Annotated in this window: 52 protein-coding genes, 2 tRNA genes and 2 rRNA genes (1 of these 56 only partly in view); 16 read left to right on the forward strand and 40 right to left on the reverse strand. The window is 61.3% G+C overall.

The window, feature by feature from the left end; translation table 11 throughout:
* Window positions 1-131: 131 nt before the first annotated feature.
* From WDJ60_RS14555 to WDJ60_RS14565, 3 genes are all read right to left on the reverse strand, one after another.
* Window positions 132-3,057, reverse strand: a 23S ribosomal RNA gene (locus WDJ60_RS14555).
* Between the two features lie 200 nt (window positions 3,058-3,257).
* Window positions 3,258-3,325 (reverse strand) — tRNA-OTHER (locus WDJ60_RS14560).
* Window positions 3,326-3,450: 125 nt separating this feature from the next.
* Window positions 3,451-4,923, reverse strand: a 16S ribosomal RNA gene (locus tag WDJ60_RS14565).
* The 16S and 23S rRNA genes sit together here with 1 tRNA gene alongside, the layout of an rRNA operon.
* Window positions 4,924-5,508: 585 nt before the next feature.
* Here WDJ60_RS14565 and WDJ60_RS14570 point away from each other — a divergent pair.
* Window positions 5,509-5,712 carry a DUF7501 family protein gene (locus WDJ60_RS14570; RefSeq protein WP_340101325.1) on the forward strand — a complete coding sequence of 68 codons (204 nt, stop codon included), beginning with the start codon at window positions 5,509-5,511 and terminating at the stop codon, window positions 5,710-5,712.
* 18 nt (window positions 5,713-5,730) lie between these two features.
* Here the strand turns inward: WDJ60_RS14570 and WDJ60_RS14575 are convergent, their stop codons facing one another.
* From WDJ60_RS14575 to WDJ60_RS14605, 7 genes are all read right to left on the reverse strand, one after another.
* The gene (locus tag WDJ60_RS14575; RefSeq protein WP_340101326.1) at window positions 5,731-6,102 is read right to left on the reverse strand and encodes a hypothetical protein; all 372 of its coding nucleotides are present in this window, start codon (window positions 6,100-6,102) and stop codon (window positions 5,731-5,733) included.
* A gap of 252 nt (window positions 6,103-6,354) precedes the next feature.
* A tRNA-Pro gene (locus tag WDJ60_RS14580) sits at window positions 6,355-6,425 on the reverse strand.
* 52 nt (window positions 6,426-6,477) lie between these two features.
* Window positions 6,478-7,401 carry an RNA-guided pseudouridylation complex pseudouridine synthase subunit Cbf5 gene (locus WDJ60_RS14585; protein ID WP_340101327.1) on the reverse strand — a complete coding sequence of 308 codons (924 nt, stop codon included), beginning with the start codon at window positions 7,399-7,401 and terminating at the stop codon, window positions 6,478-6,480.
* A gap of 2 nt (window positions 7,402-7,403) precedes the next feature.
* The gene (gene cmk / locus WDJ60_RS14590) at window positions 7,404-7,982 is read right to left on the reverse strand and encodes a (d)CMP kinase (RefSeq protein ID WP_340101328.1); all 579 of its coding nucleotides are present in this window, start codon (window positions 7,980-7,982) and stop codon (window positions 7,404-7,406) included.
* Between the two features lie 47 nt (window positions 7,983-8,029).
* On the reverse strand, window positions 8,030-8,914 hold the full coding sequence (locus tag WDJ60_RS14595; RefSeq protein WP_340101329.1) for a DUF106 domain-containing protein: 885 nt from the start codon (window positions 8,912-8,914) through the stop codon (window positions 8,030-8,032).
* A gap of 35 nt (window positions 8,915-8,949) precedes the next feature.
* Entirely contained in the window at window positions 8,950-9,600 is a 651-nt protein-coding gene (locus tag WDJ60_RS14600) for an adenylate kinase (RefSeq protein ID WP_340101330.1), read from the reverse strand.
* 85 nt (window positions 9,601-9,685) lie between these two features.
* Complete coding sequence (locus tag WDJ60_RS14605) at window positions 9,686-9,913, reverse strand: DUF7860 family protein (RefSeq protein ID WP_340101331.1); 228 nt, start codon at window positions 9,911-9,913, stop codon at window positions 9,686-9,688.
* Window positions 9,914-10,021: 108 nt separating this feature from the next.
* On the opposite strand from WDJ60_RS14605, the gene hemE reads away from it, so the two are divergent.
* Window positions 10,022-11,035, forward strand: coding sequence for a uroporphyrinogen decarboxylase (gene hemE, locus WDJ60_RS14610; protein WP_340101332.1), 1,014 nt, complete (start codon window positions 10,022-10,024; stop codon window positions 11,033-11,035).
* A gap of 17 nt (window positions 11,036-11,052) precedes the next feature.
* Here hemE and WDJ60_RS14615 read toward each other — a convergent pair whose 3' ends face one another.
* From WDJ60_RS14615 to WDJ60_RS14645, 7 genes are all read right to left on the reverse strand, one after another.
* On the reverse strand, window positions 11,053-12,123 hold the full coding sequence (locus WDJ60_RS14615) for a PP2C family protein-serine/threonine phosphatase (RefSeq protein ID WP_340101333.1): 1,071 nt from the start codon (window positions 12,121-12,123) through the stop codon (window positions 11,053-11,055).
* 2 nt (window positions 12,124-12,125) lie between these two features.
* The gene (locus tag WDJ60_RS14620; protein WP_340101334.1) at window positions 12,126-13,370 is read right to left on the reverse strand and encodes a serine/threonine protein kinase; all 1,245 of its coding nucleotides are present in this window, start codon (window positions 13,368-13,370) and stop codon (window positions 12,126-12,128) included.
* A gap of 25 nt (window positions 13,371-13,395) precedes the next feature.
* On the reverse strand, window positions 13,396-14,604 hold the full coding sequence (locus tag WDJ60_RS14625) for a vWA domain-containing protein (RefSeq protein WP_340101335.1): 1,209 nt from the start codon (window positions 14,602-14,604) through the stop codon (window positions 13,396-13,398).
* A gap of 237 nt (window positions 14,605-14,841) precedes the next feature.
* Window positions 14,842-17,247: a DUF2309 domain-containing protein gene (locus WDJ60_RS14630; RefSeq protein ID WP_340101336.1), complete on the reverse strand. Its 2,406-nt coding sequence runs from the start codon at window positions 17,245-17,247 to the stop codon at window positions 14,842-14,844.
* Window positions 17,237-18,724, reverse strand: coding sequence for a proton-conducting transporter transmembrane domain-containing protein (locus WDJ60_RS14635; protein ID WP_340101337.1), 1,488 nt, complete (start codon window positions 18,722-18,724; stop codon window positions 17,237-17,239). Before WDJ60_RS14635 ends, WDJ60_RS14630 begins: the two co-directional genes overlap by 11 nt.
* Before the next feature lie 381 nt (window positions 18,725-19,105).
* Window positions 19,106-19,591, reverse strand: a complete 486-nt coding sequence (locus WDJ60_RS14640; protein WP_340101338.1) for an Lrp/AsnC family transcriptional regulator — start codon at window positions 19,589-19,591, stop codon at window positions 19,106-19,108.
* A gap of 240 nt (window positions 19,592-19,831) precedes the next feature.
* Window positions 19,832-20,809 (reverse strand): phosphoadenosine phosphosulfate reductase family protein, encoded by a 978-nt coding sequence (locus WDJ60_RS14645; RefSeq protein WP_340101339.1) that lies wholly within the window; start codon window positions 20,807-20,809, stop codon window positions 19,832-19,834.
* Between the two features lie 119 nt (window positions 20,810-20,928).
* Between WDJ60_RS14645 and WDJ60_RS14650 the strand changes: the two genes are divergently transcribed.
* Together WDJ60_RS14650 and WDJ60_RS14655 are read left to right on the forward strand one after the other, a co-directional pair.
* Entirely contained in the window at window positions 20,929-21,177 is a 249-nt protein-coding gene (locus WDJ60_RS14650) for a hypothetical protein (protein WP_340101340.1), read from the forward strand.
* Window positions 21,178-21,183: 6 nt separating this feature from the next.
* Window positions 21,184-21,894, forward strand: coding sequence for an alpha/beta hydrolase family protein (locus tag WDJ60_RS14655; RefSeq protein ID WP_340101341.1), 711 nt, complete (start codon window positions 21,184-21,186; stop codon window positions 21,892-21,894).
* A 47-nt stretch (window positions 21,895-21,941) separates the two neighbouring features.
* Here the strand turns inward: WDJ60_RS14655 and WDJ60_RS14660 are convergent, their stop codons facing one another.
* Window positions 21,942-22,544, reverse strand: coding sequence for a DUF7110 family protein (locus WDJ60_RS14660; protein WP_340101342.1), 603 nt, complete (start codon window positions 22,542-22,544; stop codon window positions 21,942-21,944).
* Window positions 22,545-22,781: 237 nt separating this feature from the next.
* Here WDJ60_RS14660 and WDJ60_RS14665 point away from each other — a divergent pair, with 237 nt between their 5' ends.
* The gene (locus WDJ60_RS14665) at window positions 22,782-23,822 is read left to right on the forward strand and encodes an NAD(P)/FAD-dependent oxidoreductase (RefSeq protein WP_340101343.1); all 1,041 of its coding nucleotides are present in this window, start codon (window positions 22,782-22,784) and stop codon (window positions 23,820-23,822) included.
* Between the two features lie 84 nt (window positions 23,823-23,906).
* On the opposite strand, the gene WDJ60_RS14670 is transcribed toward WDJ60_RS14665, so the two are convergent.
* Window positions 23,907-24,239, reverse strand: coding sequence for a 2Fe-2S iron-sulfur cluster-binding protein (locus tag WDJ60_RS14670; RefSeq protein WP_340101344.1), 333 nt, complete (start codon window positions 24,237-24,239; stop codon window positions 23,907-23,909).
* 124 nt (window positions 24,240-24,363) lie between these two features.
* Between WDJ60_RS14670 and WDJ60_RS14675 the strand changes: the two genes are divergently transcribed.
* The 4 genes from WDJ60_RS14675 (at window position 24,364) to WDJ60_RS14690 (ending at window position 27,083) form a co-directional block, all read left to right on the forward strand.
* A complete protein-coding gene (locus tag WDJ60_RS14675) occupies window positions 24,364-25,728 on the forward strand; it encodes a geranylgeranyl reductase family protein (protein WP_340101345.1) in 1,365 nt (454 codons plus the stop codon).
* A 196-nt stretch (window positions 25,729-25,924) separates the two neighbouring features.
* On the forward strand, window positions 25,925-26,425 hold the full coding sequence (locus WDJ60_RS14680) for a type IV pilin N-terminal domain-containing protein (protein ID WP_340101346.1): 501 nt from the start codon (window positions 25,925-25,927) through the stop codon (window positions 26,423-26,425).
* 60 nt (window positions 26,426-26,485) lie between these two features.
* Window positions 26,486-26,725 carry an amphi-Trp domain-containing protein gene (locus WDJ60_RS14685; RefSeq protein ID WP_340101347.1) on the forward strand — a complete coding sequence of 80 codons (240 nt, stop codon included), beginning with the start codon at window positions 26,486-26,488 and terminating at the stop codon, window positions 26,723-26,725.
* Window positions 26,726-26,828: 103 nt separating this feature from the next.
* Complete coding sequence (locus tag WDJ60_RS14690; protein WP_340101348.1) at window positions 26,829-27,083, forward strand: hypothetical protein; 255 nt, start codon at window positions 26,829-26,831, stop codon at window positions 27,081-27,083.
* 15 nt (window positions 27,084-27,098) lie between these two features.
* Here the strand turns inward: WDJ60_RS14690 and WDJ60_RS14695 are convergent, their stop codons facing one another.
* Together WDJ60_RS14695 and WDJ60_RS14700 are read right to left on the reverse strand one after the other, a co-directional pair.
* Window positions 27,099-28,382 (reverse strand): amidohydrolase, encoded by a 1,284-nt coding sequence (locus WDJ60_RS14695; protein WP_340101349.1) that lies wholly within the window; start codon window positions 28,380-28,382, stop codon window positions 27,099-27,101.
* A gap of 92 nt (window positions 28,383-28,474) precedes the next feature.
* Window positions 28,475-28,801, reverse strand: coding sequence for an uS10/mL48 family ribosomal protein (locus WDJ60_RS14700; protein WP_340101350.1), 327 nt, complete (start codon window positions 28,799-28,801; stop codon window positions 28,475-28,477).
* Window positions 28,802-28,911: 110 nt separating this feature from the next.
* Here WDJ60_RS14700 and WDJ60_RS14705 point away from each other — a divergent pair, with 110 nt between their 5' ends.
* From WDJ60_RS14705 to WDJ60_RS14715, 3 genes are all read left to right on the forward strand, one after another.
* On the forward strand, window positions 28,912-29,346 hold the full coding sequence (locus tag WDJ60_RS14705) for a bis(5'-nucleosyl)-tetraphosphatase (protein ID WP_340101352.1): 435 nt from the start codon (window positions 28,912-28,914) through the stop codon (window positions 29,344-29,346).
* 64 nt (window positions 29,347-29,410) lie between these two features.
* Window positions 29,411-29,902 (forward strand): DUF7321 family protein, encoded by a 492-nt coding sequence (locus WDJ60_RS14710; protein WP_340101353.1) that lies wholly within the window; start codon window positions 29,411-29,413, stop codon window positions 29,900-29,902.
* Between the two features lie 69 nt (window positions 29,903-29,971).
* Window positions 29,972-31,090, forward strand: a complete 1,119-nt coding sequence (locus WDJ60_RS14715; RefSeq protein WP_340101354.1) for a transposase — start codon at window positions 29,972-29,974, stop codon at window positions 31,088-31,090.
* 270 nt (window positions 31,091-31,360) lie between these two features.
* On the opposite strand, the gene WDJ60_RS14720 is transcribed toward WDJ60_RS14715, so the two are convergent.
* The 9 genes from WDJ60_RS14720 to WDJ60_RS14760 all read right to left on the reverse strand — a co-directional run bounded on the left by WDJ60_RS14720 (window position 31,361) and on the right by WDJ60_RS14760 (window position 44,156).
* Window positions 31,361-31,555, reverse strand: coding sequence for a hypothetical protein (locus WDJ60_RS14720; RefSeq protein ID WP_340101356.1), 195 nt, complete (start codon window positions 31,553-31,555; stop codon window positions 31,361-31,363).
* 80 nt (window positions 31,556-31,635) lie between these two features.
* Entirely contained in the window at window positions 31,636-32,322 is a 687-nt protein-coding gene (gene nth / locus WDJ60_RS14725) for an endonuclease III (RefSeq protein ID WP_340101357.1), read from the reverse strand.
* 57 nt (window positions 32,323-32,379) lie between these two features.
* Complete coding sequence (locus WDJ60_RS14730) at window positions 32,380-33,633, reverse strand: Glu/Leu/Phe/Val family dehydrogenase (RefSeq protein ID WP_340101358.1); 1,254 nt, start codon at window positions 33,631-33,633, stop codon at window positions 32,380-32,382.
* A 434-nt stretch (window positions 33,634-34,067) separates the two neighbouring features.
* On the reverse strand, window positions 34,068-35,372 hold the full coding sequence (gene gdhB / locus WDJ60_RS14735) for a glutamate dehydrogenase GdhB (RefSeq protein WP_340101359.1): 1,305 nt from the start codon (window positions 35,370-35,372) through the stop codon (window positions 34,068-34,070).
* Between the two features lie 2 nt (window positions 35,373-35,374).
* Entirely contained in the window at window positions 35,375-35,518 is a 144-nt protein-coding gene (locus WDJ60_RS14740) for a rubrerythrin-like domain-containing protein (RefSeq protein WP_340101360.1), read from the reverse strand.
* A 122-nt stretch (window positions 35,519-35,640) separates the two neighbouring features.
* Window positions 35,641-38,508 carry a bacterio-opsin activator domain-containing protein gene (locus WDJ60_RS14745; RefSeq protein WP_340101361.1) on the reverse strand — a complete coding sequence of 956 codons (2,868 nt, stop codon included), beginning with the start codon at window positions 38,506-38,508 and terminating at the stop codon, window positions 35,641-35,643.
* Between the two features lie 185 nt (window positions 38,509-38,693).
* Complete coding sequence (locus WDJ60_RS14750; protein ID WP_340101362.1) at window positions 38,694-39,467, reverse strand: TrmB family transcriptional regulator; 774 nt, start codon at window positions 39,465-39,467, stop codon at window positions 38,694-38,696.
* Window positions 39,467-42,910: an MMPL family transporter gene (locus WDJ60_RS14755; RefSeq protein ID WP_340101363.1), complete on the reverse strand. Its 3,444-nt coding sequence runs from the start codon at window positions 42,908-42,910 to the stop codon at window positions 39,467-39,469. The genes WDJ60_RS14750 and WDJ60_RS14755 overlap by 1 nt, the downstream gene beginning before the upstream one ends.
* A gap of 106 nt (window positions 42,911-43,016) precedes the next feature.
* Window positions 43,017-44,156 (reverse strand): acyl-CoA dehydrogenase family protein, encoded by a 1,140-nt coding sequence (locus tag WDJ60_RS14760; protein WP_340101364.1) that lies wholly within the window; start codon window positions 44,154-44,156, stop codon window positions 43,017-43,019.
* A 106-nt stretch (window positions 44,157-44,262) separates the two neighbouring features.
* Between WDJ60_RS14760 and WDJ60_RS14765 the strand changes: the two genes are divergently transcribed.
* Complete coding sequence (locus WDJ60_RS14765) at window positions 44,263-45,060, forward strand: RIO1 family regulatory kinase/ATPase domain-containing protein (protein ID WP_340101366.1); 798 nt, start codon at window positions 44,263-44,265, stop codon at window positions 45,058-45,060.
* Between the two features lie 6 nt (window positions 45,061-45,066).
* Here WDJ60_RS14765 and WDJ60_RS14770 read toward each other — a convergent pair whose 3' ends face one another.
* The 4 genes from WDJ60_RS14770 to WDJ60_RS14785 form a co-directional block, all read right to left on the reverse strand.
* Entirely contained in the window at window positions 45,067-45,618 is a 552-nt protein-coding gene (locus WDJ60_RS14770; RefSeq protein WP_340101367.1) for an NAD(P)/FAD-dependent oxidoreductase, read from the reverse strand.
* 61 nt (window positions 45,619-45,679) lie between these two features.
* Window positions 45,680-46,159 carry an SRPBCC family protein gene (locus WDJ60_RS14775; protein ID WP_340101368.1) on the reverse strand — a complete coding sequence of 160 codons (480 nt, stop codon included), beginning with the start codon at window positions 46,157-46,159 and terminating at the stop codon, window positions 45,680-45,682.
* 64 nt (window positions 46,160-46,223) lie between these two features.
* Window positions 46,224-47,480, reverse strand: a complete 1,257-nt coding sequence (locus tag WDJ60_RS14780; RefSeq protein WP_340101369.1) for a Glu/Leu/Phe/Val family dehydrogenase — start codon at window positions 47,478-47,480, stop codon at window positions 46,224-46,226.
* A gap of 70 nt (window positions 47,481-47,550) precedes the next feature.
* Window positions 47,551-48,396: an HpcH/HpaI aldolase/citrate lyase family protein gene (locus tag WDJ60_RS14785; protein WP_340101370.1), complete on the reverse strand. Its 846-nt coding sequence runs from the start codon at window positions 48,394-48,396 to the stop codon at window positions 47,551-47,553.
* A 106-nt stretch (window positions 48,397-48,502) separates the two neighbouring features.
* Between WDJ60_RS14785 and WDJ60_RS14790 the strand changes: the two genes are divergently transcribed.
* Window positions 48,503-48,979 carry a MaoC family dehydratase gene (locus WDJ60_RS14790; RefSeq protein ID WP_340101371.1) on the forward strand — a complete coding sequence of 159 codons (477 nt, stop codon included), beginning with the start codon at window positions 48,503-48,505 and terminating at the stop codon, window positions 48,977-48,979.
* Window positions 48,980-48,989: 10 nt separating this feature from the next.
* Here WDJ60_RS14790 and WDJ60_RS14795 read toward each other — a convergent pair whose 3' ends face one another.
* Window positions 48,990-49,301, reverse strand: coding sequence for a DUF5658 family protein (locus tag WDJ60_RS14795; RefSeq protein WP_340101372.1), 312 nt, complete (start codon window positions 49,299-49,301; stop codon window positions 48,990-48,992).
* A 319-nt stretch (window positions 49,302-49,620) separates the two neighbouring features.
* Here WDJ60_RS14795 and WDJ60_RS14800 point away from each other — a divergent pair, with 319 nt between their 5' ends.
* Window positions 49,621-50,019, forward strand: a complete 399-nt coding sequence (locus WDJ60_RS14800) for a DoxX family membrane protein (protein ID WP_340101373.1) — start codon at window positions 49,621-49,623, stop codon at window positions 50,017-50,019.
* Between the two features lies 1 nt (window position 50,020).
* Here the strand turns inward: WDJ60_RS14800 and WDJ60_RS14805 are convergent, their stop codons facing one another.
* The 3 genes from WDJ60_RS14805 to WDJ60_RS14815 form a co-directional block, all read right to left on the reverse strand.
* A complete protein-coding gene (locus WDJ60_RS14805; RefSeq protein WP_340101375.1) occupies window positions 50,021-50,266 on the reverse strand; it encodes a ribbon-helix-helix domain-containing protein in 246 nt (81 codons plus the stop codon).
* 70 nt (window positions 50,267-50,336) lie between these two features.
* Window positions 50,337-50,555 carry a DUF8066 domain-containing protein gene (locus tag WDJ60_RS14810; protein ID WP_340101376.1) on the reverse strand — a complete coding sequence of 73 codons (219 nt, stop codon included), beginning with the start codon at window positions 50,553-50,555 and terminating at the stop codon, window positions 50,337-50,339.
* 110 nt (window positions 50,556-50,665) lie between these two features.
* Window positions 50,666-52,408 carry an acyl-CoA carboxylase subunit beta gene (locus tag WDJ60_RS14815; RefSeq protein WP_340101377.1) on the reverse strand — a complete coding sequence of 581 codons (1,743 nt, stop codon included), beginning with the start codon at window positions 52,406-52,408 and terminating at the stop codon, window positions 50,666-50,668.
* Between the two features lie 76 nt (window positions 52,409-52,484).
* Between WDJ60_RS14815 and WDJ60_RS14820 the strand changes: the two genes are divergently transcribed.
* Entirely contained in the window at window positions 52,485-54,854 is a 2,370-nt protein-coding gene (locus WDJ60_RS14820; protein ID WP_340101378.1) for a PGF-pre-PGF domain-containing protein, read from the forward strand.
* Window positions 54,855-54,867: 13 nt separating this feature from the next.
* Here the strand turns inward: WDJ60_RS14820 and WDJ60_RS14825 are convergent, their stop codons facing one another.
* Window positions 54,868-55,719, reverse strand: coding sequence for a class 1 fructose-bisphosphatase (locus tag WDJ60_RS14825; RefSeq protein WP_340101379.1), 852 nt, complete (start codon window positions 55,717-55,719; stop codon window positions 54,868-54,870).
* A 3-nt stretch (window positions 55,720-55,722) separates the two neighbouring features.
* Window positions 55,723-55,881: the 3' end of a class I fructose-bisphosphate aldolase gene (locus tag WDJ60_RS14830; protein WP_340101380.1), read on the reverse strand. The gene runs 642 nt beyond the window's last position; only the last 159 of its 801 coding nucleotides appear in the window; its start codon lies beyond the right edge, outside the window — the gene reads right to left on this strand; the stop codon is at window positions 55,723-55,725.

Raw genomic sequence — 55,881 nt, forward strand, 5'->3', positions numbered from 1 at the left:
GCTGCACCGGGAGAAGTTGTCTCCCGGGCTCCGGACGCTCGTCCGGAATACCATGTGTCGGTCAAACCAATATGTACGTGCAATCCAGTTTACGCCTGAACCCGAATCAACGGGTCAGTGCGTCCTATGCGTATGAATGGTGGCTTCGGTCAGTTAGTTCTCGCGGGCTAAACACCTCGTTACCTCGGTGCGTACACCCCGAGTCTATCGAACTCGTCTTCTACGAGAGACCTCGACGGTACCTCTTTTCCAGGTGGGTTTCGAGCTTAGATGCGTTCAGCTCTTACCCCGTGTCGCGTAGCTACCCGGCAGTGCCCTCTCGGACAACCGGTACACCAGTGGCGACCAACCGTAGTTCCTCTCGTACTATACGGTCGTTCCCGTCAGGTACCAAAACACCCCCAATAGATAGCAGCCGACCTGTCTCACGACGGTCTAAACCCAGCTCACGACCTCCTTTAATAGGCGAACAACCTCACCCTTGCCCGCTTCTGCACGGGCAGGATGGAGGGAACCGACATCGAGGTAGCAAGCCACTCGGTCGATATGTGCTCTTGCGAGTGACGACTCTGTTATCCCTAAGGTAGCTTTTCTGTCATTTTTGGCCCGCATCAAGCAGGCACAAAAGTTCGCTAGACCACGCTTTCGCGTCAGCGTTCCTCGTTGGGAAGAACACTGTCAAGCCATCTTTTGCTCTTGCGCTCTTCGCCGGGTCTCCGTCCCGGCTGAGATGGCCTTGGGGCGCGCTCGATATCTTTTCAAGCGCGTACCGCCCCAGTCAAACTGCCCGGCTATCGGTGTCCTCCTCCCGGAGTGAGGGTCGCAGTCACTAACGGGTAGTATTTCACTGATACCTCGGTGGCCCGCTAGCGCGGGTACCTGTGTAACGGCTCCTACCTATGCTGCACATTAGCGACCACGTCCCAGCGACAGCCTGCAGTAAAGCTCTATAGGGTCTTCGCTTCCCCTTGGGGGTCTCCAGACTCCGCACTGGAACGTACAGTTCACCGGGCTCGACGTTGGGACAGCGGGACTCTGGTTGATCCATTCATGCAAGCCGCTACTGAAGCGGCAAGGTACTACGCTACCTTAAGAGGGTCATAGTTACCCCCGCCGTTGACGGGTCCTTCGTCCTATTGTACTAGGTGTTCAGATACCCGCACTGGGCAGGATTCAGTGACCGTACGAGTCCTTGCGGATTTGCGGTCACCTATGTTGTTACTAGACAGTCCGAGTCCCCGAGTCACTGCGACCTGCTCGTTTCCCGAGCAGGCATCCCTTCTTCCGAAGGTACGGGACTAGATTGCCGAATTCCCTAACGTCGATTGTTCCCGACAGACCTTGGCTTTCGCTGCCTGAGCACCTGTGTCGGATCTCGGTACGGACATCATACTCGTCTTTTCACGGGCTCTAGGTACGGCCGGCTTGCGCTATCTCACCCTTCGTCCGCTTCGTGCCATTACGGCTTCCACGGAGTTCGGTGATTCGACCGGGCGAAAACCCGGTCCGGACTTCCCCAAAGCGTCGACTTTCACTGTATGATGGTACTGGAATATTAACCAGTTTCCCTTTTGTCACATTCGAATTGCGGTGTGACTTAGGACCGACTAACCCTCGGCTGACGAACAGTGCCGAGGAACCCTTGCTCGTAAGGTCGTCGGGATTCGCACCCGACTATCGCTGCTACTGTGACCAGGATTTTCGTATCCAATCGGTCCACGCGAGTTCTCACCCGTGCTTCCATCCAATCGGATCGCCGACCTACTCGGTCAGGAATGTCATTCCTGCGGCCAGGTCTTGGTGGTGGACTTGAGCCCTGATCATTTTGGGCGCCTCGAACCTCGGCCGGTAAGCTGTTACGCTTTTCTTAGAGGGTAGCTGCTTCTAAGCTCACCTCCCGGCTGTTTAGGGCTCGAGACTACCTTCAGAGGATTGCACTTAGTCCACACTTGAGGACCTTAACCTAGCACTGGGTTGTCTCCCTTACGGTACACAGGCTTACCCCGCGCACCGGACTCCCCGCGTCGACAGCGTCCGTGAGTTCGGAGTTTGACAGCCGCGCCGACCTCTCTCGAGGGCGGACACGGCAATCAGTCTCTCTACCTCACGAACTACCTCAACGGAGGTCATGCTTCGACATGTTTCGGTCGGAACCAGCTGTTGCCGGACTCGATGGGCCTTTCACCCCTACACGTAGGTCACGGGAGGGTATTGTAAGACACCAGCCCTAACAGGCTTCCACGTGCCTTTCGGCACGCTTCACCTTGCCCACGCGTAGATCGTCCGGTTTCGGGTCGTGTCAACGGGGCTCCCCGCGCTTGAACACGGTGGCCCTGGTGCAAAGCACTGCGGCCATATTGGTTTCCCTGCGCCTCCCCCGATACTCGGGTTAGACTCGCCTCGTAGACACACTCCCTGGTTCGTTTTTCAAAACGTACGACGGAACATCGGCTTCCTGTGAGTCCTACTGGAGAGTCACCTCTCGGTCGTTTATCACAGGACCTTGTATGCCCCGTCGCTCCATCGCCATTTGATTTCAGGCCCTATTTCACCTCCCTTCGGAGGGTACTTTTCAGCGTTCGCTCACGCTACTTGTTCGCTATCGGTCTCGAGTCGTATTTAGCCTTGGCAGTCGATGCCTGCCATATTCACGAGGGATTTCCAACCCCCGATACTCGGGTACTGACTCACGCCATAGTAGGCCTCAGTACGGGGCTTTCACCCTGTTTCGCGCTCCATTCCAGGAGACTTCTTGAGACGGTTCCGGCGATGAACATCAGCCCACACACCACATTGCCCGAAGGCTTCGGTTTGGGCTGTGTCGCGTTCACTCGCGGTTACTGACGACATCACATTGCGTTTTCTTTTCCTGCCGGTACTGAGATGTTTCAATTCCCGGCGTTCCCCATTGCGCAAAGCAATTGCGATGAGGATTCCTATTCGGAGATCCCAGGTTCTTCGCCTCCGTGCGGCTCCCCTGGGCTTATCGCAGCTTGGCACGTCCTTCATCGGCGCTCGAGCCGAGCCATCCACCAAATGGCATAGTAGCCATTCGATGCGGAACTGAGCAAAGCTCAGCTCCTAATAGTCGGACACACGTTCCACGATGAAACGGGTCCAGTTGACGTCTGGATTGCACGTACACACGGTCGTCATCGTTCACACGCAGGGGTAACTGCGGCGACTCGTACCCTTCCCAACCGCGCTTTCGCGGGATGGTGCATTGGTTAGTGCGGACGGACGTTCCGTCCGCGGGAGTGACCAGCTCGGAATCGAACCGAGGCCACTGTCTCGCGACAGCGCTCTACCACTGAGCTACCGGCCATCCCTCCGAAGAGGGAAATAAGCCTTGACAGTCCAGTATCCAGCCAGAACGGCTGGCTGTCACCGATGCCTACCACGGGAAGTGATAGGACTTGTGGGCTGGGGCGAACCCCAGTCCCGGTCGTTAGGAGGTGATCCAGGTCCAGATTCCTCTAGACCTACCTTGTTACGACTTAAGCCCCCTTGCGAAGCCCAGATTCAACCATCGCATGATGGCTTCATCCGGACCTCACTCGGGTGCTTTGACGGGCGGTGTGTGCAAGGAGCAGGGACGTATTCACCGCGCACTTATGATACGCGATTACTACCGAATCCAGCTTCATGAGGGCGGGTTTCAGCCCTCAATCCGAACTACGACCGAGTTTAGGGGATTAGCGCTCCCTCTCGAGATTGCAACCCTTTGTCTCGGCCATTGTAGCCCGCGTGTTGCCCAGCACATTCGGGGCATGCTGACCTACCGTTGCCCGCGCCTTCCTCCACTTTAGCAGCGGCAGTCCTCCTAGTGTACCCAACCACCACAAGGGTGTTGCTGGCAACTAGAAGTGCGGATCTCGCTCGTTGCCTGACTTAACAGGATGCCTCACGGTACGAGCTGACGGCGGCCATGCACCTCCTCTCAATGGCTCCAATAAGGTCATCAACCTGATATTCACTGCACATTGTCGGTGCTGGTGAGATTTCCGGCGTTGAGTCCAATTAAACCGCAGGCTCCTCCGGTTGTAGTGCTCCCCCGCCAATTCCTTTAAGTTTCATTCTTGCGAACGTACTTCCCAGGCGGCCCGCTTCCGTCTTCACTGCGGCACAGCGCAGGCTCGTAGCCTGCGCCATACCTGGCGGGCATCGTTTACGGCTGGGACTACCCGGGTATCTAATCCGGTTCGAGACCCCAGCTTTCGTTCCTCACTGTCGGATCCGTGCTCTCGAGGTGCTTTCGCCATCGGTGGTCCGTCCAGGATTACGGGATTTCACTCCTACCCCGGACGTACCCCTCGAGTCTTCCGGTCCCAAGCTGGTCAGTTTCTGCCGGACGCCGACGTGTTAGGCACGTCGATTTCCCGACAGACTTGACTAGCAAGCTACGAACGCTTTAGGCCCAATAAGATCGGCCATCACTCGAACTGCCGGTATTACCGCGGCGGCTGGCACCGGTCTTGCCCAGTTCTTATTCGTACACCACCTTACGGTGTACAAAAGCGAGGACTGTATGCCCTCGCACTCGGAGTCCCCCTATCGCACTGTCGTGCAGTGTAAAGGTTTCGCGCCTGCTGCGCCCCGTAGGGCCCGGTATCTTGTCTCAGATACCGTCTCCAGGCTCTCGCTCTCACGACCTGTATCGATTATGGGCACGGTGGGCCATTACCCCACCGTCTACCTAATCGACCGCAGCCACATCCTACAGCACAAACGCATTTCCCGCTCTCTGCTGTTCCAGCGTGAGAGCAGTATCCAGGATTGGCCTCAGTTTCCCGAGGTTATACTGGTCTGTAGGGTAGTTTGGCCACGTGTTACTGAGCTATATGCCACGAGTATGAACTCGTGCGACTAGCATGGCTAAATCGGACTCCGATAGCAATGGCCTCCGGCAGGATCAACCGGAATGTTCCCTGATAATCAGGGGGCTGGCGGAGACACGCTATGTCTCTGTCCGTCAGTTGGTGACAGTACATCGAACAAATCGATAATACATCACCGAACTGTCAAGGCTTACATCAGATACCATCTGTACGGGGTCACCGCAGGGGTGGAATCCTCATCTTTCGTCGAGCCCCACGATCGCTCGTGGGAGCCAGAGAGACTGCGGCTGCAATCTCTCTGTCACATCGCCATCATCGACGGAGAAATTCCGTCTAGAGCGTGATGGCGTAGCGGGCGACCCCGCCATGCGCCATCTTTCGTGTGCATTCCATTCGATGGGAGGTGTATATAAATATGCGTCGATAGAGCAGGCCGTATGAGAACTGAGACCACAATACGTAACGGCTCTTTACATATTCTAAATATATAATGGAAGTTGATACTATGTGGGTGACTATGCCTGGCGTACCATCGAGCGAAGCGGTCCGTTCGTAGCCACTGCTCCGGTACTCGTCGCTCACGAATTCGTTGCACGTTCCGACACACGGCGGAGACAGTGCTGGCCTGTTCCGGCTACCAGTTGATATCGTTGCATTGCCAGCCCCCAGTATGAGCGACCACGTTCACCCCCTATCGGATGCACCGAACTGGGATAATCCGGATTACTGTCCAGTTTGCGGGCAGCCACTCTCAGACGGAGGGGCTGGATTCGTCGACCACAGTCAGCAAGAAGCAACCGACACCTGCCAGGAGCGATTTGAGACGTGGCGCGAGAACATCGCAGGCGACGTAAACGGAGAGTGGGGCGGCTAATCTCGTCGACAGAGTCGCCTACGGGCTTGTCGACGATGAATAGCTGTATACCGAAGTTTTCCCGTCGGATACGTCGTTATCCAGTGCCTCATTTGGAATCGGTTTCCCGTAGATTTCACCAGTATAAACGAGAGCAGAGAGATGACTTTTCACAAACGCCTCGTACATCGATTTATTCGCTTGCTGTACTGTGACTTCTCCAAGGATTTCTCCGATTTCACCATCTACGTCGGGGACTTCGAAAACGTCGACACCGAGTATCTCTTGAGATATCTCGTTTACTGTATAGGCCTTGTCGGGATTGTCCTTGAAGAACTCCAGTATCTCAGTACGCGTGGATCCTGCACGGTCGGTTGATTGCCACACTTCAGAATTGGTATCAATTGGCATACCAATCATCAGGCAGCCTGTCAAATAAACCCTTGCCACCATGACCCGATTCAACTGCTTGGGTTGCAGAATTTTTGGGTCTGGTTTTTCATCCAGTACGAAACGGGGTGCGGCTGTCGGAAGACGAGCGAAATGAGCCTTCCGTAGCCCAACTCTTCACACGTCGTTCACGAATTCGTCCCGATGAAGAAGTGGAACCGTCGAGAACTCGCTATGCTCGTTCTTGTACTCTCATTTTTGCTCCGCAAAAAGTGGGACCGCCGAGATTCGAACTCAGGTCCGACGGACCCCATCCGCCGAGGATACCGCTACCCCACGGTCCCGCACTCGGGGAGAGTACTGTCCCGGGATTAAGCCCTTCGATTCGCCCGCCGTTCAGACCAGTACCCGTTCGAGTCTGACGACGAGTCCACTCGCTGCGTCGGGGTCGGCGACGAGCGTTCCGAGACAGACCGCTGCACCGTTTGGCGTCTCACAGACGACCGGTTCGTCCTCGGTCGGGACCGCACCGCCGGTTTCTGCTGGGGTAGCGTCGATAACTCCCGGTGCGTACACTTGCGCACCCTCTGCAACCTCGCGGGCGGCACTGGGCGCGATAGTCACGCGCGGGAGTTCGACAAGCGCACGCTCGGCGGGGTCGACCACCGATCGGAGCGAAGACGTATCGCCGTCCTCGGTCCAGAACGCGAGCGCGTCGGCGAGGTCCTCCATCGTCACGAGCGCGCTATCGTCGAACGTGCCGGTCGCCGTCCGGCGGAGCGCACCCATGTGCGCGCCCGTCCCGAGCGCGAGGCCGATGTCGTGACACAGTTTTCGAATGTACGTCCCCGATTCACAACGCACGCGCAAGAGGACCTGTCGGCTGTCCCGTTCGAGCACAGCGAGGTCGTGAATTTCCCGGACGCGCAGGTCGCGGCGGACGGCGCTCTTTCGCGGCGGTTTCTGATAGAGCGGTCCGACGAACTCCGAGAGGACGGCCTCGAAGTCGGCCGGTGGTTGGCCGTGGAGTTCCAGGACAGTCACGTACTCTTTGATGCTGTCGTCGAAGACCCGCGCACACCGGGCGGCGTCGCCGAGCAGGATCGGGAGACAACCGGTGACCTTGGGGTCGAGCGTCCCGCCGTGGGCGACCCGCCCGAGGCGCTCGTCGACACCGGCAGCGGCGAGACGGTCGTCGACCATGTCCCGGACCCAGCCCGCGACCTGGTGGGCCGACGGCCCCGGTGGTTTGTCGAGGTTGACGACGCCAAATGAGAGGAGGGCAGCCGGCGAACGCTCGGCGGGCGGGCCACGGAGCATGTTCAAAAGTCGTATGTGACGCCGCTAACTGGGTATTTACCCTCGTCAGCGTCCGCATCGTAGTTCTCAATGGCGTCGGCCACGAGCGTGAGGACGCCCTCGGGACCCCAGCGTGCGGTGTTGATGACGAGGTCGTAAATCGAGCGGTCGTGGATGTCGATGCCGTAGTACTCCTGGTAACGCAGCGCTTCGCTGTCGGCACGGGCCCGTGTCTCCTCGCGGGCCTGGTCGACTGGCTTCTCCTCGCGCTCGGCAATTCGGGTGGCACGCACGTCGATGGGTGCGTCGAGCCAGAGACGGAGGTCTGCGTAGTCGCCGGCCATCCAGCCCGCGAGTCTCGATTCGAGAACGAGGTCGTCGCTGTCGCGAGCGGTCGAGCGAAGACGGTGGTCCAGGTCGCGGTCGATCTGGTCGTCTTCCTCCGCGAGTTTGTTCAGTTCCAGTGGCGAGAGGTCGCGTTCGGCCGCAATCTCTCTGAAGATATCCCCACCAGAGAGATGGTCGTACCCCAGTCGGTCTGCCAGCGTCGCGGCGAGTGTGCTCTTGCCGCTGCCGCCCGGACCGGAGACGGTAATCAACATAACCCACCTCCGTCGGTGGGACTAAAAGAGGTTGCGAGTTGCCGCGATCAGGTCGGCGACGTCTGGACGTTCAGCGCTTTGCGGAGTATCTGGTTGAACCCCATCGAGCAGAGGAAATACCAGATGAGCCAGAGCTGAATCGGGCCGAGCACGCTAGTCCGCCAATTCGCTATCTCGCCGAAGATCGGCAGGACCATCGCCGGGCCGGTCACGCTCACGCCCACGTCCAGCACCATCCAGTACAGCCAGAGGAAGACGGGAATCGTCAGGAGCATAATCCAGACCATCGGGCGAAACTGCGCCTTGAACATTCCCATGTTCTCGGACATCAGTTCCATCTGCTCCTCGCGGACTTCCTCCATCAGTTCGTCGTCGTCCTGTTCTTTGGCCCGCTCGCGCTTCTCCTTGAGGCGCTTGTTCTGCTCCTGATAGTCGCCCATCACGTTGTCGTCCATCAGGTTGTCCTGCAGGATAGTCGTAAACAGGCCGGTCATGAGCGCCAGAATCAGCACGACGACGTAGAACGGAAGCGTCTCTGCCAGGGGACCCATAAACAGGTCGATGACACCGGCGATTTCCGACCGAACCGACTGGAGCGAGTAGCCAGCAAAGAGCGCGAGAACGCCCACAGCGGCCGCTTTATCGTATTTTGTCCAGCTCCCGTCACCATCATCATCAGCGGCTGGGTCTGCATCTCCCAGCGCCTCGTGAATCCCTTCCGGGTCGTCGATGACGAACCCGTCGCCACCGGCATCGACGAGCAACCCTTTCTCGATGAGACGCCCCCATTCGCCGCTCGTGATGTCGTCGCTGACATCACTCCAGGTGACGGTCCCTTGCTCCTCTGCGACAGCGAGGACTTCCTCCAGGGCGTCTATCATCGACTCCCCTTCGGCAGCGAGGTCGTCTACTTTCTGTGCGGTGCGTGGCATTAGTCTATAGCAAGTGGCGAGTGGTAATCAATTTTTTACTCCACGTGGGCGTCGATGGCATCCTGAATGTCCGCCCAGACGTCGTCGGGAGTCTGTTCGCCGTCGATGGCGACGAACGAATCGTCACCGTCGTAGTGGTCGATGACCGGCTTGGTGTTCTCCTCGAACACGTCCAGGCGGTTTTCGACTGACTCGCGGTTGTCGTCGTCGCGCTGGATGAGGTCGCCGCCACACTCGTCACAGACGCCTTCCTCCTCGGGCTGGTCGAACTCGACGTGGAAGTTTGTGCCACAGTCGTCACAGACCCGACGACCGGTCAGGCGGTCGATGAGTTCCTCGCGGGACACGTCGAGCGAGAGGATGACATCGAGGTCAGTCATCTCTTCGAGTTCCTTGGCCTGGTCGAGATTCCGGGGGTAGCCGTCGAGGACGAAGCCGTCGGCCTGCGAGAGCGCTTCGTCGACGATGGCGTTGACGACTTCGTCCGGGACGAGGTCGCCTGCCTCCATGTACTCGCGGGGGGTGTCGTACTCGGTGTCCATATCCGAGATGTCCATGTCCTTGTTCCCGCGGAGTGCGTCGCCGGTCGTGATGTGATCGACGCCGTACGCCTCTGCGATGTTCGCACTCTGCGTTCCTTTGCCAGCACCTGGTGGTCCGATAATCAAGATTCGCGGTGCACTCATAATCCAGGGTACCCCGGCAGGGGTTAAATGATTGTCCAAATGTGGGCGGGTCACGGGCTGGGAATCGACCACGCCGTGAAAGCAGCTACTCGATCAGCGGGAGGACGACGCCAAACACGAGCGGGGCAAACAGTGCGATCAATATGCCGGCGGCCTCAGCGTTGAACAGCAGCGCCTGCTCCCAGCCCGGCAGTTCGGCGAACAGTGCGTGCCCGACAAGTTCACCGAGTGCGCCCGCGGCGAAGAGTCCGGCACCGAGCAAAAATCCCTGTTTAGCGCGCTTTGCGTGGTCCATCGAACCAGTCTGACTCATACCCAGAGATACCACTCAGTCGACCCCTAAACGTTGCTATTCCACTGTGTCCTGCGCGGGAAGTACGTATCCGAAACCCTTAGCCCCCGACCCGCCAAGGTCGAGTCAATGGACCACCTGCTCGTGCGCGCCGCCCGTGGGGAACGCACGGAGCGCCCGCCGGTCTGGCTGATGCGCCAGGCCGGTCGGCACATCCCCGAGTACCGCGAGATTCGAGAGGACTACAGCTTTCTGGAGGCCATCAAGACGCCCGAAATCGCCGAGGAGATCACGCTCCTCCCCTGGGAGTACTACGAGCCCGACGGCCTCGTCATGTTCTCGGACATCCTCACCGTCCTCGAACCGCTCGGCTTCGACTACCACATCGAGAGCGGCGTCGGCCCCGTCGTCGACAACCCGGTCGCCGGCCCCGACGACGTGGACCGCTCGCACTCGGACGTGACTCGGGAACTCGACTACGTCGGCGAACTCCTCGTTCGTCTCAACAACCGCGTCGGTGACCAGACCGCTATTATCGGCTTCGCCGGCGGTCCCTTCACGCTGGCCTCCTACGCCGCCGCCGGCGGTCCGTCCCGGACCAACATGCCCCTCCGCCAACTCCGCGCACAGCACCCGGCGGCGTTTCGCACGCTCCTGTCCTCGTTCGCCGATGTGGTCAAGGACTATCTGGAATTCCAGATCGGCAACGGTGCGGACGTGGTGCAGTTGTTCGACACCTACGCCGGCGCGCTCACGCCCGAAGACTACCGGGAGTTCGTGTTGCCGCTTCACCGCGAAATTCTCTCGGATTTGGACGCCCCCACCATCGTCTTCGTCCGGCGGATGGGCGGCCGACTCGACCTGCTGGCCAACAGCGGGGCCGACGCTGTCGCGCTCGACTGGACCGTCGAGATGAGCGACGCCCGGGAACAACTCGACGGGATGCCCGTCCAGGGGAACCTCGACCCGTCGTATCTCTTCGGCGACCCCGAGTTCGTCCGCGAGAAGACCAGAGAAGTTATCGACGCCGCCGGGCCGGAGGGACACATTCTCAATCTCGGTCACGGCGTCAACAAAGACACGCCGGTGGAGTCGGTCCGTGCGTTCGTCGAGACGGCAAAGAGCATTGACCGCGAGGTCTGAAGCAAGATTGCGTCCACTCACTCCTCCGGAATAATCACTGTCTCGCGGTCCTCGACCGGTTTCTCGTCGATAGCTCGGACTGGTACGTCCTCTGGCGTCTCCGGTAGCATCTCGTCCGCCAGTAACAGTGCCGAAAAGTTGTCTTTCCCGCCCCGGTCGTTGGTCAGCTCGCCGAGCGCCGCCGCCGCGGTGTCGAGCGAATCGGCGCCGAGCACCACGTCCCGAATCTCGTCGTCGGTGACGACTTCCTCGCGTATCTCCGCGGCCACGTCGTCGGCGCGGTCGCTGTCGACGTACCGGTCGTACAGGTCTGGCGCGTCGGTCTGGGCGTCGATGAGTCCGTCGCTGGTCACCAGCAGTCGGTCCTCCGCGTACAGTGGCACCGACTCGGTCTCGACGCTGACTGCGGCCGTCTCGGGGTCCTCCGCGGGCGTGCCCCCGAGCGCGCGTGTAATCTCGTTGCCCCGAGGGTGAACGTGTGCCGCGACGGCGTCGACCGCTCCCCGGTCGTGCATCTCCTCGACAACGGCGTGGTCTTTCGTCAGGCGGTCGATCGTCTCGCGTTCACGACTGAGCACGTACGCGCGACTGTCCCCGACCCATCCGTAGTGGACCTGCCCGTCGGCGACGATACCAGCGACGACCGTCGTGTACGCGCCCGTCCCACTCTCGACGGCGTTGGCGATAATGGCGCGGTGAGCGGCGTTGATTGCGTCGTCGACTGCCTCGCGCAGGTCAGCAGCGTCGGGAACTGACGGTGTACGCTCGATGTCTACGTCGAAATCCGCCGGGTCCGCGCGAGCGGCCCGGACGGCCACCTGTGCGAGCTGTTCGCAGACTATTGTGGTGGCGATATACGACGCCACGTCGCCGGCGTCGTGGCCGCCAGCGCCGTCAGCGAGGACGAAGGCGGCGGCGCTGCGGTTGGCCGGCAGGTCCCGGTCGCCTGCGCTCGTCTGGACAGTTCTGGTCTGGCCGCGATATCCCTCGCGGTGCCCCTGTTCGAAGACCGAGAGGGCGACGCTGTCCTCGTTGATACCCGTCGGGCGTTTCCGGTCGCCGATGTCGTAGTTAGTTGCGTATCGCATCGTCATGCCTCGAACTGGAAGGTCACGCCATAGCTGGGGTGGACCAGTGCGACGAGGTCACCGTCCGACAGCGGATGGGTGGTCGGCGGCACGTTCCCGTGGCGGTCGGTCGGGTCCTCGCCTTTCTCTCGCAGTCGTTTGCGGCCAGTCTCGCCGAGGACCCGCTGCCACCCGTCGCCCGTCTGGACGTACGTCCCGTTGAGACTGCGGTCGCGCAGGAACCACTGATTTTGCCCCGTTCCAGCCTCGCTATCGATGTCGAACTGCACCTGCACCGTCGAGATGTACTCCTCGTCGTCCTCGATAGCGATGGAGGGCGTCGGTCCCTTCGCAAATCGGCGGCCGACCGTGTCGCCGGGGTAGACGGAGAACTGCTCGCCTTCCTGGAGATAGGTGATGGTCGCCTTCGGTGGTGGACTCGGGTCTTTGGCCGTCAGGACGTGTTTCATCGACGTAGCATTGGCGTAGCGGTCCTCGTAGTCCGCCTGCGTCGCCCGCTCGACGATGTCCGCCAGGTAGGGGTCACAGTCGACACCGAAATCTCGGGGGTTGATGCCGTCCATCTTCGGAACGGTTCCCTTCAACAGGAAGAGAACAATTTTGCCGATAGAGTACACGTCGGACCACGGTCCCTGCCGGGCGTCCGAGCGGCCGGCATCGGCGACTTCCCGTGGTTTGTACGGGCCGAGAATCGTCGTTCCCGAATCGGCTGCAGAGCCGGATGCGTCGAATCCGGTCGCGGTGTTGAAATCGATAAGCACCGGCGTCGGGCGGCCGTTCCGTTGGGAGATCATCACGTTGTCCGGTTTCAGGTCCCGGTAGACGATTTCGTTCTCGTGGAGGAAACTCATCGCGTCACAGAGGTCGATACCAGCCTGGCGGACTTCCTCGGTGTCGGTCAGCGGTCCGGTCCGCTCGATTGCCTCGTCGAGTTCGTAGCCGTCGATGAACTCCACGACGAGAAAGTCGAGGTCACCCTCCGTCCCCTGGTCGTAGAGCGTCATCACGTTCGGATGGCCGCCAGCGTCGCTAATCTGCTGGAGCGTCGTCGCCTCCTTCTGGAAGTACTCGTCGATGACTGCCGGGTCGTTGCTCGACCCCTCGTAGTTGGGAACCTTCACCGCGACCGGCTCGCCAGTCGTGGTGTCGACGGCCTCGTACGCCCTGGCGAAGCCACCTTCTCCGGCCTCGGCAGTGAGTTCGTAGCGGCCGCCAATACGGTGGCCGACATCCGGGAGTGCAGTCATCGTCGGTCAGTTGCGCTCACTGGGTTCACTTCTGAATCCCGTCCTCGTCGTCGCTGACAATCTTGGTCGCCCTGTTGCGCTCGGCACGCCCGCCCTCCTTGACGAGTTCCGTCTGGCGTTCGACTTCCTGGACGATTTCGGTCTCCTCGCCGTGAATCTTCGTCATCCGCTCGACCTGCGTCTCGGCCTGCTCGACGTTACCCTTCCCCAGTTCGGTCTGGATGACCGTCTGCTGGTGGTCAAGCTGGACCTCCTCGTTGTGCTCGGCCAGTTCCGTGTTGTCCTCGGTGTAGTCGACGGCGATGGTGTCGCGAGCCTCTCCGCCGCGGGCGGTGAGCGTCACGTCGACGAGGTCGACCGACCCCTCCTCGCCGCGCCGTTCGGGGACGTGAATCTTCATCACGACGCGCTGGTGTTCCCGCTCGGTGAGGTCTGGTAGTTTGACGACTGCCGTGTTGTCCGCCCAGTCAAGGCTCACATCTTGAGCTTGCGGGAGCGCACGATACACGTCGGTGACTTCGACGCCTGGTGCGACATCGAGTTCTAGCTGGGCGTCGGGCGCGACGACGTTTTTCGCCTGCTCGACGGCCTCGCCGAAGAACTCCTCGATGTCGCCAGCGGCTTCGAGGTGGGTCCACTCCCCGCGGGCGGTCGTGCCCAGCGTCCGAATCGTCTCCTCGTTGTAGTCCTCGCCGATGCCGGCCGACTCGACGCGGATACCCGACTCGTCGATGTCGCCGGCCAACCGCTCGAAATCCGGCGGGTCGTTCTGCTTGTCTTTGCCGTCCGAGAGCAGGAGGATGCGTCGGACGGCCGTGCCGTCGGTCACGTCGTCGCGCATCCCGAGCGCTTCGAGGGCGTTCTGGGCGGTTCGGAGTCCATCGAACATGTTGGTTCCACCGCCTGCCGAGAGTTCCTCGACGGCGGTCATCCCTTCGTCTCGGGAGATGTCACCCCAGCGCGTCGGCCGCATCACCAGGTCGGCCTCGCTGTCGAAGGCGACGATGCTGACGTAATCGTCGTCGTCGAGGAGACCGAACACCCACGACGCCCCGTCGCGTGCGCGGTCGATTTTGCGCCCACCCATGGAGCCGCTGGTGTCGATACACAACGCGATATGGCGCTGGACCGCCTCCTGCTTTTCTCCCGGTTCGACGTCGACCTCCGCCGTAATCGTCGTCCCGCTCGTCGGGACGTTCGGCCGGTTGACGTCGGTCCGTATCTCTGCTGTCATACCCGTCACCTGTTGCCCATCCCCCATGTATTTTTGCACCATATCAGTCGAAGTATCGGTTCGCGCTAGCCCACGAAACTGCGCGTTTCTGTGCGTCAAACGGGTTCACCCGACTTTCGTTCCGAATGGATTGTCAGTAGCCGACATGTATTGCATCGGATCACATCTGTTCGGGAGGCCCGTAGCTGTACCATCGGGACGATAAAACGGTGTTTGCCGGGCGATATCTGTCTCGTGTTAGTCGTCTGCGACTGCGGGCGCGGTCTGCTCTGGTGGGTTTGCCTCGGGCCGCACGGACATCGGGGTCCATTCCAAATCGCTCTCGTAACAAAACGCACGGTGGTCCTGAGTCGGGTCGACAACTGCAGCCGAGAGCCAGTTGTTGTCGAGTAGGTTCGCCAACTCCTCGTGGTCAGCAAGGATAGCGTTGACACGTTCGACCGGCGCGTGGATGACCGTCGAGAGGCGGAGCGGTTGATGGTACGGTTCGTCGTCAGCAACCATGAGAGACTGCAGCGGCAGGCCGGTCATCAAGTCACCGCCGTTCCCCTGGTAGACGCCGATATTGCCGACGGGGTTGTGAGTCACTTTCGACCCGCTCCCGTAGACGGCGTTGTCGACTGTCGAGAAGTAGTACTGGTTGTTGATCCACTGAGTGACGACCATCGGTCCGGTAAGTATCGCTTCCAGCGCGTCCCCGTCGGGGTCGGTCGACCAGTCATACGAATGGAGGAACGCGCGGCCGTCGAGATCGAGGTCGCTCGTCAGTTCGCGGGGACCAACGACGAACCCGGCGTTGCCGGCCAATCCCCATTCTGGACGGGTTTCTGCCCAGTCGGCAGCACGGCGTTCCGTCTCGCTGATGCCAGACGTCGCGTCGGCACCCATCGACTCGGCCCGCTCGGCGGTCGCGCGCTCGCGAGCAGCGGCGAGATCGGCCCGCAACTGCTCGAGGTCGTCGGCGTGACTCTCTGGTACGTCGGCGTCGTACAGTTCGATGTCGTCGGTCGTGGTGTTGTGCTCGCCAGCGAGGAACACGGTGTCGTCGGGAATATCGAAGCCGCGTTCACGGAGCGCCGTTTTGACGTCGGCGTCGTTGCAGATCGCTGCGAGCACGCGCGCATTTGGTCCACCGGGGTTGCCGGCGCAGGCCCCACAGTCCAGACTCGAATCGTAGGGATTGTTGGTCGTCTCACTGGCGTGACCAGTGAAGACGACGAGGCGGCTGAACTCCTCCCAGCCCATCAACTCGAACGCGGTAGCGGCGTACTCGATTTTCTCCTCGGTGGTCAGCCCGACCGGCAAGTCGCCAGCGTACGTGTGCTGGTGGTGGACGAGCGGGTCACAGAACTCGTGCTCGTCGGGCACCCGCTCGTCAGTGGCGTCGAACAGGTCGTACATCCGCCCGGGAAGGAGCGTGCGGGCGGCGAGTGCGAGACCGTAGCCGCTCCCCGTACTCTCGACGAAGCCGTAGGCCGTGGCGGCGTTGGCCGCTACCGTCTCGATGAGTTCGTCGGCAGCCTCGCGGATACCAGACCAGCGGTCGTGGCTTGCCTGCGTGTCGTCATCGGTCGGAATCTCGGTGATGCGGTGTTGCGGTTCCAGAATCGGTGGACAGGCATCGACCGACACATCGGCACTGTATCCCTGGTACTCGATCGGGATACCAAAGAAGCCGGCGTATCCGTGCGTCCCGTAGTCGTCCACTGCCTCGATATGCCTGCGGATGATTTCCGAGCGGGTGTCGATACAGAAGACCAGCTGTGCATCCGGACGACCCGACGTATCGCTGTCGGCCAGCGACTGGCTCTCTGCGGCGACGGTTTCGACGAGCTCACCGCGGTAGGTCGCCTCCCACGCGCGCAGGAACGCCCCCGCGAGTTCGTCGGCAGGATTGAGGTCGGCACCGTCGGCCGAGGGCTCGATATCGGCACCAACGGCATCCAGCAGTGCCAGACGTGCTGCGAGGTATCCCTCCAGCGAAATCGGGTATGCCGACTGCCACTCGCTCTCGGCATCGACGCGTTGCTTGATGAATCCCGTCCAGCCCGGGAGCGCGGCCAGTTGCTCCTCGAAGATGGGTTCCCACTGGTGGTCCGGATACGACTCCAGCACCATCTCGAGGGCCTCGGTCGGCGTCTCGGGAAGGTCAGCGACAATTCCCTCGGCGGGGATTTCGTTGTCGTACTCGGCCACCTCGCGGAAGGCGGCGTAGAATCCCGCGTCGCGGTTCGGCATCGGCCAGTACGCGCTTCCCTCATCGAGAAAGGCCGAGAGCCACTTCGTTACCACGTTGTCGACGTGGTCGACAGCGGCGTCGGCATCGCTCCCAGTGGCGTCGGTCGCGTCGGCCATGAGGTCGAGCAGCGTCTCGGGATCGTCGTCGTAGCCGGCCTCTGCGAGTTCCGCTTCGAGTAGCTCCGTGTCTATCCGACCGCGGTGCAGCGCCCTCCGGAACGTCTCGGCACTGGGGTAGCCGCGGCCGCCGAGCAGGTCAGACGCCTGCTCGACCGCGTCACCGAACGGCAGGTCCTCGAGTCCCGAGAGGGGGTTGGCCGTCACAAACGAGTGGATGGGCCAGAGGGAGCCGACGGTGGTCGCTGCGTTGTCGATACTGTCGTGGATGGTAGGTTCAGTACTCATTGTAGTCCTCCGTGGAAGTCAGGACAGTGTCCGAGGATGGTTGGCTGGCGTTCAACAGCGCCACGTAGAGACGCTGGCTGCGTTCGTGAATGCCAGTCTCGATGCTGACGTAGATGCCGACGAAGACGACGGCGATGAGACCGTGCAGAGACGTTAGTTCGGTCGCCGCCGTGCTACCCATCAGGAGCCCCGAAACCCCTGTATAGACCCCGGCGTAGATGAGAATAGCCGGGAAGAAGACCAGCGGGATGGCCCCGTAGCGGGCTATCGCCGGAAGCGAGGTGTGCTGGACCGCGTTGCGGGCTGCGTGGAGTGTCGCGAAAACCACGAAGAACGTCAACAGCAGACCGCTATCGACTGTCGTCCCTTTCCCCGTCAGCACCGCGAACAACACGCCGCCGGCGAGGCCGGTCAGCAGTGTCACAGCGAGCCCGGCGACGCTCGTCATCGGCCCTGTTCTGGGCGGAGTGGCCGCGCCTGGACTCGTGTGCTCGACATGGCCACCCGAGCTCAGGAACTGATAGGCCTTGTAGAATCCGTGCAGGATGAGATGCGTGATAGCGGCCCCGAAAAAGCCGAGACCGGCCTGCATAATCATGAACCCCATCTGGCCGACAGTCGAACAGCCGAGTTTGCTCTTGATATCCGTCCGGACTGATTTCAGGAGTTTCCCGCCGATGGCGCTGGCCCCTCCGACCGCGACCACCGCGAGCATGAGCGTCGAATCGACGGTGATGACCGGAGCAAACCGGGTCAGCAGGATACCGCCCGCGTTGACGAACCCGGCGTGCATCAGTGCCGATGCCGGGGTCGGGGCGGTCATCGAGGAGAGCAACCAGCTGTGGAACGGAATCAAGGCAGACTGGATCATCGCCGCGAGCACGAGCGCGCCGGCGGCGACCAGCCACACTGGGCCACCGAATGTATCAGTGGCAACGACGATACCGGAGACCGTCGTCGCGCCGGTCGTCCACCACAGTGCCGTTAGCGCGACACCGAGGAGTACACTGCTGGCGAGGAAGTACCTGCGGGCGACCGCCGCTGCTGCCTGTGCTTGCTTCCAGCCGCTACTGAGACCGATGAGTCTCGCCATCAGCAGACCCATCGCCAGCCACAAGAGGCCGAACAGGGCGATGTGGTCGGCCGCGACCAGCCCCATCACGGCGACCGTGAAACCGAACACGGTGACAAAAAACGCCGTTTTGTGGGTACTGCCCGCCATGTACCGGCGCGAGTAGCTGTGGACGATACCGCTGAAGAAGGCGACGACCACCCACATCAGAACAGTCAGTCCGTCGATTGCGACCAGTCCAGGTATCTCCCACGAGGCTCCGGTCTGGACTCGGATGACAAGTGTCGCGATACTTGCAACCAACATCGACCACATCAGCCACGTAAGTACCACGGGCACGACCGGCGACTCCGCCGATGTGTCCGAAATCGATCCAACCGTTGTCGACGAGTTGTGTCCCGACATCGTTCAGTCCATGTGTGACCTTTCACGGCGACCGAGAGATACTCGGCGAGCCGCTTCTGGTCGAACTTACCCACAACTACGAACAGAATAGGTATTAAAACCTTCTATATTACCAGATCGTTCTCAAAGTGGCGTATTATAGAACGTTATGTTTTTCAGTTCGGAAGAGTCTACTGACACGACAGTAAAATCAGCTCAGAAGACTCGCGACCAGAATCAAGGACTCCGCTGAGAGACGAATCCGAATCTCGGCCGGAGATGGGAAGTCGTCCAGTGCGCGACCGCACGGAATATCAAACGCGTCGGCTGCTCCATAGTAACAACTGAAACGATTTACACATCGACCGCACTGTACTCGTGCGGTCGTGTGTGCAATGGCTTTCAGTGGCTACTATAGCTATTGTTTCCGGACTCGAACTTGCCGAAGGGGGTCGTCTCGTGGCTCCGGACGAGTACTTCGTCCGCGACTGTCAACCCCATATCGAGAAGTTCCTGTGCAACGGGTGTGATGTCGCTATCCGACTCGCCGACAGCCGTCACCAGAAGATTCTGTTCACCGGTGACCAGTTCCTGAACGGATATCACACCGTCTATCTCTAAAATTTCGGTGGTAAGATCGCCCCGGTCTGCTATCGAAGCGGTACAGTAGAGCAGCATTCGGAGCGGGTACCCCGATTTCTGGTAATCGACGTCGGCGCTGTATCCTTTGATAATGCCGTCAGACTCGAGGCGCTGAATGCGCTTGCGGACGGTACTGTCGGACGTGTCGGTTCGTTCTGCGATGTCTCCAGACGACATGTTTCGAGCATCCTCTTGCAGTGCGTACAGGATTGCTCGGTCCACATCGTCGATCTCCTCGTCAGCCATGGTTGTGTGTCTGCGACATAGACACTTTACCTTTGCACGTTACTCAGAAATTCCCCCAGATGGAGATGGTCCGCGCGAGCCGGCAGGTCCGCGTCCGAGACCCGGTGTGGTTCGCAAAAGAACGGAGCGCCATGTCGTCAGTTCGAAACACCGGAGACGCGCCGACGAATCGGCAGAAACGCACAACGGTACCGAGATGCCGAGACAGCTTTACCGTCTCTAACAGCAAGAACGCCGGCCTTACATATAGCCGAGGTCGCGCAGGCGCTCCATCAGGTCTTCTTTGTCCTGGGCGCGGCCTGCGCGCTCGGTCGTGTTCGCCATGTCCTGCAGCCAGGCGGGCTGCTCGGCGGATTTGTCGGTCGAAATCTCACTGCCCAGCGAGCGGAAGCCGGCGAAGTACTTCGGACTCACGGGGATGTCGTCCTGCGTGAGGTCGTTCGGCAGGTCGTCGGCACCTTCGGGAATGTAGCCGTCGTCCGGATACTCGTCGACTGTCTCGGGGACGACAAAGCCCCAGAACGCCTCCCACACGTCGGGTTCGGCGAACTGGAGAATCGGCTGGATGCGGTCGTGGGGCGGGTAGATGTCCGGGTCGTGACGCGGCGAAAAGAACGTCTCGTCGGCACGAGCATCCTGCTCGTCCCAGCGAATCCCGGAGATGACGCCGTCGACGTCGTGCTCTTCGAGCGTGTCGTTCAGTGCGACGGTCTTCAGCAGATGATTACCTACGTAGGTATCGAGCAGGAACGGGAACGTGTCCTCCTCGTACTCCAGGATGTCCCGGATGTGGTGCTGGTTGTGCTCCGAAAGGTCCTCGACGGGGATGTCGTCGCCAGGTTCGAGGTCGTGTTCCTCGACGTAGTTGCCGATGTCGTCGTTTTTCGCGTAGATGACGTCGAGATCCCACTCTTCGGCCCACCGGTCGACGAAGTCGTGGATGTCGTCGAAGTGCTGGAAGTGGTCGATGAACACCGCCGAGGGGACCTCGAGGTCGAACCGCTCGGCGACTTCCTTGATGAAGTACAGCGTGAGCGTCGAGTCCTTGCCGCCGGTCCACATCACGACCGGATTCTCGTACTGTTCGAGTCCCTCGCGGGTGACCTCGATTGCCTTCTCCAGTTTGTCCTCGATGCCGGGGTAATCCGCTGGCTCTTCACCCTCGCCCGCAGTGTACTCTACGTCGAGGTAGTCCGGAAATGTCTCTGTCTCTGTCATCGTATAATGATATATAATTACCCGGCATAAAAGAATTTTCGGCATACGATGAGAGTAGCCAGTGCAATACGGGCCGCGGTAGCTGCGGGTTTTACGTCCCCAGAGATTCGAATGAGGGTATGAGCGACGTTACGGAGAAGCTTCGAGCGACATTCGAAGACAACGACTACGAAGTAGGCGAGGTTAGCACCAACCGTGACCGTGTTCGGGTTGCGCTGCTGGTCGAAGGCGCAGAAGCCGCCCAACTGCGAGAGATCGTCCACGAAACAGTTGGTGAAAGCAACGTACTCGGGCTGAACGTGACGACGGAGACGGTCGAAGGACAGGACGCCGTCCGGACGGTCGTCTCCTTCCGAAATCGGACCTGAAGTCGAATGCCAGACCGTTTCGAGGTCGAGGTCGATGGGCAGTCCGTCGTCGGCGTCACCCATCCTGCACCCGGCGACCGCTGGCTGGTCTTCTGTCACGGCTTTCTGAGCGACAAGTCCGGCAGCTACGAGGAACGGTGCCGACGTGCCGTCGACGCGGGATACAACGCCATCCGGTTCGATTTTCGCGGGTGCGGAGACTCGGACGGCGCGTTCGTCGACCAGACGCTCTCGGACAAACTCGCGGACCTCCAGGCAGTCCTCGACCACGTCGACCCCGTCCGGTACGCACTGTTTGGCTCCTCGTTTGGCGGGAAGGTTGCCTTCCACACCGCAGTCGCCGACGACCGTGTTACCGCTGTCGCGACGCGCGCACCAGTGACGTACAACCGTGCGTTCGACGAGTACCGTGACACCGTCGAAAATAAGGGCGTCGTCACGTTCGAAGACGGGCGAGCCGTCGATTCGACGTTCTTTGCGGACTTCGAGACGTACGACTTCACAGCGGTTACCGAGCGACTCGACGTGCCGGTCGCCATTTTCCACGGTCGCGACGACGATTCGGTCGATATCGAGGACAGCTTCGACGCTGCCAGCGCGCTCCCGGGAGACGTGTTGCTCGAAGCGTTCGCGGGCGAAGGACACCGTTTTACCGAGGAGGCAGAAGCACGACTCCGAGAGCGGCTGTTTGACTGGCTCGACGGAAGCTACGACTGAGCCACTCAGACACGCAGACGGATGTGAACGGCAGTCGACGACGGAGATTACGAGATGAACTTGTTGTCGCGCCAGTTGACGCTGTCTGCGCCGTCGTCCTCGTTGGGGTCTTCCGTGACCGTAATCGAGGCGGGCTTGGGTTCACCGTCGACGATACGGATCGCTTCGAGTTCCTCGTCGACGACCGCAATCGCGGTTAGCGTTCCTTTTTCGGCCTCTCCGGCGACCTTACAGAGTACTTCGAACATCGGGTACTGGAGCGCAGTGTTCTGCAGAACAGTTTCGCGGTCGCCTTTGAAACAGGCGTATTCGACGAGTTCCGATTCGATTTCTTCTTCTTCGTCTTCGAACGCTCCCCACTGGGGGGACCCGCCGCCGTTGGGACGACCCGAGGGCGGGCCGCCGGGTTCGGCGTCGGGGTCTTCCTCGTAGACCCGGTTTTCGGTGACGCTTGCTTTGAGTTGTGCCGTGGGTGTGTACTTGCTGATCGAGTCGTCGCCCGAAACAGCGCTGATAATCAGCGTGTTGTTTCGGCGCGTGATGTCGACGTCCTCGATCTCCGGCGGCAGCTCCGGGTCCTCAAAGTAGTCGTAAACGTCTTCGAGGGGCAGTTCCAGTGTCGAGTGGAGTCTGTATACGCGGCTGGTCATGTGTAATGGTGGTTGACGGCCGTCCGCTGACGCCAGTGTCAGGTGTAAGTAGGGGACCCACGCATATATGGGCTATCCTTCGCCGCCAGACCATCCTCTGAGCGTAAGATTGGCGCTACAGGCCGCTAGGCGGGTTCTCAAAGGTAATGGCGTCTTGGCGACAGAATGGATGCCAGTTCCAGTCACACGATCGTTACCCGGCATTGAAATACGACCGGACCTGTATTAGTAACCAAGATGAGCGAGGTCAAGACCTACGAGGTCGCGGTTGTCGGCGGCGGTCCCGCCGGATTGACAGCAGCACTGTACACGACTCGACTCGGACACGAGACGGCACTGATCGACCGGGGTGGCGGCCGGGCGGCGATGATGGCCGATACGCACAACGTCATCGGCGTCACCGAGGACGTCTCGGGCAACGAATTCCTCCAGACCGGGCTCGAACAGGTCAAAAGCTACGGTGGTGACCACTACCGCGATTTCGTCACCGACGCCGAGCGGACCGACGACGGGCAGATCCGATTGGAAGCTGGCAGCGTGACCATCCTCGCAGACAGCGTCGTGCTGGCGACCGGCTTTTCCGACGGCCGACCCGACCCACCGGCCCCGCGGACCGCTCGCGGTCTCCACTACTGTCTCCACTGTGATGCCTACATGTTCGTCGACGCGTCGGTGTACGTGATGGGCCACGGCTCCGCTGCTGCCCACGTCGCGATGATCATGCTGAACTTCACCGACGAAGTGGACCTCCTGCTGAACGGCGACGAGCCGACCTGGGACGACGAGACCGACAGGCAGGTGCGTGCCCACCCTATCGACATCGTCGAGGAGGAGGTCACTGGCGTCGAGAACGGCGAAGACGGCTGGCTCGAAGCCATGGAGTTCGAGGACGGCACCCGCCGCGAGTACCGCGGCGGCTTCGCCATGTACGGCTCGAAGTACAACACGGACCTCGCCGAGCAGTTGGGGTGTGATATCAACGACGACGGAACCATCGCCGTCGACGACCACGGCGCAACGAGCGTCGACGGCGTCTGGGCCGTCGGTGACGTCGTCCCCGGCCACAACCAGGTCCCCGTCGCGATGGGGCAGGGTGCACGCGCCGGTATCGACATCCACTACGGACTGCGCACGTATCCGATGTCGCTGGACGAACTGGAAGAGCACGGCGAGATCGCTCCCGATGAGGTCCCGGCAATCTCGGAGCGCCAGCGCGAACGCGCACGGGCACACGAGTCGAACGTCAGTGCGAAACAGCCCGAAGCCGCCGACGACTAGCGAGGACGACTGTCGGGAGTCCTCGGCGTTCGCGAACGGCGATCAACGGAGCCGTGAGCGGAATAAATTACTGCAGTGTTCGCGTCAATCGTCCGCAGCGGCGGTGTCGCTGCTGCCGACAGCCGCGTCGGATTCGATACTCGGCGGATACTTCCCGCGGTCGAGTGTCAGGTCCGACTGCGGTCGGGCCATGCAGGTCAGCGCGTAGGACTCGCGTTCCTCGTCGGTGAGTCCGCGCGCCGCGGGTTGGGTAACCTCACCTTCGACGATCTTCGCAGAACAGGCCAGACACATCCCCACGCGACAGGAGTATTCCTGTGCGATACCCTCCTCGATGCAGCGGCTGAGGACGGTTTCGGTGTCAGAGACAGTAATACTCTCACCCGTCCCCACGAACTCGACGGTGTAGTCGGTCATAGCCACCGGTAGGAGCACACCCGACAAAGTTCTTTATACCAGCCGACCCCGAGGCGAAGACGATGCGGACCGCTAGCCGGGGGCAGAATAAAGAGTTTTGCCGCTCCGGTGTGGACGGGCGTGCATGACAACCCACGCGGTCGACGTCGCCATCGTCGGTGCCGGGACATCCGGCTGTTATGCGGCGGCGACCATCGCCGACGCCGGCTACGACGTCGTCATTGCCGAGCGAAAGGACGAGGAAGAAGCCGGACATATCGCCTGCGGTGACGCGCTCAAGGGTGCCAGCGATTTCCCCAGTGCGATTCCGAAATCCCAGATTGAACCCGCCTTTACCAACACCGACGTAGACCACGGCCGATTCGAGATTCCCCAGCTCGACACCGCGGTCGACATCCCCGTCCCCGGTGAACTCGCGGTCATCGACCGCTGGGAGTACGGCCGCCGTCTCATTGACGGCGCGACTGACGCCGGTGCCGAAATTCACTACAACACCGTCGTCAAAGACGTGGTCCAGAACGGAAAAGTCGAGGGACTGGAAGCTGTTCGAAAGGGCGACCCCGTCGAGTACGAGGCCGACCTCGTCATCGACGCCGCGGGCGCGCTCTCGATTCTCCAGGACAAGGTCGATTTCTCCGATTCGACCTTCGATACGAACGTCACCTACTCGCAGTTCTGTTCGGCCTACCGGGAGATCGTCACCGTCGACGAGCCGGTCGACTGGTCGGACGCGCTGGTGTTCAAGCCGACCGAGCGCGCGGCGGGCTATCTGTGGTACTTCCCGCGCACGGAGACCGAAATCAACGTCGGGCTCGGCTTCCAGATGACCGAAGAGCCGATGCAACTGGTCGAGGACCTCAAAGAGGACCTCCGAGAGCGCCCCGAGTTCGAGGGGGCGACTGTCGACGACAAACTCGGCGCCGCACTCCCCACTCGCCGCCCGTACGACTCGGCGGTCGCGCCGGGGTACGTGGCCATCGGCGACGCCGCAGGACACGTCAACCCAACGACTGGCGGCGGTATCGCGGGCGCAGCTTACGCCGGCCAGTACGCCGGCGAGGCGACCATCGAGGCGCTCGAGCACGACGACGTGAGCGAACAGCGCCTCTGGGAGTACAACGAGCGCGTGATGGACCACTTCGGCGCTCGCTACGCCGCGCTCGACGTGTACAACATCTTCACGACGGCGACCGACGTTGACGACCTGATGGGACTGCTCGCGGCACTCCCAGTCAAGAAACTCTCGGAAGCGCTCTACGAGGGATCGACCAGCGTCGGTCCGTGGCTCAAACTCAAGACGGCAGCCAAAAGCTTCGGCCACTGGGAAACCATCTACGACCTCTACCGGACCAAATCCATCGCCGACGAACTCCTCGCCCACTACGAGCAATACCCCTCCAATCCAGACCAGTTCGACCGCTGGCGGAGTCAGCGCGACGACCTCATGGAACGTGTCTACGACGTGACCGGTGCGGATCCGAAGTACTGAGAACCCTACTCGAGTTCGTTTTCTGTCCGGTATGAGCCCGATACTGAACAGCAATCGGGCGTTAGAAAGTCTCTATATCAGCTTCACGGATCATTCTTATATTGTCTGTCGAGAACCAGCTAGGCGAAGGAATCCGAGATTCTCGGTGGTCCAGACGAAGACCGCCCAGTCGACGTGACCTGCACCGGAGGCACACATGAAACGCACCAAGCGTCTCGACGACAGGGGAATACCACCGGTCATGAGTAGTATCCTCGTACTGACGATTACGGTTTTGCTCGTGGGGACAGCCGGATCTTTCTTTTTCGGATTCACGCAGCGGCCAGTAGAACCAGAGCAACCGAGAGCAGTCATCGAGTTCGAGGACAGTATCGGCAGCGGGTCGGATACGGTCACAATCGAACACACCAGTGGCGAGCGAGTGCTCGCGGCGAATCTCTACGTCGAACTCGACGGTGCCGAGTGTACGGGGAGTGGGTCGCCGGACGGCCAGTACACCGTCGCAAGCGATTTCGATTTCCCAGCGGAGGAGATTGATTCAGGGATGACGACGCAGGTCGGGCGGGAACTCGGTCCCGGTGGCACGGCCGTCTGCGCGGGTGCCGGCAACGAACTCGACCTCACGGATGCAACCGTCACAGTCGGCTGGGAGAACGCCGACGGAGACAGCGGTACCTACGCCGAGTGGACACAATAGCGGAGTGTTTCGGAGAAATAGGCCCTTTATAATGAAACCGCTCGGGCATGTGCTGGTAGTATGGCCGAACAGACCACGAGCGACGATACACTCGACCGCGAGGCTGTCGCAGACCGGCTGAACGACCTCGCCGCTGAAATCCGGACTGGAGACGACCTGCGTGTCCGCGTCGGCAACAAGAACGTCACACTCCACCCCCCCGAAACAATCAACTACCGAGTCGAGGTCATCGAGAAGCGCAAGCGGTTTCGCGGGAGTCGGGAAACGATACGGATAGAACTCGACTGGAAACCCGAATAGGTCGTTGTTGTCGGGTTTATCACCAGGCGTTGACGCCAGTAGCGGGAGAGTTACGAGTGGTATAGAGAAAATAGTATTGTACGTCCACAGCCTGTGGCTCGCCATGAGCAAGCTAAAACAAGCGCTCGTGGCTACTGCCGGCGTCGTCGTCGGAGCAGTGACGCTCCGGAAACTACGACAGCGCCGACAATCAACGGCCGAGGAAGAACTCGAAGAAGAAGAAGAAGAAGAGATTACCAGGTCACCGAAAGAAGAGGCAACTCAAGAGGCCAAAGCTGCTGCCGCCCACGCCCGTGCCGCAGGCGAGAAAGCAAGTGAGTACGCGCGCGAGCGAATTGAGACGGGTCGAAACCCATAGCAGCGATTCGCTCTTCTATGCGTCGGCAAACACCGACAACACCGACCCAGTGAGCACGTCGACACCAATCGGCAGCGACCGCTCGTCCACGTCGAACGTCGCAGTGTGGTGGCCGCCGGGGTGGTCGGTCCCGATACAGACGTATCCCGCCTCACCACCCAGTTCCTGGACCCGCTGCATCAGGAACGTCGCGTCTTCGCTCCCGCCAAGGTCGTCGCGGCGGAGAATGTTCTCGACGCCTGCAACGTCCTGAGCGGCCGTCTCGACCCGGTCGACGACCGACTCGTCACTGGTCGCACTGGGTGCTTCACCGTCGCGCTCGATGGTGTACTCACAGTCGTGCATCGCCGCGGCGTTTTCGATGACGCGGTTCGCTTCGTCCCACATGTACTCCATCAGTTCGGTCGTCTCCCCCCGGACTTCCCCCTCGATGAAGGCAGATTCAGGGATGATGTTCGACGCCGTCCCGCCGCCGACCCGGCCCGCGTTGACTCTGGTCGCGCCGGCTTCGTGGCGCGGAATCGCGTAGAGGTTCTGGACGGCCGCCGCCATCGCCTGGACCGCGTTGCGGCCCTGGCCGGGGTGGCCACCAGCGTGTGCACCCTCGCCGGCAAACGTCGCATTCAGATGGCGCACCGCCAGAAAGCCGTCGATGCCGGCGACGACTTCGCCAGTCGGGTGGTCCAACCCGATGTGCACGGCCAGAAGCGTGTCGACATCGTCGAGGTGACCGCTCTCGGCGATTGCTTTCCCTCCGCCAATCTGTTCCTCTGCCGGCTGGACGATGAGCTTGAACGTCCCCGAAAAGTCACTCTCCGCGACAGCGCGCAAGACGCCTAACCCGATTGCGGCGTGAGCGTCGTGACCGCAGGCGTGCATGGCCTCCTCGTTTCGCGACCGAAAGCCCTCGGCGACCGGGTGGTGAGTATCGCGCTGACTCTCCTCACGAGTCAGCGCGTCGATGTCGATTCGGAGTGCAACGGTGGGTCCGTCACCCCGGTCGAGGACCGCAATCGCGCCGGTGTGGCCACCTGCCATCTTGTCGAGCAATGCGTCACTCGCACCAGCCTCGCGCGCTCGCTCGACCCACTCGTCGAGTTCCGCGTCGTCGGGGACGCCGAGGCGAGCGTCGCTCTCGAGCGCGTCGGGACCGACATACAGTTCGTCGACGCCGATGGCATCGATCTCTTCGACGACGCGTGCGGTGGTGTAGAACTCCCGCCAGGCGGGTTCGGGCCGCTGATGGAGGTCACGACGCAACTCGACCAGCCAGTCGTAATAGCGAGTGCCGGCGCTCATACTGGTGGTATCGAGACGGAGTGTAAAGAAGACTCATACTGTCGGCCGGAACTGCGTGAGGAGAGTTGGCGGCCGACAGTATCCGACTCGTCTCAGTTGTCGCCGGCCTGCCGGAGCTGTTCGATTTCCGCGGAGACGTGAACGCTGTCGGGGTACGTGCGCTCAGCCACGTCGCGGGCGAACTCGTCGTGCCCGACGATCTCGATAGTGCGGGTGTAGACGGTGTACTCCCACGGAGCGAAGGTCCCGCCGCCGTCGACGCGTTTGTGCTGGGGGACCCGGTAGTGGTCTGGTGGCTTCGGGTGGGGTCCCTTGAGTTCGGCCCCCTTGCGCTCTGCGGTCTCCTTGATGTCGGTGACGACGCGGTCGAGCGAGTTCACGTCGCCGCTCTGGAGTCGCAGTTTCGTCACGAAGGGCATACCCAGCCATGGACGGCCACCGCTCAAAACCTATTCGCTTCGGCACGAGTCTCATCCGACTAATCACGTCTCCGATATGCACTTAACGCCGGACCGAATACTCATGGGTAATGATAGAGGCCACGAGCGCGGGAGCCATCCTCTTTCGGGATACTCGTGGTCGGCGGGAGTACCTGCTCCTCAAGAGCCGCCCCGGCGACTGGGAATTTCCCAAAGGTGGGGTCGAGGGCGAGGAGGAACTCCAGCAGACCGCAATCCGTGAAGTGAAAGAGGAGGCCGGAATCAGCGATTTCCGGCTGCTAGATGGGTTCCGCAAAGACTACGACTACGTGTTCGAAGCCAACGGCAACACGATACACAAGACTGTCCACCTGTTCGTCGCCAAATCGTACGAAGCGTCGGCAGAACTCTCGGACGAACACCGGGACATGCAGTGGCGCGACTACGAACAGGCAATCAACACCGTGACACAGGACGGGCCACGCGAGATACTCGAAGACGCCCACGACTACCTCGACGAGAAACTAGAGGACGAAGAGGAGTAGGTCGCGGGTACGGTCGCAGTTGGAGTTCGGCACGCTAAAGCGCGTCCACACCTAACAGCCGGCAATGGCTTTCCTGTCGGACGCAGCGATAGCGACCGTCGTTTTCGTCGCTGTCACGCTCAGTTTCCCCTGCTTTCTCTACGGTGCGTACTACATCATCGAGCAGGACCCCGTGACCTGGGACGTACTGATGCACCATCTGAAGTTCATCGTCACCGGACTGGCCCTGACCACGATCCCGATGCTGTTCTGGATGATACCCCGCCTGTTCGAGCAGTTCACCGGTGCAGCGCTCGTCCACGCCTTCCTCGGGTTACAGGCGTACGCCATGCTCGTCTTTGCCGGTACTGGGATCGTCCGCATCTTCCGAGCCAAGCGTCGCCACGACCTGTACAACGACTACGACGAGGACGTAGTCCTCGATGAAATCGGCGCGGAGAACTTCGACCACTGGCGGAGCCGGCTCCGGTTGGGTGTCTTCGGGTACGTCTTCTTCTGGCTGCTTGCCTATCTCGTGGGAACGGTCCGCTACGTCTCGATTTACGTTCGGTTTTGACATCCTCCCCGCGCTGAACAGTAGTTGCCGAAGTGGTTGAGAGAGGGGTTTCTTCCGTGGCACCGTACGATGAGTATGGTCGCTACTGCCGAGGCACGGCAGGTCTGCCGTGTTGCAGGATCGATGCTGTATCCGTCCTTGGACTTCGGAGCGAAGGCCAACGGAACCTATCCGAGTGAGGACTTCGTCAGAGTCCTCACTCGAAGTGCCTTCGAACGAGAGTTCACCAACACTAGTGCCAGGCACTTGCAACTGGTGAGAGGCGCCGATCTCGACCTCGAAGACCGAAGTCCGCTGGCGAAATCACTCCTGTACAACCTCGGACGGATGAAACCGGACGCCATTGACGGCCAGTTCGATGGCGTCCGTGAGGAGTTCTTCACTCAGACACGCAAGGCACGTCGTTTTCCGACCTCCGCAGAAGTCGCGTTGGATCTCCACGAATGGCTCTACTACGGCTCGAACCAGACACCGATGGTGTCACGAATCAACCCTGACCGCGGAACCAATCTCGCCTATGTCTTCGTGACACTGTGCATTGTGTCACCATCAGCACGGTTCACGCTCGCGTCTGAACACGTTGCTCGAACCGACACACCCTCTCTGATTGGGGCGACCCGCGAGGTGATCGAGACGGCACGTGAAGCCGTCTCGATCACCCGCATCTACTGTGATCGTGGCCTCTATCGGGTAGAGTTAGTCGATGAACTCGTCGATCTCGGTGTGGAGTTGGTCATGCGCGCACCCAAAACGCCAGGGATCAAGCGCGTTCTTGGCGAACACGATGAAGAAAGATTCGTCACCGACTACGAGCTGGTCAGAAAACGGTCACCCACGATGCGTGTCCCGGTGACGCTCGTCGTCGTCCCGCACCAATCGCGGGACGACGACTCTCTGTGTCTGATCACGAACCGAGCAAGGACGGTGGATGAAGCGGTGCCGCTCGCCAACGCGTACCGGCGTCGCTGGGGGATAGAGACCTCATATCGGAAGATCGGTGAGTTTCTGCCCCGAACCACGTCGCCAGTGTTTGCGGTGCGGTTGTTCTACTTTTTGTTCGCTGTGGCGCTGTACAATCTCTGGATCGTGGTATGTCTGCTGCTCTCAGAGCAGCGTCGGGTGAAAACGCGGCCAGCAGTCTCAACGGCGACGTTTCGATTCTTCCTCGGGCCAGTGACGTACGGATAAGCCTCGTCGGGGCGGCAGACCCGGGCTGGCGCCCGGGTCAGCACGCCCCTCCGTACTGGCGAGACTCTCTGTCACGGTGAATTATCCGTCTCGTCGGTCGCTGCCTACTCGAATCGCTGCTCAAACAACCGCCTCAAGTCCAGATTGCAGTGATCTCGTCATGCTTCAGCGAACACTCTGCAATCTGAATCGGCAACTACTGTAAAGGGACGGGGCTTTCTCCTTGAACTTCCGTAACAATCGAGGCACGGTACACCAGAGTCGTCCCCCTCAGTAGCCGCCACCGTCGTCGAAACACCGGCCGCACTTGGACGTACTCTGTGACGTGACTAGCTGGTCGATACCGCCCGGACGTAACTGGTCCGCTGCGACGTTGTACGCGACGCCGCAAACTGTCTGAAACTCGCGCCCGCCTGTCTCCTGTTTGTGGACCGTGTTGGTCACTTCATTTAGGATACCGTCCATATGAATAATATACGGACGAAGGTAATAGTCGAACGGCATGGTAGACCAAAGTATCTATTGGAGGATAGCACTCGCGGCGCTCACTCCCAGGCGTCGCCACTCGCCAGGTCCACGTCGCTGTCTCCCTTCTCCGACGGACAGATGTCTGCCAGTACGCACTCACCACAGTCCGGATTCCGGGCTGTACAGACCGCTCGTCCGTGGCTGATGAGCAGATGGGTGAACTCCTGCCACTCCGATTCGGGGACGAGCGACAGGAGGTCGTCTTCGATTGCTTCGGGTCGTTGTTCCTCGGTGATACCGAGCCGTCGCGTGAGTCGCTGAACGTGCGTGTCGACGACGATACCCTCCACGACATCGTGACCATGCTGGAGGACGACGTTTGCGGTCTTTCGACCGACGCCCGGCAGGTCAGTCAGTTCGCTCATCGTATCCGGTACTTCGCCGTCGTGTTCGTCGACGATCGTCTGGGCGGCCTCCCGGATGTAACTCGCTTTGTTGTTGTAGTACGTGATGGAGTTGAGGTCCTCGGCGAGTTCCTCCTGGTCGGCCGCGGCAAAGTCCTCTGGCGAGTGGTACTTCTCGAAGAGGTCGGCGGTCTCCTTGTTGACCCGTTCGTCGGTACATTGCGCAGAGAGGATGACGGCAACCAGCAGTTCGAACCGCGTCGAGAAGTTCAGCGAGATGGTGGTGTCGGGGTACTCCTCGTGGAGGCGTTCGACGACTTCGACAGTCTGTTCGGCGCGCGAAGAAAGCGGCGTTCCCATACCACGCCGTTGGTCGGAGAGGGTTTCAGCGATTCGCTTTGGTCCGGGTAGCCGCTGTTAGGGCCAGGTCCCGGCCTGTTCGCCAGCGTCGAGGACACGCTGGAGCGAAACGACGTATGCAGCGATCCGGAGCGACGGGAGGTCCCGGTCCTCGTAGGCCTCGATGAGATTCCAGAACTGGTTGACGATGGTTTCGTCGAGTTCCTCGTTGACGCGCTCTTCAGACCAGTAGAAGCGCTGGCGGTTCTGGACCCACTCGAAGTACGACACGATGACGCCGCCAGCGTTCGCGAGGATGTCCGGAATGACGAGGACATCCTCGTCTCTGAGCACGTCGTCAGCGTTGGGAGTGATCGGGCCGTTCGCCGCTTCGGAGATGACGTCGGCAGAGATCTCGTGAGCGAGTTGCTCGTCGATGGCGTTCTCGAGTGCCGCAGGAATCAGGAGGTCGACGTCCAGCGTCAGTAGTTCGTCGTTCGTGAGTTCCCGGTCAGCATCCGGGTAGTCGCTGACGCTGCCCGTTTCGCGTTTGAAATCCTTGACTGCGACGGGGTCGAAAGCGTCCTCGGCATAGATACCACCGCTGGAGTCAGACACAGCGACCACGTTGGCACCCATCTCGGAGATGAGTTTCGCCGCAATCCAGCCGGCGTTGCCGTACCCCTGAACTGCGACGGTCGCACCGTCGACGTCCTTGTCTAGGTAGTCGAAAGCCTCGCGCGCCGCGACGACGGTCGACCGCCCCGTCGCCTCGACACGACCTTCGCTCCCGCCACTGGAGATGTCTTTGCCGGTGATGACGCCGGGCTCGGTCGTGTTCTCGATCGTCTCGTAGGTGTCTTTGATCCAGTTCATCTCCCGCTGGCCCGTATTGACGTCAGGTGCGGGCACGTCACGGTCGACGCCGATCATCGGCGTCAGTTCCTTCGCGAAGGCACGCGTGATTCGCTCGAGTTCAGCTTCGGAGTACTCGCTCGGGTCGATGATGATTCCGCCCTTCCCGCCACCGAGCGGGATGGCGCTCGTCGCCGTCTTGTAGACCATCCAGCCAGACAGCGCCTTGACCTCGTCACGGCTCACCTGCGGGTGATAGCGGATGCCGCCTTTGTACGGGCCGCGGTCGCCGTTGAACTGCGAGCGGTACGCGCGGAACACCTCGATCGTTCCGTCGTCCATCTCGACCGAAAGGTTCGTTTCCAGCACCCGTTCGGGCGTCTTCAGCCGCTCGATTTGACCCTCGGATACGTCCAGGTAACTCGCCGCCTCGTCGATCTGTTTCCGTAAACTCTGGTACGGATTTACCTCTGACATACATCGACCACAGAAACCGAGCAACCAAAAGATGTCTATTTTGTTCGGAAATAATCACCAATTTTGAATATAGTTGTCACTAATGGAGTGCCCTAAGAAAGTCAGTTTACGTTATATATGTAATTATAATCGTATTTTTTTGTCAAATTTTGTTATTATTCGATCGTTCTGTTCGACCGCTACTCGAACCGTGGTCTCCGTGTCGAGCACGACGGCCCCAGCAATCCGATGGGAGTCACTCGCTGGAACATCGACGCGGTCGATATCCGGGAGCAAACAGTCGCGACGGTTGGCCAGTTCCAGAAGCACGTCGCCACTCGAGAGATGCCAGATGCGTGTGACAGACCGGAAACAGGGCGAAGAGATGGGGTCTCGTATGTACCTGATACTGCCCGTCCCCTGCGAGAGAGAGTACTGAAACGGCGTGTGTTCGCTCATGGCCAGAGCCCCCGTGCTTCGTGCGCCTCGGTGATCCGGGAGAGCGCGACGATGTACGTCGCATCGCGCCACGTTACGTCGCGGGCCTCGTACTCGTCGCAGACGTCGCTCCAGGCGGCCAGCATCTCGGTTTCGAGTTCGTCGTTGACCCGCTGGAGTGACCAGGACCGGCGGTTGATATCCTGCAACCACTCGAAGTATGAAACGGTGACACCCCCGGCGTTCGCGAGGATGTCGGGAATGACGGGAATCTCTCGTCTCGTGAAAATATCGTCGGCAGCAGACGTTATCGGACCGTTTGCGCCCTCGATAATGATGTCGGCCTCGACGGCACCGGCATTGTCTTCCGTGAGAACGTTTCCGATTGCGGCAGGGATGAGAACGTCAACGTCGAGTTCGAGCAGTTCGTCGTTGGTGAGCGTCTCGGGCACGTCCTGGCGCATGACGGCCTCGGGTTCCTCGTCGTGGGACGGAATCGAACGAGGGTCGAGCCCAGCGGGGTCATAGATTGCACCGGTGACGTCACTGACTGCGACGACAGTCGCTCCCCAGTCGTCGAGTAGTCGGGCTGCGTTTGCGCCGACACTGCCGTACCCCTGGATAGCGACCGTCGTGTCCGTGAGGTCCCGGGAGTAGTAGTCGACGGTCTCACGAGTGATGATCGCCACGCTCCGACCGGGGGCGGCCTCGCGCCCTTCGCTCCCACCGATAACCGGTGGTTTCCCCGTCACGACGCCGGGAATGGTTTCGCCCTCCTGCATCGAATAGGCGTCCATGAGCCAGGCCATCGTCTGCGGGTCGGTTCCCATATCGGGCGCGGGAATGTCCCTCGTCGGGCCGATGACGTGACGAATCTCTTCGGCGAATCGACGCGTGAGTCGCTCCCGTTCGGCCTCGCTGAGGCTCTTCGGGTCGACGGCGATACCCCCTTTTGCGCCGCCGAACGGGAGGTCCATGACTGCGCACTTCCACGTCATCCACATGCTGAGCCCGACACACTCGTCGCGGGTTACCTCGGGCTGATAGCGCAACCCACCTTTGTACGGGCCGCGGACGCTGTCGTGTTGGGCGCGATACCCTGTGAACACCTCGACAGTGCCGTCGTCGCGCTCGATGGGGACTGTGACTTCCTGGACTTTCGTCGGATGCTTGAGTCGCTCGACGATATTGGGATCGATATCGAGATGGGCAGCAGCATCCTCTAACTGTCGGCGAGCCGTTTTGACTGCCGATTCCTGATCCGAGGACTCTGCTGGGGAATCTGTCCGCTCCTCAAGCGTAGCCGACGAGTCGGAAGCCATCGTCACTCGATCGGTGTCTGCCGGTTTCGCATCTCGCTCCCGCAGTTAGGGCACGGTTCAGGATTGTCTTCTGCGACGATGACGTTCCCGCATTCGAAGCACTCGTATGGCGTTTCCTCGTCAGGCGTTTGCGTGACATCTCTCATGGAGTATTCACGAGTGCCTGCCGCCGGCACGCGGCACTCGGCTTTGGCTACAGTGTGTATAAGGGAATAGCTGGAAGTTGACTACCAAAGTACCCGGAGACTGCGTTGTTTATTATTGAACCCTACCGGGACGAAGCGGCAATCGAGGTGTTGCGCTCCTCGAACAGCGTCGTAAACAGTTTTCGCTGTACCGTCCGGATATGCTGATAGAACGCCGGCGGAGAAATGTCGAGCATCGCCGCAACATCCTCACCAGTGCTATCGCGCGGTGATTCGAAGAACCCACTGTAGTAGGCCGTCTGAACGACTTCGATCTGCCGGTCAGTGAGGTCTGTAAGGAACTTCCCGTAGAGATCGTGTTCCGCAGCCTGATCGAGCGTCTGTTTGCTCTGGAATTCGGCATCGGCGAACGTTTCGTTCACCAGTTGTGTGATGGTCCGGACATCGATGCTGTCCGGGACATCGATGGTGAGCGAGGTCATCGTCGGGTCAGCGGTCGCCTCCCGAAAGATAGCACCGTGGTCAGCCAGTTCCAGGGCGAGAAACGGCTGCGTGAGTCCAAGCCGCAAGACCCCGCTGTCACCGTCGACGCTAATCTGTTGGACATCGTCGATACCGACGAGTCCGGACGCAACGCGTTCGACGGTCTCTATCGGGGCGTCCTCGACGATGACGAAGACGTAGCTCCCGTCCGTGGTTTGCTGGACACCGCCCTGATACGAGAGCGTACACGCCGCTTCCCGCGCGAGACGGGAGAGAATGAACGCCGGGTCGTCTATCCCGAACTCGACGCGTGTCATCGACGTGGTGAGCAGCGCGTTTTTCCGCTCGATAGCACTGAGCGCGGAGGCGATTGTCTCGCCGAGTTCGGCCAGCACTGCGCGCGCCGTGTCGTCGAACGCATCCCTGGCGTTCGCATAGACCGTCAGGACACCGTACGTGAGGTCGTTGTACACGAGCGGGATGCTCAGTACCGACATGAAATCACGAGTGAGTGCATCCGCTCGCCACGAGTCCTCCCGGAGGTCGGCTGCGACGTTGGTGACCATCGTCACCTCGCCCGTCGCCGCAGTTTCACCCGCTGGCTCCGTTCCCGCCGCACCAACGGAAAACTGCTGGCTATCCAGATAGCCCTGGTCGTTGCCGGCCCACGCGCGCGGATCGAGGGTTTCGGTCGTGGGGTCGACGGTCCCAATCCAGGCGAAGCTGAATCGGTCGTCGCTGGTCAGTAGTTCGCAGACGGTGTGGTCGATTTCGTCGCGCGTTTCGGCCTGGACAATCGCCTGGTCGATCGCCCGAATCGTTTCGTTGATGCGGTTGAGCGCGGTGAGTTGCTCGTTTTGCTGCTGGAGCTGTCGCTCCTGGGCGCGGAGCTGTGACTCTCGCGTGACGCGGTCGAGTGCCGCCTCGGCGGTCGCAGCGAGCAAGTCGGCGAGTTCCCGCGTCACGTCGTCGAAGGCGCCGACTTCGTCCGACCCAGCGACGAAGACACCGTGGTCACCGAGCGGAATGAAACTCGCACTCCGAAGGTCGGTCGCCTGGTTGTCGAGTCGGTCTGCCTGGTGGACGTCCTCGAAAAACAGCGTCGACCCGGAGATGAACCCGTGCCCCGGGAGGGTCTCCCCATCGGCGTGGACTCGCGGAAGCGGTCCGTGGAGGTCCCGCATCGCCTGAGAGTGTGCGGCAGGTCGGAGTTCGTTGGTGTCGGCATCGAACAAGTAGACAGCACTCGCATCGAGGTCGAGAACGTTCGCCGCATCGTCGACGATGTGCTGGGCGATTTCGTCGTGGGTCCCCGCATAGAGGAAGGACCGTGCGAGTTCCTGGAGCGTGGCCAGCGCCTCCTCTCGCTGTTTGCGTTTGGTGATGTCACGACAGCTATAGAGGAGCGTGCCGTCCTGAATATCGACTTCCCGAACGTTGACCAGCAGCGTGTGTTCGCGGCCGGCCTTGTCGGTCGCCGTACATTCGATGTTCTTCAGAATGCCGTTCGCCGCGAGTTCGTCGCGGTCGAAGAGATCCTCGCCGAGAAGCCCGTCGATTGTCCCCTGTTCGTACATCTCCTCGGCAGTGTATCCGAAGATGAAGTGAACGTTAGGGCAGACGTACGTATACTCGCCGTCCTCGTTCGTCATGAGGACGGTGTCGGTCATGTTGTTGAGCGTGACACGGTGGAGTTCTTCGGACTGACGGAGGTCGCGTTCGAGCGTGACTCGGTCCGTGATGTCGACGCCTTTGATGACGACCGACTCCAGATCGCCGTGTTCGTCTTCGACGGGGCGAACGGAGAAATCGATAACGCGTCTGGGGGTCTGATCGAGTGTGTCACAGACGATTGCGTTCCCGAAAGTGCCATCGAGCGCTTGCTCGACGAGTTGTCGGACATCGTTCCGGGTCGCCGCCGTCTGCGACCACCACGAGAGTTGCCAGAACGGGTCACCGACGGTCGGGTTCTCCTCGACCATCGCGCGTGCCGTCTGATTCGCTCGCACCAGTTCCCCAGCGGAGTCGAGTATCCACATCGACGTCTGCGTGTCGTGGAACACCGCGTCGAACTGTCGTGCCCGCTCGCGTTGCATCTCTGCGCTGTGGACATCGTGGAGCGTGTCCTCGAGTCGAGACACTGCCGTGTCGAGCGTCTCCGCAATCGGTTCGTCGACCACAATGTAATCGGAGACACCGGCTGCGACTGCCTCGCTGGCGATACGTTCATCGCCATCGGCGGTCGCGAGGACGACCGGTAGCGTCGCTGTCGTCTCCCTGAGCTCTCGCAGGAGGTCGACACCTGTCGTCTCGGCGAGTGCGTACTCGGTGACGACGCAGTCGACCGTGCTATCCCGGACGAGATCAAGTCCGTCCGCTGCTGTTGGCACTGTCTGTACGGACGCAGCAGTATCCGATTCGAGCAGCGCTGCGAGCTCGTCGAGCCAATCGGTCGTTCCAACCAGGAGAAGACGGGACGAATCCAGCGGAGAATCTGACCCTCCCATCAGTCGACCTCATAGAGCCTGCCGAGTAGCAACGGTGAGTCGCCACCAGCACGGTTCTGGGTCTGTCTGTGTGTTGATACTGCCCTCATGAATGGTTCATAATATAACCCACACACAAGAAAGCCATTCGGTACTCAACCGGGGGACAGGCTGGGTAGTGCTCGAATCGGGAACAGTATCGAGTGTTATGTGTTCGTTGACTCGAGCGGTTCCGTGAACCACTCGCGGAGGAAGCCACCGAGCACCGCCGCGAACGTCGTCTCGGAACTCCAGAAGGCGACTTCCTTGACATCTTCGGTGACCCCTGTTTCGGAGTAGACACCGAGCAACATCGTATCTTCGTCGACCAGCAAGACGCGAGCACTGCCCACGTCGGGGTCGCGTTCCTGCGGGATCGCGACGGTCGTAAACCTGCTGCCGACGGCCTCGCGGACGGCCGGGTTCGCGCTCGCGACGATGACGGTCGCACCGGCCTCGTCAGCGCCCTCCAGCGCGTCGAGAACGGTGTCGTCGAGCATCGAGACGTCCGAGGCTGCGTAGAACACCTGTTCGTCGGCCTCGGCGACCAGTTCTGCGGCTCTCGAAGAGATAGACTGCGTGCCGTGGACGAGCCAGAGTGCCTCGCTCCGCTCGTCGGTGGGGACTTTCGTTCCCTGGACGGTGTCCAGATAGTCGAAAGTCTTCGACCCCGTCTCGGCGAGTTGGTCGAGTAAGCGCGTCCGCGCACGGTCGAGCGAGACCGGTCGGTACACCGTCGGCGTCGACTGCTGGGTCTCGACCAGTCCGCGTGCTTCGAGGCTGTCGGCCGCGCCGTACACCTGTGACCGGGGGACGTCGGCGACCTCGCTCACTTCGCTCGCGGTCCCGCTACCGAGTTTCTGGAGCCCGAGGAACACCCGGGCCTCGTAGGCGGTCAGGCCGAGCCGTTTGAGCCCGTCGATAGCACCCTCGTCGTCCATCAGTCTTCCTCCGGCGTCGGTGCCTCCAGCGCCGTGTCTTCGCCGAGCCACGTCCGATAAATGCGCTCGAACTGTGCCTGTGTGAGGTTTCCGGCGGCCAGTCGCTCCTCTGCGGCAGCGAGGTCGTCGTCGGTAACGGTTCCGCGGGCGACGACGCGTTCGAAGAGGTCCGCGACGACGGTCGCGTGCTCCTCACCGCCGACATCGATGTCCTCACCACCGGTCATGAGCACGCCACCGAAGCTGTAGGTCGTGCCGTCCGGGGCATCGCCCGGGATTGTGGCAGTGTAGGTCAACTCCGCCGGCTCGTCGTCCAGTTCCCAGACCGCATAGACCGACTTTCCGTGGTCGGTCACACTCGCTGGCTCTGGCTGAACGCTATCGACGCTGACCGTCGCGCCGTTGAACGTCTCGCGCAGACCGACCCGACCGTCCATCTCGTCGACGGAGACGGTGACCGAGACGCGCTGGCCGGGCCGGACGTGTTCGTGTTCGACCGTCCGATGGGCGAACGCGGCGGAGCCGTGACCGTTGGTCAGTGCCGACACGTGTTCGTCGCCGCTCTCGCTGGCGTCGTCCTCGGGCTGCCCGCCGTCGGCAGCGATTTGTTCAGCGGCCCAGTCCGGTCCGACATAGCGGGTCCAGACCACCAGTAAACTCGGCAGGATGAACACGCTCCCGAGGAACGCGTAGATGATGGTCAGCCCGGTGATGATGCCGAACTGCTGGAGCGGCGGGAGGATGGCGAAGACGAGCACGCCGAACCCACCGACCGTTGTCGCCGCACTACCCAGGAGTGCACCGCCAGTGCCGGTGACAGCAGTCTCCATCGCTTCCCAGACGGTGTCGCTTCGCTCCAATTCCTGCGTGTAGCGTTCGCTCAGGTGGATGCTGTAGGCGACCCCTAGTCCGATGGTGAGGCTCGTAATCATCCCCGTGACGACGTTGAACGGAATGTCGAGCAGGTACATCGTCCCGAGAATCCACGTCACCGAGAAGGCGACGGGCATCAGCGTCACCGCGCCCAGCGACGCGCTGCCATCACTGATGCGGTAGGTAATCATCAGGAACAGGAAGACGGCCACGAGCGAGATGACGAGGCTCTCGATGACCGTCTCCAGCAGCTGGTCCTGAACAATTTTGTTGAGGATGGCCGTTCCCGTCGCCGTCGTTTCGAGTCCATCGCCATTCAGACCCGAGGCTACGTCGCGCATCTGTGTGGTCACGGCATCACCACCCGACCCGCCGGTGATAGCGACGGTCATCCTGAGTGCCTCATACTCGCCGTCAGTCCGGTAGATGTACCGGCCTGCCTGGTCGGGCGCAACGGCGAACAGCTGGTCGTAGACGGCAGTGATGTTCTGCTCGGGGACGCCATCGTTGTCGGTATCTGCGGCGGTGAACGTTGCGTTGAACGACTCGTTGTTTCGGGCGACCTCACGCATCACCGAGAGCGGGTCGTCGATTGCCGGCTCACCGTTCGACAGGGTCTGTGTCACCCCCTTGTCCGTCGCGTCCTGTCGTGCGGTGTCCAATCTGTTCAACGTGTCCGCTTGCGTGACGTTACCTTCTATCAGTAACTCCGCGTTCGAGTCCTGTCGGACGAACCGGTCGTTGACGAACGAAAGGGTTGATTTGGCAGTGTACTCACCGGGCGTGAACGGCTCCGGTAGCTCCATCATCCACTCCGGCGGTTCGTCGGCCAGGAAATCCTCCTGTTCGAAGGCGGTACTGACCTGCGTTCCGCCGTAGGCGCTGACGACGCTGACGAGCACGACGAGCAGGATAACGACGTAGGGTGCCTTCCGTGCGGCGCTCGACCCGACCGCGAGGACGCGACTGAACCGGCCGCCGCCGGTCCCGAACGCGCGCTTTTTCCGGTCGATACCGAAGGATTCGAGCAGCTCGTCGGCTTCGATTTTCAGCGCCGGAATCAGGATACCGAAGATGAGCAGCGCCGCGACGATGCCGGCCGCGGAGACGACACCGAAGTCCCGAATCGGGGGCACGGGACTCGTGAGATTCGAGAGGAAGCCGATGACTGTCGTCGCAGTCACCCACAGCAGGGCGATACCGACGCCAGCGAGGGCGACGTTCATCGACCCGCGTGGGCCCGCTTTCTCGGGGTCTCCACCGTCGGTCGCCATCCCGGAGAGGGAGAGACGTTCCTCTCGGTGGCGCATGAAGACGTGAATCGCGTAGTCGATAGACAGCCCGATGAGAAGGACCGGGACGGCGACGAAAATCTGGTTGAAGTTGATCCCCGTCCACCCCATGAAGCCGAAGGTCCACGCCAGCACCGCACCGATACCGAACAGGCCCAGCACGATGTCGACTGGGTCGCGGTAGGCGACAATAAGCGCGATGAGGACGAAAAGGAGCGCCAGCGGACCGACGATGGTCAGGCTGTCGGACTGGGAGGACTCGATTTCGTGGGTGATGACACCGCCCCCGAAGATGGTGAAATTCACACCGTTTGCCGCCTCGTCGCCGATGGTCCGCATCGAGAGCTGTGAGTCGATTATCTGATCACCGGCGGTTCCCTGTGCAGTCGACCCTTCGTCACTGAGTTGCGTGACGAGAATCATCGTCGACGACGCGGAAGCCGAGCCGGGGTCGTAGGTGCTCGGCATCAACCCCAGCACACCGTCACCGTTGTCGTCCTCGCCGCTGAGCAGCGAGGTAACGGTCTCCTCCACGTCGCTTTCGTTCATCGACTCCAGTTTCTCCCGCTGGTCTGCCAGGGACGGTGCGGGGCCACTCTGAAGAGCCTCACTGTCCGCCTCGAGGTCGGCGAACTGGTCTGCGAGCACGCCACGCGTCCCGTTTCGGTACGCTGCTTCCCGCTCTGCTTCCGTGTCGGCCTGTCGTAATTCTGTCGTGGCCCGCTCGAACGTCTGCGCGTCCTCGTCGGTGAACTCCACGGACGTGTTCGCTCGCACGCGGTCGAACTCCGCCTGCGCGCTCCGGTTGGGGTTTTGCAGCAGGGTCGTCAGTGCGCCGCGCAACTGCTGGGAGGTGTCATTGAGTGTCTGCTGGCGGCGTTCGAGGGCAGCAGCCTCTTCCTGGGCGATTGCCGTCCGCGCGACGGCGTTGGCGATACTCGACGAGGAGTCGTTCTCGACGAGCGTCTCGTTCACTGTCGCGTTGGCTTCGAGTCGCTGCTGGTAGTCGAGTATCGAGAGCAGCGACTGCTTCGTCAGGACGTTGTCGCCCCGAACGATGACCTGTGCCGTCGTCGTGTTGTCGTCGGCAGTGAAGTTGTTCTGGACGTAATCGAGTTTCTCAGATTCGTCGGACTCGGTCTGGAACTGGTCGAGCGAGGAGGAACTCTCGACCATCGGTGCGCCAGCACCGACGAGCACCGTCAGCAAGAGCATGACGACGATTGCTATCCGGGTATATCCGGTGACTGCACCGGCCAGTTTGTCTGCGAGACTCACGGGGACCACCTTGTTTGTAGGAACATACTAACAGCTATATCAGACCGTTAGTGACGAGCCAATTAAAATCTCCGGAACGAGACGAGTGGTGGTACCATTCAGGTAGTTACAGACCGAGTTCACGGCCGAGGACGAGCCGCTGGATTTCGCTGGTCCCTTCGCCGATTTCCATGAGTTTGGCGTCCCGGTAGAACCGCTGTGGCGCAAAGTCGGTAGTGTAGCCGTATCCGCCGAGCACCTGGACAGCATCCTCGGCGACTTCACGGGCGATCTCTGACGCATCGAGCTTCGCCAGCGAGGAGAGTCGGCGCACGTCTCCGCCCCGGTCTTTCGTGCAGGCGGCTTTGTGGGTCAGCAGCCGTGCGCGCTCGATTTTGCGGTCCATCTCGACGACCATGTCCCGGACGGCGTCGAACTTGCCGATGGGCTGGCCGAACTGTTCGCGGTCAGTCGCGTAGTCGCGGGCTGCCTCGAACGCCCCCTGTGCCAGCCCGACCGAGAGTGCGGCAATCGAGATGCGTCCACCGTCGAGCGTCTTCTTCGTCTGTTCCCAGCCGTCCCCTTCCTCGCCGAGGAGTCGGTCGGCGGGAATCCGCACGTCGTCGAACTGCAACTCGCAGGTCGGCGAGGCGTTCAGTCCCATCTTGTCCCAGACGTTCGTCACCTCGACGCCATCTTCGTCTGGGTCGACGATGAACGTCGAGATACCGTCGTAGCCCGCCGTGGGGTCGGTGACGGCCTTGACCAGTATCGACCCCGCGACGTTTGCGTTCGTGATGAACTGCTTCGTCCCGTTTAGCACCCACTCGTCCCCGTCGCGTTCGGCCAGGGTGTCCATGTCGCTGGCGTCGCTCCCGCTTTCCGGTTCGGTCAGCGCCCACGCACCGAGTGCCTCCCCCTCGGCGAGCGGTCGGAGCCAGCGCTCTTTCTGCTCGTCGGTACCGAAGGCCTCGATCGGTTTGGTTCCCAGCGAGACGTGGGCAGCATACGAGAGCCCAATCGACCCAGACACCCGACCCAGTTCCTCGGTCACGAGCGCGTAGAGCAACTGGTCACCGCCGAGTCCGCCCCACTGCTCGTCGACGGGGACGCCCATCACGTCCAGGTCAGCGAGCGCGTCGAATATCTCGGCAGGGAATCGGTGCTCAGTCTCGATGTCCTGGGCTATCGGTTCGACTTCGTCCTCGCAAAACTCCCGGATTGAGTCGCGCATCATCCGGTGCTCGTCGGGGAGTCGAAAGTCCATACCGAGGCTATGGTGTGCGCCCACAAATACCATGAGGCCGGGCAACAGCACAGCAGCGAGTCCAGTCGCCGAAACCGTTTACTCCGGCGGTGCCGTTCGCCGTACCATGCCCCTCCGCCGCCTTCTCCGTGGTCGCGTCGCCGAGTCGACACTGGAAGATATCGCCAGCGAAGTCGCGGCCCAGTACGGCGAATCAGTCGAAACGATAGACGTACTGGAGGCGGATAACTGGCTCTCGATTCCCTGCGTCGTCAACGACCAGTGGTTCGTGAAAATCATCAGTGCGCAGAACTCCATCGTCCACGCGCTGTTGACGACCGGACGGAACCTCGGCGTTCTCTCCAGTGGGTCGGAAGGGTTTTTCGAACACTTCGGAACGCCTGTCGACATGGCCGAACACGAACTCGACGCCACCCAGCAGATGCGCGAGCTGGGAATCAATGCACCCGAGCCGCTCCGCGCGTTCGAACACGACGGCTACGGCGTACTCGTTCTCGAATACGTCCCCAACTTCGAGTTGCTCGATACGGTGTCCGAGAACACGGTCAGAGACATCGCACCAGCTGTCTTCGACGCGCTCGCACAGATGCACGAGGCTGGACTGGTCCACGGCGACCTCCGTGCAGAAAACGTCCTCGTGGTCGACGGCGAACTCTACTTCATCGACGCGACGAAAGTCCGCGGTGACGGTATCGAGGACGCCCGCGCGTACGACATCGCCTGTGCGCTCGCCGCACTGGAGCCACTCATCGGTGCCAAAGCGGCGGTCGACGCGGCGGCGGCGAGCTACGACGGGTCGACGCTCGTCGACGCCGACAGCTATCTGGACTTCGTCAGTATCCGTCCCGACCACGACTTCGATACGGTCCGGCTGAAGGGCGAAATCTCGAAAATAGTCAACTGAGCCCTGTTATTCAGCGTCTTCTGGTACGTCGAAGTCGTGGAAGTGCTCGCCTTCCTCTTTGCTCAGGATGTCCAGTGCGGCCGCGCCACCGTCGCCCGCGGAGATGATAGCCTGCCACTCCTGGTCGCGGACCATCGCACCCGTCGCGTAGGCATCGTCGACGCTCGTCTCCATCCCGAGGTCCACGTCGACCGTATCGCCGTCGAAGTCACAGCCCAGTGCCTCGGCGAGCGAGCGATCTGCACCCGTCGCGAGGACGAGGTAGTCGGCAGTGTGCTCGCCGTCGTCCGTCGTCACGACGAACTCGCCGCCGTCTTCGCTGACACCGGTTACTTCCGTCTGATGGCGCTCGACGCCGAACTCGTCGACCTGCTCGCGCGACTGCTCCATGAACTCGGTTCCATCGAGGCTGTCGATACCGAGATAATTGAACAGATGGGCCTTGTGCAGCCAGGTCTCATCGGTATCGAAGACGAGCGTCTCGAGTCCGTTCTTCGCTGTGAACAGGCCAGCACTCAGACCCGCGGGGCCACCGCCGACGATAGCTACTGTTGACATACAAACTCGTGTTCGGTTCCCAGACAGAAAAACGGAGTACCCCGACGAACCGGTCGGCAGGTCACTCCAGCAGTTCCTTTGTCTTCCGGTGGCGATACCGAAACATCGGCTCGAGCCCGACCACGCCGAGCGGGCCGACGGCGCGACCGAGCGGGCCGAAGGGGAGTTCGTACTCCACCTTGTCCCGGACAACCGTCGCGCCGTCGTCGGCGTAGAACATGTGGGTGTGTGTCCACTCGGGGAACGGGCCATCGGCCATCACGTCACGGAAGTACGCCGACCCGCCGGTGCGCTCGCGCGCGACGATGTCGGACACCCACTGCTGGCGCGGGCCGACCCCGAAGGGGCGAATCGAGGACTCGACGACCGACCCTGCATCGAGGACCTCCGGGTCCGGTTCTCCCTCCGGCCCGCGAACGTCCTCGATTCGAATGTTCATCCACCCCGGTGTCAGCTCGACGAGTCCCTGTTCTGTGGAGTGAAACTGCCAGACGTCTTCGAACGGCGCGAACACGCGCACCGACCGCTCGTAGGTGGGCATACTCGCGATAGGGGCGAGAACGGCAAAACTTCACGGGATTGGTCTCCGACATCGCGGTTCGGCGCTACGGCCAGACACCGCTTTCACGGGCGGATTGCAACACGCGCCGAATCGCGACGACGTACATCGCCGTCCGGAAGTTCGGCACGTCGTGAGACTCGTAGACGTCGACGAGGTCGTCGAACGCCTCCGTGATGACGCGTTCGAGTTCGTCGTTGACGCGCTCCTCGGTCCAGTGGAACCGCTGGCGGTTCTGGACCCACTCGAAGTAAGAGACCGTAACACCACCGGCGTTTGCCAGAATATCCGGAAAGACGTGTACGTCGCTCTCGCTCAGTACGTCGTCGGCATCCGGCGTGAGCGGGCCGTTCGCCGCCTCGACGATGATATCTGCGTGGACGTCGCGGGCCAGTTCTTCGTCGATGGCGTTCTCGAGCGCCGCAGGGATGAGCAAGTCTACGTCCATCGTCAGCAACTCCTCGTTGGTCATCGTCTCGGTAGCCCCGTCGTAACCGCCGACTGCTCCGGTCTGCAGTTTGTATTCTTTCACTGCACTGGCATCGAGTCCATCCGGATGGTGAATTGCCCCCGAAGAGTCTGAGACGGCAACGATGTTCGCACCGGAGTCGTCGAGCAACTCGGCAGCGACGGAGCCGGCGTTGCCGTACCCCTGAACGGCGACTGTCGCCTCGTTGATGTCCCAGCCGAGATAGTCGAACGCTTCCCTAGAGACGAGCATCACCGACCGCCCGGTGGCCTCGACGCGACCCGCACTCCCGCCGCTTTCGATTGCCTTCCCGGTGACGACGCCCGGTTCGGTCGTGTTCTCCAGTGTCTCGTAGGTGTCTTTGATCCAGTTCATCTCCCGCTGGCCGGTGTTCACGTCGGGGGCTGGAATGTCCCGGTCGGCACCGATGAGCGGCCGCAGTTCGGTCGCGAACGCGCGCGTCAGCCGCTCCAGTTCGGCGTCTGAGTACTCGATCGGATTGACGGCGATACCCCCCTTTCCGCCACCGTAGGGGATGCCGACGGCCGCACACTTGTACACCATCCACCCGGAGAGTGCTTTCACCTCCGAGCGGTCGACGTTCGGGTGATAGCGAATCCCGCCTTTGTAGGGACCGCGGTCGCCGTTGAACTGCGAGCGGTACGCTTCGAACACCTCGATCGTGCCGTCGTCTAGCTCCACCGTGAGATTCGTTTCGAGAACGCGTTCGGGGTATTTGATGCGTTCGAGCTTGCCAGCATCCACGTCGAGAAACGCCGCGGCGTCGTCGATTTGTTCCTGCAAACTCTCGAACGGGTTCACCTCGTCTGACATGTGCTACCAAACACATACTGTCGGCAAAAGGATATCGCTGGTGTGCGTTCGGATTATTCTCACAAAGGCATTATTTTTCGGCGGACTCCTCGGCACACTCGACGATGCGCTCGGCCTGGGCCACGAGGGGTGCATCGATCATTTCTCCGTCGACGGTGAAGACACCCCGTCCCTCGGTGTCGGCCTCGTCCCGTGCTGCGAGGACGCGTTCGGCCCACGCGATGCGGTCCTCGCTCGGTGTGAACGCGTCGTTGACGACCGTTACCTGTCGGGGATGAATTACCATCTTCCCGTCGTACCCCATTTCCATGCCGCGCTCGGTGTCCCGACGGAGTCCGTCGGTGTCTTCGAAATCAGTGTTGAGCGTGTCGATTGCGTCGACACCCGCCGCGCTCGCGGCCGCGACGACGCGTTGACGCGCGTAGATGACTTCGGTCCCCTTCGCTGTGCGGGTTGCACCCACGTCGGCAGCGTAATCCTCCGCGCCAAAGAGAAGCGCGTCGACGGCATCGGCGGCAGCAATCGCTTCGGCGTGAAGCACGCCAGCCGCGGATTCGACCAGCGCCAGGACCGGGACGTCGGCGTCGTGTTCGTCGAGGAGGCGACGGAGCGTCTCTACATCGTCGGCGTCGCTCACCTTCGGAAGCATCACGCTGTCCAGCCGCGGGTCGCCAGCCAGGACTGCCCCGAGGTCGTCGTCGGCTGCGATGCCGGTGGGATTGACCCGGACGCAGACCTCACAGTCGGGGTCGATATCGTGCAATACCTCGTTGACCACCGACCGAGCGCGGTCTTTCTCGGCAGGTGCGACGCCATCTTCGAGGTCAAAGACGACCACGTCGGCTCCGCTCCCGGGGGCTGACCGGAGCTTCTCCGGCTGGTCGCCGGGGGTAAAGAGAACGCTTCGCCGTGGCATATCTGGAGATGGACGGGCCGGCCGTATAGTGATGCGGGTCGGCGGCAGCCAGACCCGTTCCGGAGACGCCGTGGCACTTTTTCCAACCCCGGCCGATGAGACTGCCATGACCGGCCTGTACTACGAGGAGTTCGACGTCGGCGAGACAATCGAACACGACAAGCGCCGCACCGTCAGCGAGAGCGACAACCAGCGGTTCTGTGACATGACGATGAACCAGCAGCCGCTTCATCTCGATGCCGATTTTGCAGCGGAGACGCAGTTCGGCGAGCGCGTCGTCAACGGTCTGTACACGCTCTCGCTCGCCGTTGGACTGACTATCCCTGACACCACCGACGGCACCATCGTCGCCAATCTCTCCTACGACGATGTGGAACATCCAAACCCGGTCTATCACGGTGATACGATTCGCGCACAGTCGACGGTGACAGACAAGCGTGAAGCGAGTGACGGCGAGCGCGGCGTCGTCACGATGCACGTCGAGGTGTTCGCGGTCAACCGGGACGGTGACGGTGGAGAGAACGGGGAGACGCTGGTCTGTGCGTTCGACCGGACGGTCCTGTCACTGCGGGTCGACACGTAACCCATCGACATCAAACGGTGATATACGCGATAACGACAGTGTTGATGAGGACAGCCGCGAGTGACGGCACGGCGAGGCCGACGGGGACGACGACCCCATAGCGGTCGTCGACCACCAGTCGGCAACAGCCACCGACGAAAAGCGCGCCGACTTTGATTGCGTACAGTCCGAGAACGCCGGCAGCGTCGATGGCCGCGCGTGCGATGGGGTTGAGCTCGGTGAGCCCGAGCGTCAACCCGTGGACAGTCAGGGTGACATCGACGAGCATCGCCGCGAAGACGACGAACCAGAGCTCCCGTTCACGGGCACGAGCTGCAGTCAATACTCGACTGAGGCGGGAATCGGGTGTGTCTCGCTGAGCGGACGGGCTGGATGGGACCGCCCGCCGGATGGTGTCTCGAATGGGCATTGACCGGGAGCAGGGGAACCGGGGTCCGTATGGGGCGACAGGCATCGGGCACCCCGGCATCGTTACCTCTCGGCGCGACCCACATTGTTACAGAGTCGCTAGGTCGTCCTCACACTGGTGTACAGCGCGTAAAGACGACGTTAGAACGTCGTAGGCACTGCCATCTACGGCGCATCGAAGCGGAGGGTCACACACACAACTCGCTTTGCGACAGAGAGCCAAGCGGAAAGCGATGAATACCGCTGCTATCGCCGCTCGCGCGCCCGCACCGTCGGTAATCGCCCGCGTCGGTCTCGGCACGATGGTGTTTCTCGCCGGCATCCACAAACTGGCCGCACCAGAGATGTGGGCGCTGTACGTCACCGACTGGCTGGCGCCGTGGCTCGTCGTCTCACCGGTCGACTTCATGCTGATAAACGGCGTCCTCGAAATCGGGTTCGGTGTCGCTATCGTCGCCGACCGCTGGACAGTCGTCGGTGCTGGCGTCGCTGCTGTGTCTCTCTCTGCGACGGTCGGCTATCTCGCCGTCGTCGCCATCCTCGAGAACGGTCTCTTTCTGGACGTGCTCGTCCGCGACGTGGGACTGGCCGCGCTGGCGTGGGCGGTCGTGGTCGACGCACTCAGCGAGTGAGTTAGAACGTCGGACCGTCGTCAGCCGGATCGTCACGGAGTGCCGGGTCGTGTTGTTCGTCGAATCCCCCGCCGAATGACTCTTCGTAGTTATCCTCCGAAGAGGTCGCAGTAGTGTTGTAGACGGAGATTCCACGTGAGAGGAGTTCTTCGATGGCCTGTTCACGGTTCAGAAAGTCGCCCTCCTGAACGACGCGAGTGATTTTGCTCTCCATCTTGTCCGGCAACGACACCTCGTAGGTAGGCATGTTCCCCTCTCAGAAACTCGCTCGTGTAAATGCTCCGTTCTGCTGGCGCAATGTCTGCCATTATTGTTACTCACAATTTCTCGGCAATCGTCTCGACAGCCAGGACGAACCGGTAGAGAAGGTAGACGACAAACAGCGCGATTGCGAGTTCGAGCGCGCCGAGTGCGATCGCGACAGGGGCAGTGAGGCTCCCACCGATGACGACTGCGTATACAAACACGGCAACGAGGACGAGTACCACACCAGCAACCCACCTCGGTACGTCAAAATCTGATTCACCAGTAGCCATACGCGTAGCCAGGAAAGAACCGAACAAAAACCAACTGGAGAGCCAAACAGGGATTTGAGTTATGGGCGAACGGAACGTTTTCGGCCCAGCATCCCTCGGACAAAGCGCCGCTACAGTACGGTCCCGTGTTTTTTGTCCGGTCGGTCTTTTTCGACATCTTCGTAGAAGGCAAAGCGATTCTCCAGTTCTGTCCGGAGGGAACTGGGCGGAACGATGTCGTCGATGACGACTTCGCTCGCCATCCGGCGCACGTCGATGTCCTCGCGGTACTCCTCGCGGAGTTCCTGTTCGCGCTCTTTGCGCTCCTGTTCGTCCTCTATCGCGTCGAGTTTGTTCGCGTAAACGGCGTTGATCGCCGCTTCGGGACCCATGATCGCAATCTCACCCGACGGTAGTGCAATCGTGGATTCGGGGTCGTAGGCGGGGCCGGACATCGCATAGATACCCGCGCCGTAGGCTTTCCTGACGACGACACACTGTTTCGGAACCGTCGCCGAGGAGGTGGCGTAAATCATCTTCTTGCCCTGTTCGAGAATACCTTCCTTCTCGACGCTGGAACCGGCCATGAATCCAGGTGTGTCTGCCAGATACAGCAGCGGGATGTTGTAGGCGTCGCACTTCCAGACGAACTGGGCGGCTTTCTCAGCGGAATCGGGGAAAATAGCCCCGGCGCGCTGGGCCGGCTGGTTGGCGACGACTCCCACGGGACGGCCGTCGATGCGAGCGAATCCGGTCAGAATTTCCTTGCCGTACTCCGGTTGGAGTTCGAACCACGAGTCGGCGTCGACGACGCGTTCGACGATATCGGTCATGTCGTAGCCTCGATTTGGGTCCTGTGGAATCACGCCGTCGATGCCCTCGGGCGACCGGGCGGGCGCCTGCCCGTCCGTGTGCGGTGGTTTCTCGTCGCTGTTGTCCGGGAGATAGGTAATCAACTTGCCCACCAGTTCGCGAGCGTGCTCTTCGTCCTCGGCCACGAGGTCCGCGCTTCCGGAGTACTTCGCGTGTACGTCCGGACCACCGAGTTCGGCGAGTTCGATGTCCTCGCCGGTGACCATCTTGACCATCCGCGGGCTGGCGATTGCCATCGCCGACATGCCCCTGACCATGACGGTGAAATCGGCGAAGACGGGGGTGTATGCCGCGCCGGCGATACAGGGACCGTAGAGGACGCAAATCTGCGGGACGCGTCCCGACAACAGCGAGTGGTTGTAGTAGTATTTCCCGATGCCCTCCCGATTTGCAAAGAACCCCGTCTGCTGATCGATTCGCCCGCCGGAGGAGTCCATCAGATAGAGGACCGGCCGTCCGGTCTTCATCGCGCGCTGTTGCATCCGGAGGAACTTCTCGACGCCCTTCGAGGCCATACTCCCTGCCTTGACCGTGTAGTCGTTGGCCATGAAGTGTACGTCCCGTCCGTCGAGATCCGCCGCACCGGTGATGAGTCCGTCCGCAGGCAGACGGTCCTCGGCGTCGACCTCTGCGAACTTGCCGTCCTCGAACAACAGGCCGTCAGTCTCGTCTCCGCCGAACCAGAGGTCCATCCGGTCGCGAACAAACAGTTTCCCGGCGTCTGCGAGTTTTTCGCGGTACTTTTCTTTGCCGCCGGATTCGATGTCTGCAATCTCCTCGCGAAGGCGCTCTTCTCGCTCTGTCGGCCCGAGGTCGTCGGCTCCTTTGGCTGGCGGTTCCCGTCCGTCAGTCACAGTCGACGATGGCGGGTCGTGCGTAACGACCGGGTCGGTCGCGTCGCCAAGATATACTTCGACGGTATCGTCGACGTGTTCGGCCACTGCAGTGGCGATTGCACTCGCTTCGTCGGTGCTCGCCTCCGCGGCGATGCGGAGTTTCATACCACACCCATCCAGGGGGAGTGTGAAAATGGTTCACCCTGGCCGCTTATATGTCCGCACGTCGTACGCCGGGGCGATGAACACCGGCAGGCAGTCGTTTTCCCCTCTCTCTGTACTGACTGCTGCCACCTCGTCGGTGCCGTTCTCCCGCCGCCGATTGCTCGCGGTGACGCTGCTCGGTCTCCTCGCCGTTACCTGTTTGTTCGCCCTGTCGGGCACCGGTGGTGCAACTGTCGCTGACGGACAGTACGCACACGGTGGGGAGTCCGACGACGAACCCCCAGGATTCGGAAACGGCAGTCGAATCAACGACACAGCCATAGCGGTGACGATTAGCGACAACCACGATGTCGATGAATCGACTATCGAAGCCTCGGACTTCCTGCTGAGTCACGGGTCGATCAGAAACGTCAGTGTCAGCGAAGACGGATCGGACGCGACGGCCACGCTCTTGCTCACGCGACGAATTAATCAGGACAACGTGACTGTCGTACTCCAGTCCGATGCGACAATCCTCGATACGAACGGCAACGCACTCGACTCCTCGGCGTCAGACTCCTTCGTCATCGTTCCCAACATGGACGGTGTTCCACCAGCACTCGAGGACTTCTCGGTGACCAACGCCACCGGCGGGCCAGCGACCATCCGTATCGAAGCACGGGAGGCGCTGAGCGACTTCCACCTCACGCTCAACGGTCCGGCAAGCGATACACTCGACCGGTCCGATTTCGAGACTGTCGACAACGGCAAGACCTGGGAGACGACGTACAGCCCGCCGGCCGACGGAACGTACGTCGCGTATATGAACGGCCTGACAGACGAGGCGGGGAACACACGTGAGTCGTCACGGAACAGGCGCTTCGTCGCCGACCTCACTCCCCCAGACGCTGTCGCCGCACTCGACCTCGCTAACTCACAGAATCTCTCGATTGCCTTCGACGCTAGCCAGTCCAGCGACGAGAACGGCATCGAGCAGTACAGTTGGGAATTTGGAGATGGCAACACAGCGACGGGGCCCCGCGTGGCGAACGACTTCCTGCCCGGGAACTACACCGTGCGACTGAACGTCACCGATATCTACGGGAACACGGCCGGCGATACGATTACACTAAATCTGACGCGCGGGTCGGGAGACGCCGACGCCGTCTCCGAGTCGGAGTTGCGCGAGCGAGTCGGCGGCGGCCTGAACGTCTCGGTCGACCGCCGAGGCGGTCTCGACTCCAGCGACGCGTTCGTCGGCGTCGACAACGCCCGACGAAACGAGTCAGTCGCCGTAGGAACGCTCGATAGCGACGACGAACTGGCGAGGTACGGTCCAGTTTCCCTCGACGGAATCGAAGTCACCCTCGCGACGAACCGGTCGTTCGACCTCGGACTCTCGATGACCGGCAACGAATCGGTCAGAGATGCGGCAGTCGCCACCGAGGCGATGCCACTCGCCGGATTCACTGTCGTCAACACCGTCGCCGACGAGGAGATCGCGAACGCGAACATCCAGTTCAGCGTCGACCAGTCGCGACTGCGCGCACTCGACGTGTCACCGGCCGACGTCTCGCTGTATCGGTATCACGACGGTCGCTGGAATGCGGTCCCGACGAGAGCGCTGAACGCCACGAACGAGACGCAGCCGTTTCGTGCGGAGTCACCCGGATTCTCGCGGTTTGCTATCACGGCAGACACCGCGACGAATTCGAACATCGTCGTGACCGATGCGACGGTCGAGACCCCGCAGGTTGCATCCGGTGACACTTTCTCGGTTACAGCAACCGTCGAGAACAGCGGTGACTTCGACGGAGCGTTCACCGGTGGGCTGGAAGCAAACGGCACCCTCGTCTCGACAGCGACGACATCGGTCGCGGCTGGCGAGACGGCGACACTCAGCCTCCAGTCACAGCCATCAGACGAGGGAACCTACACCCTCTCGGTTAACGGAACTGCCGCCGGAACAGTCGATGTAACGCCAACCACGACAGACACCAATTCAGACGCCGACACCAGCGACCGGCAGTTCGTCGTCACGAACGCCTCGCTGGGGACACAGCAGGTCGACGTAGACGAAGTGTTCTCGGTCGAGGCAACAGTCGAGAACCGCGGTGCGCAACCAGACAACTTCACCGCCGGACTGGCCGTAAACGGAAGCGTCGTCGTTGTGACCGAAACCAGCCCGATTCCGCCCGGCGACTCGCAAACAGTTGAGCTGGACTACCTCCTCAACCGCTCCGGAGCGTTCCATATCTCGGTCAACGGAACATCGGCCGGGACACTCACTGTCGGTGACGTGGGAGACGGCGACGACACCGAAGACGGCGGCCCACTCGCCCAACTCGCTGGCGTCCTCGGCGTGTTACCGATGGGACTGCTCCAACCGATTTTCCTGTTCGTCGTCCTGCCGATAGCCCTCATCTACGGCCTCCTGAAGGCACTGGCAATCTATCTGGGGTACTGAGAGTAGGAACTCGTCAGGAGAGAGCCGATTCCAGTCGGTCGACGAGCGACTCGCTCCCGACGAACACCGGCGTTCGCTCGTGGAGTCCGTCGGGGTCGCAGTCGAGCAGTGACTGCGTCCCGTTAGAGGAGGCACCACCGGCCGTTTCGATGACGTGAGCGATGGGATGGCCCTCGAACTGGAGACGGAGTTTTCCTTCCGGCCGCTCCTCGAGCATCGGGTAGCCGAAGATACCGCCGTAGGTGATGACCTGATTGACGTCCGCCACCATCGCGCCGCCGTAGCGGAGTTTCAGCCGGTCGGCCTCGATGTCGTCGACGTAGGACCTGAACTGGTCGGTCCAGTCGGGGATGCGGCCACCGAAGCCGTAGACGACTGGGTCGTCGGGAATCGCCACGTCCTCGGTCAACACCGAGCGCTCCTCGCCGTCGAGCAGGTACTCGGTAACCGTGCCGCCGCGTGCGACGAGCATCGTGGTGATGGGACCGTAGAGGACGAACCCGGACGCGACGAGCGCGCTCCCCGGCGCGGGCAGCGACTCGTCGAAGACGCCGACGATGGTCCCCATCCCGTTGTTCGATTGCAGGTTCGAGGAGCCGTCGAGCGGGTCGCAGGCGACGTGGTACTGGCCGGCGTCGTCGGCTTCGACAACGCCGTCGCGTTCCTCAGAGGCGTAACTCCCTACGCCGTCGAGTGCGAGCAAGCGCTCTTCGAGCAGTTCGTCGGCGTACACGTCGGCAGCGAGTTGCTGTTCGCCGCTGGGATTTTCCGCGTCTGCGTATGCGCGTCGCTCTGCGAGTGCGCCCCGAACGTCCGCAGCAGTCGTCGCGACCGTCTCGAAGACGGTCTCGATAGCGTCTGTCATCGCCTACTCGCCGGCCGCTTCGAGGGCGGTATCGACGGTCGTCTCCTCGAAGATGACTTTCTCCAGTGCGTCGAGGATGTGGCGGGGATTCTCCCGCTGGAAGACGTTCCGGCCGACCGCCAGCCCGACACCGCCGGCGTCGATGGCTGCCTTGACAGTTTC

Source organism: Salinibaculum salinum, assembly GCF_037645885.1.
Taxonomy (GTDB): domain Archaea; phylum Halobacteriota; class Halobacteria; order Halobacteriales; family Haloarculaceae; genus Salinibaculum; species Salinibaculum salinum.

Excerpts from the sequence above, each read along its gene's own strand:
- WDJ60_RS14765 (WP_340101366.1), top strand. The coding sequence starts at position 44,263 with ATGCCCCTCCGCCGCCTTCTCCGTGGTCGCGTCGCCGAGTCGACACTG.
- WDJ60_RS14675 (WP_340101345.1), top strand. The coding sequence starts at position 24,364 with ATGACAACCCACGCGGTCGACGTCGCCATCGTCGGTGCCGGGACATCC.
- cmk (WP_340101328.1), bottom strand. The coding sequence starts at position 7,982 with ATGTTGATTACCGTCTCCGGTCCGGGCGGCAGCGGCAAGAGCACACTC.
- WDJ60_RS14665 (WP_340101343.1), top strand. The coding sequence starts at position 22,782 with ATGAGCGAGGTCAAGACCTACGAGGTCGCGGTTGTCGGCGGCGGTCCC.
- WDJ60_RS14625 (WP_340101335.1), bottom strand. The coding sequence starts at position 14,604 with ATGACAGCAGAGATACGGACCGACGTCAACCGGCCGAACGTCCCGACG.
- WDJ60_RS14685 (WP_340101347.1), top strand. The coding sequence starts at position 26,486 with ATGGCCGAACAGACCACGAGCGACGATACACTCGACCGCGAGGCTGTC.
- WDJ60_RS14670 (WP_340101344.1), bottom strand. The coding sequence starts at position 24,239 with ATGACCGACTACACCGTCGAGTTCGTGGGGACGGGTGAGAGTATTACT.
- WDJ60_RS14630 (WP_340101336.1), bottom strand. The coding sequence starts at position 17,247 with ATGAGTACTGAACCTACCATCCACGACAGTATCGACAACGCAGCGACC.
- WDJ60_RS14695 (WP_340101349.1), bottom strand. The coding sequence starts at position 28,382 with ATGAGCGCCGGCACTCGCTATTACGACTGGCTGGTCGAGTTGCGTCGT.
- WDJ60_RS14770 (WP_340101367.1), bottom strand. The coding sequence starts at position 45,618 with ATGTCAACAGTAGCTATCGTCGGCGGTGGCCCCGCGGGTCTGAGTGCT.
- gdhB (WP_340101359.1), bottom strand. The coding sequence starts at position 35,372 with ATGGCTTCCGACTCGTCGGCTACGCTTGAGGAGCGGACAGATTCCCCA.
- WDJ60_RS14640 (WP_340101338.1), bottom strand. The coding sequence starts at position 19,591 with ATGGCTGACGAGGAGATCGACGATGTGGACCGAGCAATCCTGTACGCA.
- WDJ60_RS14605 (WP_340101331.1), bottom strand. The coding sequence starts at position 9,913 with ATGAGTCAGACTGGTTCGATGGACCACGCAAAGCGCGCTAAACAGGGA.
- WDJ60_RS14700 (WP_340101350.1), bottom strand. The coding sequence starts at position 28,801 with ATGCCCTTCGTGACGAAACTGCGACTCCAGAGCGGCGACGTGAACTCG.
- WDJ60_RS14705 (WP_340101352.1), top strand. The coding sequence starts at position 28,912 with ATGATAGAGGCCACGAGCGCGGGAGCCATCCTCTTTCGGGATACTCGT.
- WDJ60_RS14660 (WP_340101342.1), bottom strand. The coding sequence starts at position 22,544 with ATGACCAGCCGCGTATACAGACTCCACTCGACACTGGAACTGCCCCTC.
- WDJ60_RS14720 (WP_340101356.1), bottom strand. The coding sequence starts at position 31,555 with ATGGACGGTATCCTAAATGAAGTGACCAACACGGTCCACAAACAGGAG.
- WDJ60_RS14690 (WP_340101348.1), top strand. The coding sequence starts at position 26,829 with ATGAGCAAGCTAAAACAAGCGCTCGTGGCTACTGCCGGCGTCGTCGTC.
- WDJ60_RS14600 (WP_340101330.1), bottom strand. The coding sequence starts at position 9,600 with ATGAGTGCACCGCGAATCTTGATTATCGGACCACCAGGTGCTGGCAAA.
- WDJ60_RS14780 (WP_340101369.1), bottom strand. The coding sequence starts at position 47,480 with ATGTCAGACGAGGTGAACCCGTTCGAGAGTTTGCAGGAACAAATCGAC.
- WDJ60_RS14740 (WP_340101360.1), bottom strand. The coding sequence starts at position 35,518 with ATGAGAGATGTCACGCAAACGCCTGACGAGGAAACGCCATACGAGTGC.
- WDJ60_RS14595 (WP_340101329.1), bottom strand. The coding sequence starts at position 8,914 with ATGCCACGCACCGCACAGAAAGTAGACGACCTCGCTGCCGAAGGGGAG.
- nth (WP_340101357.1), bottom strand. The coding sequence starts at position 32,322 with ATGGGAACGCCGCTTTCTTCGCGCGCCGAACAGACTGTCGAAGTCGTC.
- WDJ60_RS14655 (WP_340101341.1), top strand. The coding sequence starts at position 21,184 with ATGCCAGACCGTTTCGAGGTCGAGGTCGATGGGCAGTCCGTCGTCGGC.
- WDJ60_RS14570 (WP_340101325.1), top strand. The coding sequence starts at position 5,509 with ATGAGCGACCACGTTCACCCCCTATCGGATGCACCGAACTGGGATAAT.
- WDJ60_RS14710 (WP_340101353.1), top strand. The coding sequence starts at position 29,411 with ATGGCTTTCCTGTCGGACGCAGCGATAGCGACCGTCGTTTTCGTCGCT.
- WDJ60_RS14635 (WP_340101337.1), bottom strand. The coding sequence starts at position 18,724 with ATGTCGGGACACAACTCGTCGACAACGGTTGGATCGATTTCGGACACA.
- WDJ60_RS14715 (WP_340101354.1), top strand. The coding sequence starts at position 29,972 with ATGAGTATGGTCGCTACTGCCGAGGCACGGCAGGTCTGCCGTGTTGCA.
- WDJ60_RS14585 (WP_340101327.1), bottom strand. The coding sequence starts at position 7,401 with ATGCTCCGTGGCCCGCCCGCCGAGCGTTCGCCGGCTGCCCTCCTCTCA.
- WDJ60_RS14730 (WP_340101358.1), bottom strand. The coding sequence starts at position 33,633 with ATGTCAGAGGTAAATCCGTACCAGAGTTTACGGAAACAGATCGACGAG.
- WDJ60_RS14745 (WP_340101361.1), bottom strand. The coding sequence starts at position 38,508 with ATGGGAGGGTCAGATTCTCCGCTGGATTCGTCCCGTCTTCTCCTGGTT.
- WDJ60_RS14760 (WP_340101364.1), bottom strand. The coding sequence starts at position 44,156 with ATGGACTTTCGACTCCCCGACGAGCACCGGATGATGCGCGACTCAATC.
- WDJ60_RS14615 (WP_340101333.1), bottom strand. The coding sequence starts at position 12,123 with ATGCGATACGCAACTAACTACGACATCGGCGACCGGAAACGCCCGACG.
- WDJ60_RS14645 (WP_340101339.1), bottom strand. The coding sequence starts at position 20,809 with ATGACAGAGACAGAGACATTTCCGGACTACCTCGACGTAGAGTACACT.
- hemE (WP_340101332.1), top strand. The coding sequence starts at position 10,022 with ATGGACCACCTGCTCGTGCGCGCCGCCCGTGGGGAACGCACGGAGCGC.
- WDJ60_RS14815 (WP_340101377.1), bottom strand. The coding sequence starts at position 52,408 with ATGAAACTCCGCATCGCCGCGGAGGCGAGCACCGACGAAGCGAGTGCA.
- WDJ60_RS14805 (WP_340101375.1), bottom strand. The coding sequence starts at position 50,266 with ATGCCTACCTACGAGGTGTCGTTGCCGGACAAGATGGAGAGCAAAATC.
- WDJ60_RS14800 (WP_340101373.1), top strand. The coding sequence starts at position 49,621 with ATGAATACCGCTGCTATCGCCGCTCGCGCGCCCGCACCGTCGGTAATC.
- WDJ60_RS14620 (WP_340101334.1), bottom strand. The coding sequence starts at position 13,370 with ATGACTGCACTCCCGGATGTCGGCCACCGTATTGGCGGCCGCTACGAA.
- WDJ60_RS14790 (WP_340101371.1), top strand. The coding sequence starts at position 48,503 with ATGACCGGCCTGTACTACGAGGAGTTCGACGTCGGCGAGACAATCGAA.
- WDJ60_RS14825 (WP_340101379.1), bottom strand. The coding sequence starts at position 55,719 with ATGACAGACGCTATCGAGACCGTCTTCGAGACGGTCGCGACGACTGCT.
- WDJ60_RS14820 (WP_340101378.1), top strand. The coding sequence starts at position 52,485 with ATGAACACCGGCAGGCAGTCGTTTTCCCCTCTCTCTGTACTGACTGCT.
- WDJ60_RS14810 (WP_340101376.1), bottom strand. The coding sequence starts at position 50,555 with ATGGCTACTGGTGAATCAGATTTTGACGTACCGAGGTGGGTTGCTGGT.
- WDJ60_RS14785 (WP_340101370.1), bottom strand. The coding sequence starts at position 48,396 with ATGCCACGGCGAAGCGTTCTCTTTACCCCCGGCGACCAGCCGGAGAAG.
- WDJ60_RS14575 (WP_340101326.1), bottom strand. The coding sequence starts at position 6,102 with ATGCCAATTGATACCAATTCTGAAGTGTGGCAATCAACCGACCGTGCA.
- WDJ60_RS14650 (WP_340101340.1), top strand. The coding sequence starts at position 20,929 with ATGAGCGACGTTACGGAGAAGCTTCGAGCGACATTCGAAGACAACGAC.
- WDJ60_RS14680 (WP_340101346.1), top strand. The coding sequence starts at position 25,925 with ATGAAACGCACCAAGCGTCTCGACGACAGGGGAATACCACCGGTCATG.
- WDJ60_RS14775 (WP_340101368.1), bottom strand. The coding sequence starts at position 46,159 with ATGCCCACCTACGAGCGGTCGGTGCGCGTGTTCGCGCCGTTCGAAGAC.
- WDJ60_RS14750 (WP_340101362.1), bottom strand. The coding sequence starts at position 39,467 with ATGGACGACGAGGGTGCTATCGACGGGCTCAAACGGCTCGGCCTGACC.